We start from the raw sequence: 57,671 nt of genomic DNA on the forward strand, positions 1-57,671 counted from the left end.
GCTAACTTGATGGCTCCAGAGATAAAAACATTTATGAAAGTATCTGATAAATATAAGCAATCAGTTACAGATTATGAAGCAAAAACAGGTAAAAAAGTTGATTCAGATGAACAAGTAGATTCGGTATCAAATGCTATAGCAGAGTATATTATAAGTGAACAAACAACACAAATAACTTCTTTTGCTCAAATAGTAATGGATGCTATTGGTCAAGGGATGAATAACCTTACTCCACTGCAATTAGCTAATTATGTAGCAACATTAGCTAATGGAGGAGAAAGACATAAAGTTATGTTAGTTGATAAGATAACTTCTCCAACAGGTGAAATTATTCAAGAATTCAAACCAGAAGTTGTTGATAACTTAGAAATACCGAGTGAATATTTACAAGCGGTTAAAGAAGGTATGCGTAGAGTTAATACTAGTTCAGAAAATGGTATGGCATATCAATGTTTTGGTGAAGGAAACTTCCCAATAGCTGTTTGTGGTAAGACAGGTACAGCTGACTTTGGAACACAAGAGCAATATGATGAGCAAGGAAGAAAACCATATGGTAACTATATAAGTTTTGCACCTATGGATGATCCTCAGATTGCTATATTTAGTACATTATATGATGGAAATAAAGGTAGTGATGGAGCTCCAATTCATAAGGCTATTTATGAAGCATATTTCAAAGATGAGTTGTTAAAACTAAATCCTTCATACGCATCTAACTCTGAAAGCTTTGTTAAGTATGTGCAAAATGCACCAAAAGACAATACTAGTGAAGCAGAGGGAAATGCTACTGCTGAATAAAAAATAAAGCAATATAATAATAAATTTATTACAAATCACTTATTTTGTATGATTATACTACAAAAAAAGTGATTTTTTATGAAAAAAGTAAAAAATAGTTAATAGACATTATATTATTAATTGTAAATATATGCTATAATTTAAAAGATAATTTATTTAAAAAGTTTGTATTAAATTGGTGGAGGGTAACCAATGAAAGATAGCAGAATACAAGTTAGAGGTAATAAAGAAGGTATAAACGCGATAATTGATATAGAAAAGTTTGCTACCTTTGATGAAGTTATTGAAGCTTTAGTAAATACTTTATCTATAGGAAAAGGATTTTATAGAAATTCCATAGTAAAGCTTACAGCTAATTTTAAACATGTTACCGAGTCAGAAATAGCTAAGCTTAAGGATGAACTTTTTGATAAAATATGTATAAGAGATTGCGTTTTTGAAGACATAAGTGTAAAAAAAGGGGAAGATAATAAGGTTTTTAATGGAATTTATGAAGGGAAAACAAAATTTATAAAGAAAACTGTAAGAGGTGGACAATTAATTAATTACCCGGGAAATATTGTGATAATAGGCGACATAAATAGCGGAGCTGAAGTCGTTGCAGGAGGAAATATAATAGTATTAGGAAGCATAAAAGGACAAGTTAGGGCTGGATTTAGTGGAAATGAGAAGTCAATTGTCGCTGCATTTTCTCTGCAACCTGAATTGCTACAGATAAGTAATATAGTAACTATATCACCTGAGGATGGGATTAAACCTTCTTATCCAGAAGTTGCAAAAATTAAAGATGGAGCCATAGTGGTGGAGCCATATTTACCAAATAAATATATATATTAAATGTGGAGGGATAAAAATGGGAGTTTCTATAGTTATTACATCAGGTAAAGGTGGAGTAGGAAAGACTACAACTACAGCAAACCTAGGTACAGCATTAGCTGCTTTAGGTAAAAAAGTAGTAGTGGTTGATGGAGATACCGGTCTTAGAAACCTTGATGTACTTATGGGGTTAGAAAATAGAATAGTTTATACGATAATGGATGTTATTGAAAATAGATGTAGATTAAAACAAGCTTTAATAAAAGATAAGAGATATCCAAACCTATGTCTTTTACCTACAGCTCAAACTAAAGATAAAGATGATATCAGCACTCATGATATGTTAAATATAGTAAATAACTTAAAAGAAGAATTTGATTATGTTTTAATAGATTCTCCAGCAGGTATTGAGCAAGGATTTGAAAATTCAGTTGTTGGAGCTGATAAGGCAATAGTAGTAGTTAATCCAGAAATTACTTCAGTTAGAGATGCTGACAGAGTTATTGGAAAGTTAGACGCTAAAGGCTTAGAAGACCACGCTGTAATAGTAAATAGATTGAATTATGAAATGACTAAAAAAGGTGATATGCTTGATGTCCCAGATATAATTGAAACTTTATCGGTTAAGCTTTTAGGGGTTGTGCCTGACGATAGAGGAATTACAGTATCAACTAATAAAGGTGAGCCAATAGTATTAGACCAAGAGTCTAAATCAGGACAAGCCTTTAGAAATATTTCTAAGAGAATTATGGGTGAAGAAGTTCAATTATTAGATTTAAGTACTGAATCAAGTGGATTCTTCTCAGCTTTTAAGAAGTTATTTAAGAGAAGCTAGGAGGAGTGAGGGGTTATGAATTTTTTAAAGGTATTTTCAAACAAAGTTACACCAAAAGAAGTTGCAAAAGATAGATTAAGATTGATACTTATACATGATAGGGGATCATTAGCTCCAGAGATGTTAGATAAAATAAGAGAAGAAATACTAGAGGTTATTTCTAAGTATATAGAAATAGATGGTGAGGATGTTGATATATCCTTTAACAGAGCCGAGGATGAAGAAGGGAATAGTGGGCCAGCACTTGTTGCTAATATTCCAATAAGGAACTTAAAAAGTAGATAATTTTAATAATTAATAGATAATAATTTAGAAGTCAGTGTTATCCTGGCTTCTTTTTTAATATATATTTATTATTTAAGTTAGAGTAATGTATTTTATTGTTTTATGATTTTATATACTTATTTGAATATCTTTATTAAATTTTTATTAAAAAGAATAATATAGAATAAATATTTATGGAGAAAAAAGTAGAAATAGGATATAATAAAAAAATACTAGAGAATGTGGAGGTCAATTAAATGATAATACCATTATCTCAATTTAAAATGGATAAAAAGAAATTTAAAGAGATTGATAAATGGATGCTTTTTTCAATTGTAACAATTGTATTATTTGGGATACTTAATATATATTTAGCTACAAAACCTTATGCTTATAATACTACATATGTAATTAAACAGTCATTATTTTTCGGGGTATCTTTAGTTGCATTATATTTAATAATGGCGTTAGATTATAGTATAATTAAAGGATTTACACCATTGTTTTATTGGGCATCAATTGTGTTACTAGTGCTTGTATTAATAATTGGTAAGGCGGTAAATGGTGCACAAGGATGGATTAATTTAGGTATAGTATCATTTCAGCCTGCAGAGCTTGCTAAAGTAGCAACAATAATGATGATGGGTAAAAAGCTAGAAGATATGGACGGCAATATAAATAATTTTAAAAACTTCTGTATATTAGCTGTTTACGCTATAATACCGGCAGCTTTAATAGTAATTCAACCAGATATGGGTATGACAATGGTTTTATTTTTTATGGTTGTAGGGGTATTTTTTGCAGGTGGATTAGATAAGAGGATAATCATCGGTGGTCTTACTGGATTAGTAGTGGCAATTGTTCTTGTGTGGAATTCAGGATTAATTCAGCCATATCAAAAGATGAGAATTATATCATTTCAAAATCCAGAGGCTAATAGTTCAGAAGAAGGATATCACTTAAGACAATCATTAATTGGAATAGGTTCTGGAGGTTTTTTAGGGACACATAATTCATTGTCTAAAGATAGTGCTGGTGGCTATGCATCACAGTATGTTCCAGAAGTTGAAACTGATTTTATATTTGCTCAAATTGGTGAGCAATGGGGCTTGTTAGGAGCAGCATTTTTACTAGCTCTTTATGGGATATTGATTTGTAGGATGATAGCTATAGCAAGAGATTCAAAAGATATGTTTGGAAATATAGTAGCTATAGGAATGACGTCATATTTACTATTTGCTATATGGCAAAATATAGGGATGACTATAGGTTTAATGCCTATTACCGGAATAACTCTTCCTTTAGTTAGTTATGGAGGAAGCTCACTTCTTACTACAATTTTATCATTAGGATTAGTTTTAAATATTGGTATGAGAAAAAAGAAATTATATTTTTAGATTTAATAGAACTACTTTTTAGTAGTTCTATTTTTATTTATAGAATAATGATATAAGTTATATTTTTAGTTGAAAAAAAATATAATTAAATAAGCAATTTTTTTAGGAGGAGAGATGAGTAATTATAGCTTTCAATATAAAGAATATTATGAAGGACTCAAGAAAAAGCATAATATAAGCAATTCCAAGAGTAAAATTAGTTATGATGAAGATATTCCTATATATAGAGGTAGTACTGTTTATTCAAAAAATAGAAGAAATAAAAATGAAAGTTTTATTTCAAATCTCTTAATGATGCAGCTTGTAGGAACAATGATGTTATTTTTATTTGCTTTTGGAGGAAAATATTCAACGAATGATGATATTAGACAGTACTATACCAAGTTTAAGTATGGTATAGAACAAGAGTATACATATGCAAATGCTAATGTTAATTCGAAAGAAATAAAGATAGAATCCATAAAAAATAAATTTTTAGAGTCTATTGATTGGATTAAAGAAAAATTAATAAATGATGATTTTACGTATTAAGTAAAATCATTATAGGAGGGACAGTAATAGTAAGGATTTGATAGTGTGAAATTTAAAAGATGGAAGCAGATATTACTTTCAGAATTTTTGCTTGTAGCGGTATTGATTAATATCGATAAAACATTTCTTTTATCATGTATATGTATACTAATTCATGAATTTAGTCATATTTTAGTTGCAAAAATGAAGGGAAGTAAGTTTAATAATTTGCAGTTCCATATTTATGGAGCAAAAGTCGAACTTATGGATTTAGAAGAACTTACAAATAAAGATAAATTAATTATATATATGTCAGGTGCTATGTCTAATATTATTATTATGATAGTATCAGCGATATTGTTTAAATATACCAATAAAGAAATTTTTGAGATTTTATTTAAGCTGAATTTTGGTTTAGCTTTTTTCAACTTATTACCAGCATATCCGTTGGATGGAGCTAGGATAATGGAAATAATACTTTCAAGAAAAATTACTTATAAGAGGGCACAGAAAATAATATCTATAATAAGCTACACAATAGCTGCTTTTTTTATTTTGATATCAGTATCAGCAGCTATTTTTTTAAAGAAATTTAATATATCATTATTTCTTATAGGTATAATAATGATTGATATAACTAGTACAGAAGAAGAAGCAACCATGTATATTTTAATGGGAAATGTATTTAAGAAAAGAAGTAATATAATAAGAAATGGATTTATTGAGAATAGAACTATATCAGTATATTATAAACAAGGCCTAGTAAAATTGCTAACTTATATTGATAAAAATAGATTTAATAGCTTTTATGTATTAGATGATGATATGAAATTAATATATGTATTAAATGAAGATGAACTTGTTGAAGCTTTGAAAATATATGGAAACATATCCTTAGAAGATTATGTTAAGAATAAGAACGATAGTAGTTAGTTTACTTTTAGATAGAGGATATGCTAGAATGTTAACAGTTGATAAATGACAAGTGGTAAATGGAGAATGGCAAATTGAAATATGAAACTGTTTATACAGTTTCTTTATGTTTTTCATAAATAGTAAGAATTTTATTGTGTAGATTCTATACTAATTTATAATTTGCCATTTGCCATTGATAATTTGCCATTAAGCTAATGGAGGTATTTATGAATAAAATAAGCGATGATATTTTATGTAAAGTTGAAAAGCCTGCTAGATACGTTGGGGGAGAATTAAACCAAGTTATAAAAAATCCAAATGAAGTTGACATAAGATTTGCTTTTTGTTTCCCAGATGTATATGAAGTAGGAATGTCCCATTTAGGAACTAGAATTCTTTATCATACAATAAATGAAAGACCAGATACATATTGTGAAAGAACTTTTGCTCCATGGCCAGACATGGAAGCTCTAATGAGAGAAAATAATATTCCTCTTTATACTTTAGAAACTAAAGATTCATTAGATAAATTTGATATATTAGGGTTCACTCTTCAATATGAAATGAGTTATACAAATATATTAAACATGTTAGATATGAGCGGAATAACTATAAGAGCTTCTGAAAGAGGCGAAGATGAGCCAATTATTATGGCTGGTGGACCTTGTGCATATAATCCAGAACCATTATACGACATCGTTGATTTCTTCGAAATTGGTGAAGGTGAAGAAATGATGAATGACGTACTTGATGTATACAAGAAGTACAAGGGAAAAGGACAAAAGAAAGAATTCTTAAGAGAAATATCTAAGATTAGAGGTATTTATGTTCCTTCACTTTATGATGTTACATACAATGAAGATGGAACTATAAAAGAATTTAAGCCAAAGTATGATGATGTACCAGCTAAAGTTCAAAAGAGAGTAGTTAATAACTTTGATGCTGTATCATTTCCAGAGGAAATGATTGTTCCTTATACTGAAATAGTACACGATAGAATAGTTTTAGAAACATTTAGAGGATGTACTAATGGATGTAGATTCTGTCAAGCAGGTATGATTTATAGACCAGTTAGAGAAAAGACTACAAATACTTTATTAGAGCAAGCTAGAAAAGCTGTTAAAGCTACAGGATATCAAGAGATATCATTAGCTTCATTAAGTACTTGTGATTATTCAGATATACAAAGATTAATAACTCAACTTGTAGCAGAACATGAAGATAATAAAGTTGGTGTGGCTCTTCCATCAATAAGAGTAGATGCCTTTGACGTTGATTTAATAAAAGAAATCCAAAAGGTTAGAAAAACAGGGCTAACTTTTGCTCCAGAAGCTGGGTCTCAAAGAATGAGAGACATAATAAATAAGGGGTTAACTGAAGATAGAATTTTAGCAGCTGCTAAAAATGCTTTTGAATCAGGATGGAGCACTATGAAGTTATACTTTATGGTAGGACTTCCATACGAAACTACTGAAGATGCTAGAGGAATTGGTGAGCTTGCTGAGAAGATAGCTGATGTTTACTTTGCAACTCCAAAGGAAAAAAGAAGTAAGGGATTAAAGATTACAGTAAGTACATCTATCTTAGTTCCAAAGCCATTCACTCCATTCCAATGGGCTCCAATGGAAAAGCCAGAAATAGTTGCTGAAAGAATTAAGGCTGTTAAGGATTCTATAAATTCAAGAAGCATTAATTATAATTACCATGAACAAGAAACTTCATTCATGGAAGCAGTATTTGCAAGAGGAGACAGAAGAACTTGTGATGTGTTAATTAAAGCATTTGAAAAAGGTGCTAAATTTGATGGATGGTCAGAATTCTTTAGCAAGAAGATTTGGGATGAAGCTATGGCTGATTGCAACTTAGATCCTGATTTCTATGTTTACAGAGAGAAAAGCTATGATGAAGTACTTCCATGGGACTTCATCGATATCGGTGTAAATAGAAAGTATCTTGAGAGAGAAAATGAAAAAGCTAAGAATGCAGAACTAACTAAGAACTGTAGAGAAGGTTGTACAGGTTGTGGAATCAACGTAAACTTTAAGGAAGGGAAGTGTTTCGAAGGTGCGTTATGTAATTAAGTTTACTAAAGGTGAAGATATAAAGTTTATAGGTCACTTAGATTTAATGAGAACTATACAAAGAATAATAAGAAGATCAGGTCTTCCTATAGAATATTCAAAAGGATTTAACCCACATATGGCGTTATCAATAGCACAACCACTTTCAGTTGGAGTTTACTCTGATGGAGAATATTTAGATTTAGTTTTAACTAAAGAGTTAAAAGAAGAGGAAGTAGTAAATACATTAAACGAATTTGCACCTCCGACAATTAAATTCATTTGTGCTAAAGGTATAGAAATAATAGAAAATGTAAAGAGATTACCTCAAACAATGGCACTTTTAGATGGTGCTAGATACACTATAAAACTTAAGTTAAATAGTGAAGAAGGTATAGCAGAAGCTATGGATTCTATGCTTAATGAAAAAGAATTTAATATAGTTAAAAAGACTAAAAAAGGTGAAAAAGAAACTGATATTAAACCTCTTATTAAAGAGCTTAAATATTGGGTTAAGGATAATGAACTTATAATAAATACTCTTATAGCTACAGGTAGTAGAGAAAATCTTTCAGCAGATCTTTTAGTAACTTATATTAAGAGTAAGGTTGATGGAATAAACAAAGATGCCTTTGTTAATATAAAAAGAGAAGAAATGTACTTATTAAAGAAGAATAAGTATGTTCCACTATATAAAGGCATTTAGGAAGTGGGAAGATGAAAGAAGTATTTGTTCTTAATGAAGAAGACTTTTTAAAAATTGCAGTAAAAGAAAATGGAGAATTAGTAGAGTGTATAGTTGAGGAACACTCTACTGACCCTCAAATTGGTGAAATATATAAAGGTAGAATAAAAAATATTCTACCTTCTATTAATTCAATATTTATTGATATAGGATTAGAAAAAGAAGCCTATATGTATTATAGTGATGAATTAAAAAGAGTTGGCGTGAAAAAAGGTCAAGATATATTAGTTGAAATTTTAAAAGAACCTATAGGTAATAAAGGTGCTAAGGTAACTCATAAACCAAGCATAGCAGGAAAGTATGCAGTATTAACTTTAGGTAGTGAAGGTATAAAGCTTTCTAAAAGAATTACATCATTAGAAGCTAGACAAAAATTAACTACTCTTATAAAGCCACCAAGAGATGTTGAAGTTCTTTTTAGAACTGACTCAGAAGAGGCAGAAAGTGAAGAAATTTTAAAAGATTTAGAGATTCTTTTTAAGAAAAAGGAAGAGTTAGAAAGAAAATTAAACTATTCAACTCACTTAGGAAAAATAGATAGCAATAATTTAATTGTAAGGTTTTTTTCGGAATTAGATAATGTAAAAACTAATATAATTTGTGATGATAAAGAGCAAATTGAAATTATAGAAGGTTTTATAAAGAATAAAGATAATATATCTATAAAATATTATGAAGAAGATATAAGTCTTTTTGATTATTATGGAATCGAAAAGGAAATACTAAAGCTTAGACATAAGAAAGTAAATTTACCGAGTGGTGGATATATAGTTATAGATAAAACTGAAGCTATGTATGTTATAGATGTAAATAGTGGTAAGCATACAAAAGCTAGAGATTTTAACAAAACAATATTTGAAACTAATATGGAAGCTGCTAAAGAAATTGGTAGACAGATTAAGCTAAGAAATTTAAGTGGAATAATAGTAGTAGATTTCATTGATATGAGAGATGATAAACAAAGACCTATCGTTATGAAAACTCTAAAAAAATCTCTAGAATCAGATAAAGGAAATACAAAAATATATCCTTTTACTGAATTAGATTTAATACAGATTTCTAGAAGAAGAAAAGGGAAATCTATATATGAGTATTTAGAAGAAGGTTGTAAAAAGTGTAAATCTAATGGATATATATTAAAACTATCCTACTTAGAGAATTTAATTAAAAATGAGATTTTAAGAGCATATAGAGAAAATTCAATAAGTGATTTTTACATTGAACTTGATGAAAGCTACGAAGAAAGTGTAAAAGAAGATTTAGTTGGTTTTTTAGCTAGGATAGATGGATTAGATAAAGAAATTTATTTAAATTTTATAGATAATCTTGAGGGGTATAACCTTGAACCTTTGATATTTTCAAGTCAAAAAGAAAATTACCAAAGTTACAAAATAAAAACAGTTTAAAAGTTATATAAATTTCTTTACAAGATGAATAATTTTGTGATAAAATGTCATAGTGAACCGCACATAGTAAGGTTTTAAATAAAACAAAGTTAAATCTTTGTACCTACATTGGCGAATCCGTAAATAGAGGAGGTGTTTTTAATGTACGCAGTATTAACTACAGGAGGAAAACAATACAAAGTTAGCGAAGGAGACGTAATATACGTTGAAAAGCTAAATGTAGAAGTTGACTCAACAGTTGAATTAACAGACGTTTTAGCAGTATCAAACGGTGAAACTTTAAAAGTTGGTACACCAGTTGTTGAAGGTGCTAAAGTTGTGGCTAAAGTAGTTGCTCAAGGTAAGGCTAAGAAAGTAACAGTTTTCAAGTACAAGGCTAAGAAGGACTACAGAAGAAAGAACGGTCACAGACAACCTTACACTAAGTTAGTAATCGAAAAAATCGAAGCTTAATTTAAGTTATGATTAAAGTTACTATTTTACAAAAAGGTAATTTATCTCTTGGATTTAAGATATCAGGTCATGCTTTATCAAGAGAAGAAATTGAAAACACTATTGGTGATGCATATGATTTAATATGTAATTCAGTTTCTGTTTTATCTCAAAGTGCTGTAATAGGCATGGAGGAAGTTTTAAAGCTTCCAGTAAAGTATGAAATAAATGATGGATATTTATCTTTGAATTTGTCTGAGCTTAATGAAGATGAGATAGAAAAAGGGCAGGTTTTACTTAAGACTTTTGAAAAGTCTATGGAAAGCTTAATGATGTCCTTAGAAGCTAGTTTTGGTAAAAATAAACGGAATAAATATATAAATTTAAAAAATGAGGAGGTGTAACGAGATGATGATAATGAACCTTCAATTATTTGCCCACAAGAAAGGGGTAGGTAGCTCTAAGAACGGTAGAGACTCTGAAGCTAAGAGACTTGGTGTTAAAGCTGCTGACGGAGAATTCGTTTTAGCTGGAAACATACTAGTTAGACAAAGAGGAACTAAGATTCACCCAGGTGTTAACGTAGGTAAGGGTGGAGATGACACTCTATTTGCTAAAGAAGACGGAATCGTAAGATTTGAAAGAATGGGTAGAGACAAGAAAAAAGTTTCTATTTATCCTGTAGAAGTTCAAGAAATAGCAGAATAATTTATATAAATAAAAGCACCCAATGGGTGCTTTTATTAATATACGCAAATAATTAACAATTAATAATTAAAAGTTAAGAATTTAAGATGAAAAATCCTAAGGATTTTTAAATTTAAATTAATAAGTTTAATAGAAGTTTCATCAGTAATTATTAATTCTTATTTATTAATTATTAATTATAAAAATTAGTAAGTTATGGCATAATAAAAGATGAGTTATTATGTTTATAGATACTTAGGAGGTATAGACTATGTTTATAGATAGAGCCAAGATATTAGTTAAATCAGGTGCAGGCGGTAATGGAGCAGTTACTTTCAGAAGAGAAAAGTATGTTCCATTAGGAGGACCAGATGGTGGAGACGGTGGTAAAGGTGGAAGTGTTATCTTTACTGTTGATACTGGATTAACTACTCTTTTAGATTTCAAATATAAGAAAAAATTCGTTGCTGAATCTGGTGGTAATGGTCAAGGTTCAAAATGCTATGGTAAAGATGGAGAAGATCTATACATAAGAGTTCCAATGGGAACTATAGTTAGAGATTTTGAAACTAATAAGGTAATTTGTGACCTTTCTCATAAAGATGATACATTTGTTATTGCAAGAGGAGGTAAAGGTGGTAAAGGTAACTGTAAGTTCTGTACACCAACAAGACAGGCACCACACTTCGCTGAACCAGGTATGCCAGCAGAAGAAAGAACTTTAACTTTAGAATTAAAATTACTTGCTGACGTTGGATTAGTAGGATTCCCTAATGTAGGTAAGTCTACATTGCTTTCAACAGTAACTGCTGCAAAACCAAAGATAGCAAACTATCACTTTACTACACTAAAACCAAATCTTGGAGTTGTTAAAGCAGAAGGAATAAATTCATTTGTTATGGCAGATATCCCAGGAATTATAGAAGGGGCTGCTGAAGGTGTAGGATTAGGATTAGATTTCTTAAGACATATAGAAAGAACAAGACTTCTAATTCACGTTGTAGATATATCAGGAGTTGAAGGTAGAGATGCTTTTGAAGACTTCGTTAAGATAAATGAAGAACTTAAGAAATATTCTGTAAAGCTTTGGGATAGACCACAAATAGTTGTAGCTAATAAGGCTGATATGCTTTATGATGAAGAAGTTTTTGAAGACTTTAAGAGAAAAGTTAATGAATTAGGATTCGATAAAGTGTTTAAGATGTCTGCAGCAACTAAATCAGGGGTTGAAGAAGTTATAAAAGAAGCTGGTAAGATGTTAACAGAAATTCCAATAATGGATTTAGAAATACCAGAAGAAGAAAGATACGTAGAAGAAGAAAAGAGATTCACTTACGAAATTGAAATTGAAGAGAATGATGGATACAACACTTATGTTGTTACTGGATCATTCGTTGATAGATTATTAAGTGCAGTTAATATTCATGATGCTGACTCATTAAGATATTTCCACAAAGTATTAAGAAACAAAGGTGTTCTTGATAAGCTTAGAGAAATGGGAATTGAAGATGGAGATATGGTAAGATTAAACGACTTTGAATTTGAATACATCTTATAGGAGGATATTATTATATGATTACAGGAAAACAAAGAGCTTATTTAAGAGGGTTAGCTAATACTATGGACCCTATATTCCAAATAGGTAAAAATGGTATAGAAGAAGCATTTTTAAAGCAATTAGAAGATGCTTTAGAAGCTAGAGAACTTATAAAGATAAAAGTTTTAGAAAATAGTGGATTAGGTGCTAGAGAAGCTTCTGATGAAATATGCAGAAGAATAGGTTGTGAAGGAATTCAAGCTATAGGTAGTAAGATAGTATTATACAAAAAGTCAGAAAAGAAGCCTAAGATAGAAATACCACAAGGAAATAGAAAATAATTATGAAGCGCTATGGCATAATGGGTGGTACTTTTAATCCTATTCACTTAGCACATCTTTATATTGCATATGAGGCTAAAGAACAGCTAGATTTAGATACTATAATATTTATGCCAGCAGGTAATCCGCCACATAAAAGGAAAAATTCTATTATAGATTCATCATTTAGGCTTGATATGGTTAAGCTTGCCATAGAAGATTATAAAGATTTTATAGTTAGTGATTATGAAATTGAGAAGCAAGGGCTTAGTTTTACTTATGAAACTCTAAAAGCCTTAAAGAGTGATGATGTACAATTATATTTTATAGCTGGTGGAGATTCTCTAATGGATATTGAGAAATGGAGGAATCCAGACCAAGTACTACAAAATTGTAATTTTGTTGTTTTTAATAGGGGACAATTTTCAGTAGAAGAATTAGAACATCAAAAGAGAAAATTAGAAGAAAAGTATCAAGCAAATATTATCCTATTAAATGTAGCTAATATTGATATTTCATCTTCAATGATAAGAGAAAGACTGGAAGAAGGAAAGAGAGTAGATTTCTTTCTTCCAGATAAAGTTTTAAAATATATAGTTGATAATAGGTTATATGAGGGGGAATAAGAATGATTAGCATCTATGAGATGAATAAATACCTTAAAGAAAATCTTATTGAAAATAGATATAATCATACTGTTGGAGTAGTAAATACAGCTATAGAATTAGCAGAAATACATGGTGAAGATAAGTTTAAAGCTGAAATAGCAGCATTATCTCATGATATAGCTAAAAACATGAAAGTAACTGATTTAAAAAAGTTAATTGATGAAGAAGGTATAAGCTTAACTATTGACGAAGAAAGAAATATGGAGTTATGGCATGCTATAGTTGCTCCTATATTAGGAAAAAAAGTATTCAAAATAGAAGATGATGAAATATTAAGCGCTATGAGATGGCACACAACTGGGAAAGAAAATATGAGCAATTTAGATAAAATCATATATTTAGCAGATTTAATTGAACCATCAAGAAATTTTAATGGGCTAGATGAATTAAGAAAGGTAGCTAGAGAAGACTTGGATTTAGCTATGATAAAAGCATTAACTCATACTATTAAATTTTTACTTGATAGAGGTGTGGCAATAGACGGAAATACTTTTAAGGCTAGAAATTACTTATTATATAACAATGTAAAATTATAATTTTATATTACGAGGGGGTTATTATGGCGGGTAATGGTGATAAAAATAGACCTAATAAAGATCCGAGGCTTATAACTAGGAGTGCTAGAGAAGACTTTGAAAGAAAAAAAGAATTAAGAAAAAAAGCAAAAAGAAGAGCTAGAGTTAGGTTGACTATAGTTGTTCTTATTTTGCTATTATTAGTTTTAATTACAACAATGTTCTTTTCAGTAATATCATTTATTCTGGCTTTAAGAAAAAATGATTTACAAGAAGGGATAACTCCTAGAAAAAATGAACCTGTAAATATTCTTATATTAGGTATGGATATAGGAGATGCAGAGCAGGATGAAAATAAGGCCATAAGAAGAACAGATACGATGATGGTTCTTAATTATAATCCAAACACTAAAAAGATAAATATAGTATCTATTCCAAGAGATACTTTAATACAAGTGGATGCTTATGATGAATATGGAAACCTAAGGCCTTATTGGAAAATAAACAATGCTTATGTATTAGGTGGAGAAGAAGAAGTTATAAAGCATGTCGAATTACTTTTAGAAACCAATATAAACTATATGGTTGAAATAGATTATAATGCATTTAGAAGCTTTATAGATGCTATTGGTGGAGTAGATATGTATATAGAGCGGCAGATGGATTATGATGATGATGCTCAAGACTTGCATATTCACTTTAATGCAGGAGAAACTGTTCATTTAGATGGGAAAAAGGCAGAGGAATTCTTTAGATGGAGAAAAAATAATGATGGTACAGGATTTATTGATGGAGACTTAGGAAGAATAAGGAATCAACAAGCATTTATGAAGGAAGTTTTAAAAAAATGCTTAAGTCCAACTATTATATTTAAGTTACCTAAGATTTTAGATGTTGTTAAGGAAAATATAGATACAAATATGCCAGGAGATAAGATGATATCTTATGGATTAAAGTTCTTAACAAACTCAGGAATATCAATGAATACACTTCAAGGATATGATGAAATAATATATGATGAATCATTTTTAATTGTTGACCCAAGTATGAATAGAGAGCTTTTAGCATCTATTAAGTCAGGTGAAGTTTTAGAAGATGATAAATCCAGAGCTGACTATAACATACTAGTGCTTAATGGAACTAGAATAAATGGATTAGCAGGAAATGTTAAAACTGAAATGCAATATATAGGTTATTATTCTGTTGAAGTAGGAAATGCTGAAAAGAGATCTAAATCTATAATAATGTGTAATGATAAGACTTTAAAAGAGCAATTAAAAATTGATACTGGAATTGATAACTTCCAAAAAAATAATAGTGAAGAATACAGTAGCTATGATGCTGTAATAATTCTAGGAGAAGACTTTGATTCATTTTAAATAAATTTGGAGGTAATAATGAGTACTTTAGAGAGAGTTGTGCATAAAGAATTTGAGGGAATGAAGATAAGAGAGTTCCTTAAATTTCACATGGGATTATCTTCAAGACTTATAAGAGGTGCATCTATAGATAAAAGAATCTTTGTTAATGATGTTCCTGTAAAAATGAATTATGTACTAAAAGATAACGATAAAATACTTATAAATTTAGCTAAAAAGGAAAGTCAAAATATTGAACCTGAAAAGATAGATTTAGATATTGTATATGAGGATAAAGATATAATAGTTATAAATAAAAGACCGAATATGGTTGTTCATCCTACTAAAAGATATCAATCAGGTACCTTGGCTAATGGATTATTATATTATTTTAAGGAAACAGGCCAAGATTGTATTGTAAGACTTGTAAGCCGTCTTGATATGGATACATCAGGGCTTATAATAGTTGCTAAGAATCAATATGCACATATGGAATTATCAAAAGAGATGCAAGAGAATAATGTAGAAAAGAGATATTTAGCTGTTGTGCATGGTCATCTTGAAAAAGAAGAAGGTACTATAGATTTACCTATTTATAGACCAGAAGAAGAAGGGGCTATAAGAAGAGTTATAGATGAAAGAGGACAAAGAAGTATAACTCATTATAAGGTAGTTGAAAGATTAAAAGATGCTGACGTTGTTGAATGTTTATTAGAAACAGGAAGAACTCATCAGATAAGAGTGCATTTAAAGGCACTTGGTCATCCTATATACGGAGATACATTATACGGATATGAAGATGATGATAAATATATGAAAAGACAGGCATTACATGCTTATGGCTTAGATTTTAAATCACCAAGAACTAAAGAGGAACTTTCACTAAGAGCAAACTTGCCTGATGATATTGATAATTTATTAAAAGTTTTGAGATAAGAATTTTTAAATAGTATAGGTTTCTATAATATATGAAAAGTTTTTATAATCAAAAGCGAGATAATTATTATAAATTAAATATTTAATATACTACTCATAAAAAATGCCTTAGATAGACCAAATATCTATCTAAGGCATTTTTATTAATATATTTTTTATCTTTTATAATTTAAATATTTATATTAGATTAAATCTAAATAGTACTTATAATTTTAAATATCTAAGTTATATTTCTTTCTTATAAAATCTCTTCTTTTATTAAGTTTTCTTTTACGAATATATATATAGATACACAATGAAAGAATTAATATTAAAATTATAGATATTATTATTTTGTTTGAAGCATATTTGTTAATTGTATTTTCTATTTTAATCTTAGTTGTATATTCTCTATCTAAACCACTTAAAAGTTCTAAAGTGGTATATTTCTCTCCGTTAACAATAAGTGTTGCATCGAATAGTACATCGCCTTTTTTTATTGAACTTTCAGAGTAATCTTTATCTGCATAATTAAAAGCGGTTGTAATATCTTGTTCTTCATTAGCTGATAGAGTATAGTATATATCTTTATTAGTTAATAGCGGAATAGAAGTATTATCACTAATCTGATATTCACCAACAATATCTCCCTTATTAAATAGCTTAACTGAGTTAAAGTTATCAAATCCCCAATTAAATAATTGTCCAACGCTTGTATATTGAGTATCTTTATTATAAGCATTTAAGAATGAAGCTACTAATACCTCATCATCCTTAACTGCTGTAGCTACATATGTATGATTAGCTTCTGGTGTCCATCCAGTTTTACCACAATATAAATTTTCGTAATACCACTGAGACCAGTCTACGTAACAGTTATTTCTATTTGTAGCCCATTTTTCAGTACCATCTGAATATGGGTGATTAACATATTGATATGAAATAATTCTTGATATTCTATTAAAATCATCAAAATTTAATGCAAATCTCATAATCTTAGCCATATCGTTTGCAGTTGTAAGATGACCTTCTTCATGCAAACCACTTGGATTTTTAAATACAGAATTAGTGCATCCTAACTCTTTTGCTCTTTCAGTCATAAGTTTCCCAAATTCAGCATTTGAGCCAGAAACGAATTCAGCAAGAGCTTCAGCACAGTCATTAGCAGATTCTAATAACATAGCTATTAATAACTCTTCAATAGTATAAACTTCCCCTTCTCTTATACCGATTGCAGATCCGTCAACTAGAGGTGGATTTGTACCTATAGTAACTTTGTCATCTAAATTAGTATTTTCTAATACTACTATGGCAGTCATAACTTTAGTGATTGATGCAGGTTCATATTGAACATCGGCATTTTGAGAGTATAGTATTTCCCCTGATTTTCCATCCATTAAAACAACACCTTGTGCTTCTAAAAGTGGCACAGCATGTACATTTTCAATTGTAATATTTGTAAAAAACACAGTACAAATAAACAATAATAGTAGGAACTTTGTTAAAGTTTTTTTCATATAGTTCTCCCCACGTATCAATTATTTTACAGAATTATTTTAACAAAAATGAAAAATTTATTCTACAGTAAATTATGTTTTGCTATGTAAAAGTTTAAATTAGATAAATATGTTAATAATATTAGATATTATTTCTTTATAAGGAGAAATTAGTATATGGACAAATTTAAAGATAAAAAAGTAATTGCAACAATAATAGTATTAACAATTTTATTTATTTCATCAATTATTCTTTATGGTAAAAATAATAACAAAGTATTTTCGGATAAATATATGCAAAATATATTTGTTGATAGTGATGAACAAATTAGCGATAATTTAATAAGTAATATGGAAACTTTAGTGACTAATGAAGAAAAGTTAGATGTTCCAATGATATTTGTTGAAATTAAAGGAGAGGTATTAATCCCAGATGTTTATGAATTGCAAGAAGGAAGTATAGTTAAGGATTTAATAGAAAAAGCAGGTGGATTAACTGGTGAGGCTAATATAACAAATATAAATAGAGCTAAGAAACTTCAAAATCATGAACTTGTAATAATATCAAACATAAATGATGAAAATACTAATACGGTTTTCAATGAAGTTGTTATAGAATCAGATGGTTTAATAAATATTAATCTGGCAGATATAAATGAGCTAAAGAAAATCACAGGTATCGGAGATGTAAAAGCTCAAAGTATAATAGAATATAGAGAGAAGAATGGTGGATTTAAATCTGTTGATGAAATTAAAAATGTAGATGGAATAGGTGAAAAGACATTCGAGAAGATAAAAGAAAAGATAACTTTATAAAAATATTAAAAAATGATATAAAAATATCAAAATAAAAGTGAAATTACAGTGAAAATCGTAGGAAAACCTTTCAATAAGTCGTATAAAATGATATAATTAATTAAATTTAGGAAAAAATAATGTTAATATAAATAGAATATCGTAGGGGGTATTAATTGTGATAAAAAGAACAGTTGCTATAGGATTAAGCACAGTACTTATATTAGGAATGATAGGGTGTTCTAATAATAAAGAGAATGCTAATAATGATGTTACAAATATAAAAGTTGAAGCTAGAGAGGCACTTCCAGGAGAATGGTCACAAGACCTTACTAGAGAAGAAGTTGCTGAATTAAATAAAGAAATATTATCAAGAGTAGAAGAAACAGCTACTTTTTATGGATTAGATTATGAGATAACAGAAGAAGTAAAAGAAGATACAAATGGATTATCTATAAATGATAATCATATAAATATAGATATTGAAGATCCAGAACCAAACAGAATAGAAAGTATGTACTATGGATTTAAGCAATATGGTACAGATTTAGCATCTGGTGAACTTGTAATGAAAATTTCATCAATATTAGATAAAAAAGCTATTGAAGAAGAAGGAACATTTGACTTTGGAGCAACTTCTTTTTCTACGTTCTCTGAAGCATTTACAGGAGTGACTGGAAGAGATTATAGTGAGCTAAATCAACAAATCTACGACATGATAACAGGAAATAATAATGTAACTACAATAGAAAATAATTTAGATGGAGTAAGAGAGACAATATCAATAACTGATGATTTCTTATTATATACTTTACAAACTAAGGAGTATCAGTTTAAATAGGGGAATGATTTTTGTCTTATCTTAATATTGGAGGAGTAAGATTTGGAAAAAGATCAAGAAAATTTAGTTGAAAAAGAACTAGAGCAAATCCTAACTGAAGAAGAAGTTGAAAATGTTGCAAAAGAAGAAGTATATGAAGAGGTAGTAACAGTTGAAGGAAAGTTTTCACATTACTTTAAAGTTATTCTAGCAGGATGTTTAGACCAAATATTAGCAGTAGGAATAGCGTTGATTCTTTTCGTTGTATTTGATTTAATATTAGGAGTACTAGGTTATAAAATAGCTATGAGAGATGAAGTTTTTCTTATAGTATTTATAATTAGTAATGTATTATACTATCCAATATCACAAGAGATATTACAAGGAAAAACAGTAGGGAAAAAAATAGTATTGAGATAAGTTATTTTATAAGTCTTTGATTTATTACGAAGAACTTACACCACCGAAATTTATTAGGTGGTTTTTCCTTTGTTAAACAAAAAATAAATTTTTAGGAGTGTACTATGAGAAGAGGAAGCCAAGTAACAGTAAAGATTGATAATATTGAATTTCCATCAATGGGAGTTGGGGAACTAGAGGGGAAAAAGATTTATGTGAAAGGGGCTTTCCCTGGTCAAGTAATTAAGGGAACTATAAAGAAAAATAGAGAAAACTATGCTGAAGCAAAGCTTGTAGAAGTTTTAGAAAAAGCAGAATATGAAATACCAGCACCATGTCCACATTTTGGAGTTTGTGGTGGGTGTAGCTCACAAAATTTAACTTATGATAAACAATTAGATTTATTAAGCCATGAAATATGCGAGCTTTTTGATTCAAAGGATTTACCAATGGGAATGTACCTTGGAGTAAAAGGTAGCGAAAATCATTGGGAGTATAGAAATAAGATGGAATTTACCTTTGGAGATATGGAAAAAGGTGGAGAGCTTACTTTAGGTATGCATATGAAAGGTAAATCTTTCGGTGTATTAACAGTAGATCACTGTATGATAATTGATGAAGATTTCAGAAAAGTGCTTACAGCTACAGTAGAATATTTTAGAAAACAAAACCTACCATACTATAGAGTAATGAAGAGAGAAGGGTATTTAAGACATCTTGTAATTAGAAAAGCAACTAATACAGGTGAGCTAATGGTTAACTTAGTTACAACTACTCAAATAGATTTTGATTTAACAGAGTATACAGAATTACTTAAGTCTTTAGAATATAAGGGTGAATTAGTTTCTGTATTACATACTGAGAATAATTCATTATCTGATGCAGTTATACCAGAAAAGGTTAATGTGCTATTTGGAAGAGATTATATAGTAGAAAACTTATTAGGACTTAAGTTTAAGATATCTCCATTCTCATTCTTCCAAACTAACTCTAAAGGAGCAGAAAGCCTTTATAGCTTAGTAAGAGAATTTATGGGAGATGGAGAAAATAAAGTTGTATTTGACCTTTATTGTGGAACAGGAACTATAGGTCAAATAGCTGCACCAAATGCTAAAAAAGTTATAGGTCTTGAACTGATAGAAGAAGCTGTTGAAGCTGCAAAAGAAAATGCAAAGCTTAATGGACTTGATAACTGTGAATTTATAGCAGGAGATGTTGCGGAGACAATTAAAAAGGTTAAAGTAAAACCAGACATAATAATATTAGACCCACCAAGAAGCGGGGTTTCACCAAAGGCTTTAGATTACGTAATTAAGTTTAACGCACCAGAAATAATCTACGTTTCATGTAATCCAAAGACTATGGTTGAGAACTTAGATGTATTACTAGAACATGGCTATACTGTAGAAAAGAGTACAGTAAAAGATATGTTCCCAAATACACCACACGCTGAGACAGTAGTTAGGCTTACGAAGAGACATTAAATTCTTAATGAAATCGAACGATAGTGAAGATTGAGTTTAGAATTTAAGTCCGCATTTCGTAACGTAGTGGAGAAATACGTTCCATAAAAATATTAAGACTTTTACAACCGTCCATGTAAGGACTGTCCAAGAGGCATTGAACACTTAGTGAAGCGTTAGCTGAACTTAGTGAGAAAGCCCATCTTGTGGAGAGTAACGAAGTAAGATGTTCATACTAACAATAAGAACACTGATTGGAAACAGTCTACTGCTGAGACAGTAGTTAGGCTTACGAAGAGACATTAAATTCTTAATGAAATCGAACGATAGTGAAGATTGAGTTTAGAATTTAAGTCCGCATTTCGTAACGCAGCGGAGAAATACGTTCCATAAAAATATTAAGACTTTTACAACCGTCCATGCAAGACTGTCCAAGAGGCATTGAACACTTAGTGAAGCGTTAGCTGAACTTAGTGGGAAAGTCCATCTTGTGGAGAGTAGCGGAGCAAGATGTTCATAATAATAAGAAGAACACTGATTGGAAACAGTCTACTGCTGAGACAGTAGTTAGGCTTACGAAGAGACATTAAATTCTTAATGAAATCAAGCGATAGTGAAGATTGAATTTAGAATTTAAGTCCGCATTTCGTAACGTAGTGGAGAAATAGAGTGCTGAAAAAGCTTTGTTTTAAATAATTTGAGTATTTTAATGATTTTGGTTAAAAAATTATGTATCAAGGTACCCTGTAAAAAAATATCTAACAAGGGTACCTTGATAGTTTAGACTACAAAATAGATATCGTTTTTTTACACTATAGGATAAATCTTATATTAAAATTAGGAGAATTTTAAATAAGATTTATTAGCTTATTACAAGGGAAGGAGATTTATTTTTGGAGTTTAATGAAAAGCTACAACAGCTTAGAAAACAGAGAAATTTAACACAGGAACAACTTGCAGAGCAATTATATGTATCAAGAACAGCAGTTTCAAAATGGGAAAGTGGAAAAGGCTACCCAAATATTGAATCGCTAAAAAGTATATCTAAACTATTTTCAATTTCTATTGATGAATTGTTATCTGGGGAAGAATTAATCAATATTGCGGAAACAGAAAATAGTTCTAATATGGATAAGATTTACAATATACTTGGTGCAGTACTGGATTTGATGGCGATTGTATTTATTATTTTGCCTCTATATGGAAAACGAGTAGGAGATTATATCTATTCAGTTAACCTAATATCATTTACAGACTCTACACCGATAAATCTTGCAATCTATTGGATTATTTTTATTGCTTTGATTAGTATTGGTATTGCTAAACTTATATTCATCCGACTTGATAGAGAGTTATGGTGCAACTACATCACAAAATGTTCTGTAGTATTAGGAGTTGTGGCAACCTGCTTTTTTGCTATGGCAAGAGAACCATATGTGACAACATTTCTATTTTTGATTTTTATAACGAAAATATTTGTACTGTTTAAGCAGAGTAAAATAAAGTGAAAAAACAGCATAAACCTTTGAAAATAGGCTCTGACACGAAAAGTGTCAGGGCCTATTTTCTATTGTGACGATAGGTTTCTTGGTTTTTATGATATAAGGTCAGATAATAAAATTGTGGTCAACACAACATACAAAATAACAGAGAGGACAGATATATATGAATATCATTGAAACAGAAAATCTTACTAAACAATATGGAACAACTACCGTTGTTGATAATATTAATCTTCATGTGCCAAAAGGCAAAATCTACGGCTTACTTGGCAGAAACGGAGCAGGAAAAACAACCGCAATGAAAATGATGTTACAGCTTGTTTATCCGACAGGAGGATCAATTCGATTATTCGGCACAGATTATAAGGAACACACTCATAGTCTTTACGGAAAAATAGGTTCTATTATTGAAACACCAGGTTTTTATAGTAATTTAACAGGATATGAAAATTTGAAAATTATTGCTAAATTGCGAGGAAAGCTCAGTAAAGATTCGGTACAGGAGGCACTTAGAGTTGTTGGGTTAGAAAAGGAAACAAGAAAAGTGTTTGCTGATTATTCATTAGGTATGAAACAGCGACTTGGTATTGCAGCAGCAATTATGCATGAACCTGAACTACTGATACTTGACGAACCTATAAACGGACTTGACCCTATTGGTATTTCTGAAATTCGCTCGTTCCTGTCTGAGCTAAGTCATAGCAAAGGTACTACTATTTTAATTTCAAGCCATGTTTTAAATGAGATTGAACAGATTGCAGATATTATCGGTGTTATGCACGAAGGTCGCTTGATAGAAGAAGTTAACATGGCAGAGCTTCACAAGCGAAATCGTAGATATATTGAATTTGAATTGTCTAATGTGGAAATAGCCGCAAAAATATTAGAAAATAACTATCAGATTAAAGACTATTCAATACAAGGTAATACAATAAAAATTTATGATTTTACTCATAATTCAGGGGAAATCAATAAAGCTTTCGTAGAGAATGGTCTGTTGGTAACAAAAATAAATATAGACGAAGAAAACCTAGAGAATTATTTTTCAGGATTGATTGGAGGTGGCAGCATTGCTTAATATTATTTACTGCGAATTATTAAAGTTAAAACATTCAAAAATGGTGCTTATAAGTATTTTAGGTGTTATGTCTACGCCATTTATGATGTTTATAGAATCCTTGCAAACTCACTTTGAGCATCCAGAGCGTGTTTTCACACTGGCTAACGTTTATGATAATAGTTTGCTGTATATGATGCTTTTAACTAATATGATGATATATGTGGTAATCACTGCCTACTTATTTAGTCGTGAGTATACAGAAAATACATTAAAAACTATACTGCCAATACCGATTTCAAGAACAAAGCTACTGCTTGGCAAGTTTTGTACCTTGTTACTTTGGATTGCTATGCTTACCTGTGTAACATGGGCAGGTATACTTATTTTATCTGGAATATATCATGCTGTTTTTGGAATGAATGGATATAACTTAGTTATTGCTATCGAATGGTTATTGAAATTTTTACTTGGCAGTATGCTCATGTTTTTAACAGTTTCTCCGTTTGCTTATATAGCTCAAAAAACAAAGGGATTTGTTGCCCCTGTGATTGCTTCAGCTGTTATCGTTATGGGTAGTGCAGCACTTACTAATCAAGATTTTGGAGCATTATACCCATGGACAGCTACATTTTTTCTAATAGAGGGTAAAATACAAAGTACAGGCTATCCAATTTTTCTATCAATAGCAATAATTGCCTTTGTATCTATAGCTGGATTTTTATTAATATTTAGCCATTTCAAAAAAGAGGATTTGAAATAGGGATACTTGATTTTATTGAATATAATTTTTAATTTAAATAAATGTAAAAAACAACCCCCCACCAAGCTTGTGGTAAAAAAATACAAATGATAAAATTTCAGTAATGTAGCAATTTAAAACATGTTATAGGGGGAAATTAATTGAGAAAAAGGAGTATTGCGTTATCTTTAATTTTTGCAATGAGTTTAATGTTTGTGGGGTGTAACAATGCTAGTGAAGGAACAAGTAAAAATACAGATGATAATACAGAAGTAGTAGTTAATACTGAAGCTAAAGATAGTATATCTGCATATGTTGGAACTAATATATTTGAAGGAAGTTTAGACCCAATTAAGGGAGCAATGAGCTATGGATATTCTTTTACTAATTGTGCATTAACAAGGGTTAATTCAGAGTCAGAATATGAAGGGGACTTAGCTACTGATTGGCAAATAAGTGATGACTCTTTAGTTTATACATTTAATTTAAGAGAAGGAGTTAAATTCCATGATGGTTCAGATTTTACAGCAGAAGATGTAGTTTTTACTTATGAGACTGTTAAAGAAAATCAAGGAAATAATGAAAATGTAGATCTTTCAAGATTGGAATCAGTAACTGCTCTAGATGATTATACAGTTGAATTTAAATTATCAGAAAGTTACTCTCCATTCTTTGATTCGATAGCTTTATTAGGTATTGTTCCGAGTGATGCTTATGATAGTGAAACATTTGATAAGTATCCAATTGGTACAGGAGCGTGGAAAGTTATTCAATATGATACAGACCAACAAATAATAGTTCAAGCAAATGAAGATTATTATGAAGGAGCACCAGAAATTAAGCAAGTAACTTTTGTAAAGATGGATAATGAAGCTGCATTTTCAAATGCAAAATCAGGTCAATTAGATATAGTTATGGTAGCGCCAAATTATGCGCTTGAAGAAATAGATGGAATGCATATAGAAAATCTTGAAACAATGGATGTTCGTAATATTAGTTTGCCATGTATACCAGAACAAGTAGTTAAGAATCATGATGGGAATGAAGTAACAGTAGGGAATAATGTTACTTCTGATGTTGCAGTTCGTAAAGCTTTAAGTATAGGAATAGATAGAGAATCAATAATAAATAATGCTTTAAATGGTATAGGAAAACCAGCTACTGGGTTTACTAATAATTTAACTTGGGGAAATCCTTTAGTTTATGAAGATAATCAAAGGGAAGAAGCAAAAAAACTTTTAGAAGATGCTGGATGGGTTGATTCAGATGGAGATGGAATTAGAGAAAAAGACGGAGTAAAATGTGAATTTGATGTATATTCACCATCTAGTGACCAACAACGTTACTTATTAGCAGTTGCAGTTGCTGAAGATGCAAAGGAATTAGGTATATCTATAAATGCAAAACAAGGAACATGGGATGAACTTACTGCAAAGGCTAATACAGCTGGAATAGTATGGGGATGGGGACAATATAGTCCAACAGTATTAAAGTCATTACTTTATTCAGAACTATTCTTAGTTGGTGCTTATGACAATACAGTTGGATATTCTAATGAAGAGGTAGATAAATTAATAGATGAAGCAATAGATTCTAATAATCAAGAAGATGCAATTAAAAAGTGGAAAGAAGTACAAGCTGTTTCAGCAGAAGACTATCCTTATTTATATATAGTAAATATTGAGCATAGTTATTTTGTTAATGATTCTATTGATATTTCAGTAGATACTCAAATAGCTCATCCTCATGGTCATGGTTCACCAATTATTTGTAATATGAAGGATTGGAAGGTTAATGAATAGATTAAAGTATATAGGTTCAACATTTTTAAGGATGATATCACTTTTAATTGCAGTTAGTATTATAGCGTTTATTTTAGTTACATCATCCCCAATAGACCCATTAACATCATATGTAGGAACAGAATCTACACTTTCAAAAGAGGCAAAAGATGAAATAGCAGAACACTGGGGGTTAAATGACCCTCCAGTGGAAAGATTTATAACATGGGGAAAAAATGTATTACAAGGTGATTTAGGAACATCAATAACATTTAAACAACCGGTTAGTACAGTAATTTTAGAAAGATTCCAATATTCAATAGTTCTAATGATGGTAGCTTGGCTGTTTTCAGGTGTTTTAGGATTTATAATTGGAATTCTAGCTGGTGTATATAAAGGTAGTATTTTTGATAAGATTATAAAAGTTTTTTGTCTTACACTTCAATCAGCACCAACGTTTTGGATTGGCTTATTAGTTTTAAGTTTATTTGCAGTTAAGTTAGGCTGGTTTCCTATAGGCTTAGCAGCCCCAATGGGAAAATTAGCGTCAGATGTAACCATTGGGGATAGAATATATCATCTTATATTACCAGCTTTCACATTAAGTGTTTTAAGTATAGGAAAAATAACATTATTTACACGACAAAAATTAATAGAAATATTAAATAGTGATTTTATACTTTTTGCAAAGGCAAGAGGAGAAAGTACTACTCAGTTAATTATGAGGCATGGAGTAAGGAATATAGCATTGCCAGCAATTACAGAACAGTTCTCATCTTTCAGCGAACTTTTTGGAGGAATGGCATTAGCAGAGACAGTATTTTCTTACCCAGGATTAGGTACGGCAACAACAGCTGCTGGACTAAATGGAGATGTTCCACTATTACTTGGGATTGCAATATTTAGTGCTATATTTGTATTTGCAGGTAATTTAATTGCGAATATATTATATGGAATTTTAGACCCAAGGTTAAAAGAGGAGGGATATCATGCTTAAAAATCCTTCAGTTAATTTAGGAAAAAAAAGAATACAAATATTTTCTAATAGAAGAAAAAGGATAGTATTTTATATAACTATTTCAGTGATTTACTTAGTAACAATTTTGATTGTAGGTTTAATAATGAATCCAGATAAATATGCTGTAGATTACTCTGCAAAATTTATTAGCCCTTCTTTAGGACATCTATTTGGTACAGATTTTATGGGAAGAGATATGTTTTGGAGATGTATTAAGGGATTATCTAATAGTATATTAATCGGTATTTTTGCCTCTGTAGTAAGTTCATTTATCGCACTTGTATTTGGTGTTTCATCTGCAATTATAGGTGGATGGTATGATAGATTTATTAACTGGTGTGTAGATCTTTGCATGGGAATTCCACATCTAATTTTATTAATATTAATATCATTTATGCTTGGAAGAGGAGCTGTAGGAGTTACTGTAGCTGTTTCATTAACTCATTGGACAGGATTGACTAGACTTGTTAGAGCTGAGGTATTACAGGTTCGCTCTGCACAATATGTACAAGCAGCTTATAAGATGGGAAAAAGTAAATTTCAAGTAGCAATAAGTCATATTATACCTCATGTTCTTCCAGTATATTTAATTGGAGTTGTTCTATTATTTCCACATGCTATTATGCATGAAGCATCTATAACATTTTTAGGGTTTGGGCTTCCAGCTGAAGTTCCAGCAATTGGTGTAATATTATCAGAAGCTATGAAACATATTGCAACAGGAAAGTGGTGGCTTGCATTATTCCCAGGGCTTATGTTATTGAGTGTTGTATTACTATTTGATGTAATTGGCGAAAATCTTAAACAATTAATAAATCCGAATAGTGGTAATGAATAATTTTCAAAATTGATAATTAAGAGATGGTGGTAATTTTCTTAATTATGATAAATATTAGTTTAATAAGGAGGAAGGTATGAGGAATAATGCAAAGAGTGTATATGATGAATTTGCATTAGAAGTAAATAATTTATCAGTAGCTTTTAATATGTATGATAAAGGTTTAAATAAAAATGATTTAGAAGTTATTCATGAATTAAGTATAAATGTAAAAAAGGGAGAAATAGTAGCGGTTGTGGGGTCAAGCGGTTCGGGAAAAAGTCTTCTTGCCCATGCAATAATGGGAATACTTCCAGGCAATTCAAATATAAAAAGTGATATAAAGTTTTACGGAGAAAATTTAACAGAGAAAAAGTTAAAAAAGCTTAGAGGAAAAGATATATCTTTTATACCACAATCCGTAGAATTTTTAGATCCATTAATGAAGATTGGAAAGCAAGTTATCGGAATTAATGGAAGTGAAAAAAAACGAAAAGAAATATTTAAAAGATATGATTTAGAAGATAATGTTGCAGACAAATACCCATTTCAACTATCGGGGGGAATGGCTAGGAGAGTATTAATAGCAACAGCTGTAATGAATGATGCAAAGTTAATTATAGCAGATGAACCAACTCCAGGTTTAAATATAGAACTAGCAATGGATACTTTGAAGCATTTTAGAGATATTGCAGATAATGGATGTGGTATTCTTTTAATTACTCATGATGTGGATTTAGCGTTAAATGTAGCTGATAGAATAGCTGTCTTTTATTCAGGAACAATAGTTGAAATAGCAAAAGTAGATGATTTTATAAAAGGGAAAGATGCATTGAGACATCCATATAGTAAGGCATTCATAGATGCTTTACCACAAAATAAGTTTAAATCTATACCAGGATTTCAACCATATGCAGGAAATTTACCAACAGGGTGTCTATTTGGAGATAGATGTCATATGAGAACTGAAGAATGCAATAAAAATATTGAAATGAGAAAATTAAGAGGCGGAGAGGTGAGATGTATTAATGCTACTTGAAGTTAAAAATGTAAGTTATCGTTACAATAAAAGTTCTCCTTGGATACTTGAAGATGTTAGCTTTACTATAGATTCAAAGGAAAGAGTTGCATTAGTTGGTCCATCAGGATATGGAAAAAGTACCTTAGCTAAAATAATATCTGGATATATAAAGCCAGAAAAGGGGGAAATTCTATGGGATGGTAAGCCACTTCCGAAGAATGTATATTGCCCAATTCAAATGATTTATCAACATCCTGAAAAGTCAGTTAATCCAAGATGGAAAATGGCAAAAATATTAAATGAAGCATGGGAAGTTGATAATAATATTTTGCAAGAGATGGGTATAGAAAAGTCTTGGTTTAATAGATGGCCAAATGAATTGTCCGGTGGAGAGTTACAAAGATTTTGTATAGCAAGAGTATTAGGACCAGAAACAAAATTTTTAGTTTGTGATGAGATAAGTACTATGCTTGATGTTATAACTCAAGCTCAAATATGGAATTTTCTTTTAAAAACTTCGCAAGAGAATGAATTGGGGATGCTTGTAGTTACACATAACATTGAATTAGCCAATAGAGTGTGTGATAGAATTATAGAATTACCTAAATTAAATAAAAAAGAAGAAATAGCAGTGTAAGAAGAAAGAGGAGTAAAAAAATATTTTTTAATATTAACTATGGTCGAATTAAATGCAAAAAATAATATAGGCAAATAAAAATCTCGCAGAAATGTGAGGTTTTTATTTTTGTTATACCCAAAAAGATACAACATAAACAAAGATAAAACAACAATAATTAGTGTAAAAATATTGAAAAAATTCTAAAAAAGAGTATATTAATATGTATAGGTATAAATTGAAATTAAAGAAAAGGGTAATATACAAATGGGAGGATAACATGAGTCAAAGTATTTATGAAATAAATAAAAGTCCAAGAATACAAAAACTTGTAGATAAGTTATTCGAGAAGTTGCCAGAGATAGAATCAGATAGAGCTGTACTTTTAACAGAGTCGTATAAAGAAACTGAAGGCCAACCTATAATAGTTAGAAGAGCCAAGGCATTTTCTCATATATTAAAAAATATTCCTATAACTATTCGTGAAGATGAATTGATTGTAGGAAGTGCTACTAAATCCCCAAGAAGCTGTCAGGTGTTCCCTGAGTTTTCTTATGAATGGTTAGAAAAAGAATTTGACACTGTTGAGACTAGAAGTGCAGATCCTTTTTACATATCTGAAGATAATAAAGAGATATTAAGAGAAGTTTATAAGTATTGGAAAGGTAAGACTACTAGTGAATTAGCAACATCATATATGGCTGATGAAACTATAAGAGCAATGGAACATAACATATTTACTCCAGGAAATTATTATTACAATGGAGTTGGACATGTTACGGTAAAGTATGAAAAGGTTTTAGAAGTAGGATATGAAGGAATTATAAAAGAGGTAAAAGAGGAACTTTCTAAATGTAATGTGGCAGATGAAAATTATGCTAAGAGGAGTCACTTCTTAAAATCTGTTATAGAAAGTTGTGAAGCGGTAATAGATTATGCTAATCGTTATGCTGAATTAGCTCTTAATATGGCTAAAGAATGTAAAGATAATAATAGAAAAGTAGAGCTATTACAAATAGCATCAAACTGTGCAAGAGTTCCAGCAAAAGGAGCAAGAAGCTTTTATGAAGCATGCCAATCTTTTTGGTTTGTGCAAATGTTACTTCAAGTAGAGTCTAGTGGACATTCTATATCTCCAGGTAGATTTGACCAATATATGTATCCATATTATAAGGCAGATTTAGATGCAGGAAAAATAACTAAAGAGTTTGCCCAAGAATTAATGGATTGTATATGGGTAAAATTAAATGATTTAAATAAAGTAAGAGATGCTGGTTCAGCAGAAGGTTTTGCAGGTTATGGTTTATTCCAAAACTTGATAGTTGGAGGACAAGATGCAGGAGATATTGATGTAACTAATGATTTATCTTTTATGGCAATTGAAGCATCAATGCACGTAATGCTACCTCAACCATCATTATCAGTTAGAGTATGGAATGGAAGTCCTCATGAATTATTAATAAAAGCAGCTAAATTAACTCGTACAGGAATTGGATTACCTGCATATTACAATGATGAAGTTATAATTCCATCATTACTTAATCGTGGACTTACTTTAGCAGATGCTAGAGAATATAACATAATAGGTTGTGTTGAGCCTCAAAAGGCTGGAAAGACAGATGGATGGCATGATGCGGCGTTCTTTAATATGTGTAGACCATTGGAGTTAGTATTTAGTAATGGTTATGATAAAGGAGAGCTTGTTGGAGTTGAAACTGGTGATGTAACTAAGATGAATACATTTGAAGAGTTTTATGATGCTTATAAAAAGCAAATGAAATATTGTATAGAATTATTAGTTAATGCAGACAATTCTATAGATATGGCTCATATGGAAAGGTGTCCATTACCTTATTTATCATCAATGGTTGATGATTGTATAAGTAGAGGAAAGAGCGTTCAAGAAGGTGGAGCAATATATAACTTTACAGGGCCTCAAGGGTTTGGTATTGCAAATATGGCAGACTCTTTATATGCAATTAAAAAATTAGTTTTTGATGAAAAGAAGGTAACATTAGCTGAGTATAAGGATGCACTTGAAAATAATTATGGACGAGGTATATCTTTAGAAAGAGTTGAAGAGCTAACAAGAGAAGTTATTAAGGAATTAGAGAATGATGGACATGCTATAAATGCAGAGGTAGTTGCACAAGTATCAGCCACAATTGCATTAGATAGTTTAGATAATTCTAAGAAAGCTAAATATGACAAATTACTAGAAATGATTGAAGCTGTTCCTAAGTTCGGAAATGATATTAAGGAAGTAGACCAATTTGCTAGAGATGTTGCTTATGTATATACTAAACCTTTAGAAAATTATAAAAATCCAAGAGGTGGTCAATACCAAGCTGGACTTTATCCAGTTTCAGCTAATGTACCTCTAGGAGCACAAACAGGTGCAACTCCAGATGGAAGATTAGCTTATACCCCAGTGGCAGATGGTGTATCACCTTCAGCTGGTAAAGATGTTAATGGACCTACAGCAGCAGCTAATTCTGTAGCTAGACTTGACCATGGAATAGCATCTAATGGAACGTTATTTAATCAAAAATTCCATCCATCGGTTTTAGCAGGAAGAACTGGACTTGAGGCTTTTGTTAACTTTATTAGAGGATATTTTGACCAAAAGGGAAGTCATATTCAATTTAATGTAGTAAGTAGAGAAACATTAATTGAAGCTCAAAAATATCCAGAAAAATATAAGACTTTAGTAGTTCGTGTTGCTGGATATAGTGCATTGTTTACGTCACTATCTAGGTCATTACAAGATGACATAATTAACCGTACAGAACAAAGAGGTTTCTAGAAGGGTGAGATAAAATATGAGTAATTTAGATGTAAAGGGAAGAATTTTTGATATACAAAAGTTCTCAATACATGATGGTCCAGGAATCAGAACAATAGTATTTTTAAAAGGATGTATTTTAAGGTGTCAATGGTGCTGTAATCCAGAATCTCAAAGATTTGATATTGAAAATATGATTGTAGCTGGAAAGAATAAGATTATAGGACAGGATGTAACTGTAAGAGAGGTATTAGAAAAAATAAAGCAAGATAGAGCATATTATAAACGTTCTAGTGGAGGGATAACTTTATCAGGAGGAGAGTGTATGTGTCAGCCTGAATTTGCAAAAGCTTTACTCCACGAGTGTAATGAGATTGGAATTTCTACTGCAATAGAAACCACAGCAGCAGTAGACTCTGATATAGTAAAATATATAATTCCAGAAGTTGATACTGTTCTGATGGATATTAAGCATACTAATTCAGAAAAGCATAAGAAGTTTACTGGAAGAGATAATAAGGTTATTTTAGAAAATGCTAAAATAATTGCAGAGTCAGACTCTGATTTAATTATAAGAGTTCCTGTAATTCCAACATTCAATCATACTAAGGAAGAAATAAGAGATATTGCAAGATTTGCAAAAACATTAAAAGGAGTAACTAGATTACACCTACTTCCTTATCATCGAATGGGTCAAGATAAATACACAGGATTAGATAGAAATTATATACTTGATGGAGTGGAAACTTTAAGTAGTGACTATATGGATATGCTTTTAGAAGTAGTATTAAACGAAGGTCTTAGAGGACAAATTGGAGGATAGGCTCTAGTTAATAAATTAATAGTTAAAATATAAAGTCAGCATAGAGATATGAGATTATATTTATGTAATCATATCAATTATGCTGACTTATTTGTTTAAATTAAAATAGTAAAAATATATTTAATAATTAAGATATAGTTATAGAAATCATATTAAAGAAATTATATTTGCATCTTGTATATACTTATCTATTATTGTTTTGCTTAAGTTAAAATGGCTGATACATTTATCAAGAATAGTAGCATCGCTTGTAACTACGTTATTTAATTTTTCTAAAATAACGTCAGCATTATTTACTAATTCTACACTTGTATTAAGATTATATTTTTCAGTATATTCAAAGATTTTAATTTTAAGATTTCCTGAATTAGAGACAGGGGAATCTAAATATATATTAATGCTTTCAATATCTATAGAATTTAAGAAATTAAATATATAGTCTAAAGCTATATCAGTTTTATCAATAAGCTTATAAGTGCCTCTAAGTCCAGCTAAATCTCTTACTAATCCATCATCACCTGTTATTAAGGTCCCTCCGGATAATGCAACTTCTAAATTAATTATTAAGTTAAATCCATCTATATTAAGAGATTGTCCTTTTATATCATTAATACTAATTTCTTTAGATTTTCTCAGTAGTTCATTTGCAGAACTACAAGTAGCACGTTTTAAAGCATCTCTTTGCCTAGTAGAAAATTGATATCTACTTCCAACAAAGTTTATTATAGATTCAAGTTTATAATCTCTATCAAGTAGCCACTTTATTTCTTCGTGAGCTTTTCGTAGTCTAATAATTTCTTTTTCAGAAAACCATCTTTTATCATTTAAATCAAAACCTCTTTTTGATATTTTACTCAAATCAAATTCACCAACTTACAATAATTAATTATATAGTTGTAGTGTATACATAAAACTGATTAAGAATGTAAAAATATCAATATTCAAAATAGAAAGTAAGAAATAATATAAAGATAATAATATCAGTATTCATTAAAATATTGTAGAATAATATATCAGTTATTTAAAGGATTTATAAAGTTTTAGGATTAATTTACGAAAATTATACAAATGTGTCTTGGAAAACGTTTGTATTAAAAGTATTAAGTAAATTATTAAAAAAATAATGTAATACGAAAATCATTGATAGATTAAAAAAACTTAATGGAAATTATTGACAAATATTAAATAAACTCATTATAATAATATATAATAAACAACGGGGTTAAGACTTAAACAAAAGACTATAACCTCGTTTTGTTTTTTATAAAAATTAATAAGGGGGCAAAAGGATGAAAAAGATTAAACAATTATTATCCTTGGTACTTGTTTCTGCATTGTCATTGGGGCTGATATCATGTGGAAATAGTAGTACATCATCAGGCGGAACTTCATCTGGAGATTCTAATCAATCAGCATCTACAGATGGAGCTACTAGCCAAAGTAGTGATAGTTTAAAGGTTCATATCGATGTTGAAGTAGCATCAATGGACCCACAAATTGCAACAGATGGAACTTCATTTGAAGTTTTAGCTGCAGTAACTGAAGGGTTATTCTCTGTAGATGAAGCAGGGTCACCTATTAAGGCGTTAGCAGACACTGTTGAAAAGAGTGAAGATGGATTAAAGTATACAATTACTTTAAAAGATGCAAAATGGACAAATGGAACCCCTGTAACTGCAAATGATTTTGTATTTGCATGGAAGCGTCTTGTAGATCCTAATGTTGCAAGTGAATATGCATTTATAGTAGGAATTGCAGGTATAAAAAATGCTGATGCAATTGCATCTGGGGAAATGGATTTAGACGAATTAGGAGTTGTGGCTAAAGATGATAAGACTTTAGAAATTGAATTGGATACCCCAGTTCCATTCTTTGAAAGCTTAATGTCTTTTCCTTCATTTTTACCAGTAAATGAAGAGTTCTTTAATCAATGTGGTGATAGTTTTGCTACAAGTCCAGATACTATTCTGTGTAATGGACCATTTAAAGTTACTTCATATGAACCAGCAGCAACAACAATAGAGTTAGTTAAAAATGAAGATTATTGGAATGCTGATGCAGTTAGTCTTTCTGGTATTAAATATCAAGTAATTAAGGATGCACAACAAACTATGCTTGCTTACCAAAACGGAGATTTAGATGTAGCTACACTTTCTGGTGAACAAGTAGAGCAATTCCAAGGAGACTCTGAGTTTAACAACATAATGGCTGGATACCTTTGGTATATATCTCCTAACCAAACTGTCGCTGGATTAGAAAATGAAAATTTAAGAAAAGCATTAGCTATGTCTTTTGATAAGGATGCGATAGTAAATAATATATTAAAAGATGGTTCTATAGTAGCAGATTTTGCAGTACCAACATTATTAGCAACAGGACCAGATGGGAAGGACTTTAGAGACGGAACTCCTACTTATCTTTCTTGTGATAAAGCAAAAGCTTTAGAATATTTTGAAAAGGCTAAAGAAGAATTAGGTAAAGATTCATTTACTTATACAATGATAGTTGAAGATACAGAATCAGCTCAAAATGTAGCACAATTTATTCAAGCAGAAATTCAAACTACACTTCCAGGTGTTACTATAAATCTTGAAGTTATGCCTAAGAAGAACAGAGTTGAAAGAATGCAAGAAGGTACATTTGAATTAGGATTAACTAGATGGGGACCTGACTATGCAGACCCAATGACTTACTTAGATATGTGGACTACAGATAGTGCTAACAACTATGGTTTCTGGTCAAATCCAGATTATGATGCAGTAATTCAATCAGCTAAAAAAGGTGAATTAGCATTAGATGTTGAAAAGAGATGGGAAGCACTTAAAGAAGCTGAAGCTGTAGTAATGGATGAAGCAGTTATATTCCCAGTTTACCAAAAAGGTAATGCTGTAATGATTAAGAGTAATGTTTCAGGAATTGAGTTCCACTCAGTAGGTATTAATAGAGTATTTAAAAATACTACTAAAAATTAAGATGTATTAACAAATGTTACAGTGGTCTAAGTTTAGCCACTGTAATATTGTTTAAAGGAGGCAAACACGATGAAAAAATATTTGTTTAAGAGAATATGTATCGCGGTGTTAACTCTATTAGCCATCCTTTTAGTATTATTTTTAATGCTAGAATTTATGCCAGGCTCTCCATTTAATGATGAAAAATTAACAGCAGATCAAATAGCTATATTAAATGCGAAATATGGATTAGATCAGCCTATATATATAAGATTTTTCAATTATGTGAAGAACATGATTACTGGTGACTTTGGAGTTTCATACACAATAGCTAAAAATACACCTATATCAACTTTACTTAAAACAAGATTGCCTATTTCTCTAAAAATAGGAGGACAAGCAGTTCTTTTAGGAACTATAGTAGGATTGATTTTAGGTATAACAGCAGCACTAAATCATAATAAAATTTGGGATACAATAACAACAATAATCTCAGTTTTAGGTGTTAGCTTACCATCATATGTATTTGCTTTAGCACTTTCATATTCTTTAGGATTTAAATTAAAATGGTTTCCACTTCTTTATTCTACGGGAACACCATTTAAATCTTCTATATTACCGACAATTGCTTTATGTATGTTTACAGTAGCTACAATAGCTAGGTTTACAAGGACAGAGATGCTAGAGGTAATAGATTCAGATTATATACTTTTAGCTGAAAGTAAGGGGATAAAAGGAGCAAAATTAATAATTAGACATGAATTAAGAAATGCATTAATTCCAATAATAACAGTTTTAGCACCACTTGTTGTAGGTCTTATGACAGGTAGTTTAGTTATAGAGAAGATATTTTCTATTCCTGGAATAGGAAGCCTTTTAGTTACAGCTATACAATCAAATGATTATAACGTAATTATGGCTTTAGCATTTATTTATAGTGCAATGTATATAGGAATAATGCTTATAGTTGATATATTATACGGAGTAATTGACCCAAGAATAAGATTAGCAAAGGAGGATAACCATGAGTAATGTAGTTGCAAGAGATATAGAATTAGATTTTTTAGACGATGATTTTGAATTAGTTGGTTCAGAAAATGTAGCTACTATTGATACTACCTATGCTAGTCAACCTTATTGGAAAGATGTATTGAGTAGATTTGTTAAAAATAAAGGTGCAATAATCGGATTAATATGTATAGTTTTAATAATATTTATGGCTGTAATTGGGGTTGGATTAAATGAACATACTTATGACTCTCAAATAATAGCTCATCAAAATTTAGCACCAAGAATTCCAGGGTTAGAGAAGTTGGGGATATTTGATGGTAGTGAAAAGATGACAACATCATCAGGGGTAGTAGAAGTTAATAAATATGTATCAGCAAATGGTAGTGTTACAGGACTTGAAGATACTTATTACTGGTTTGGAACTGATGTTTTAGGTAGAGATATATTTACTAGGACATGGATGGGGACAAGGATATCTTTATATATAGCATTAGTTGCAGTTTTAATAGATATGCTTTTTGGTTTGAGTTATGGACTTATTTCAGGTTATTTTGGTGGAGCTATTGATAATGCAATGCAAAGATTTGCTGAAATATTAAATGGGATACCTAATCTTGTAATAGTTACTTTGCTTATAATTGTACTAAAGCCTGGACTTTTAACAATTACATTTTCTCTTATGATTACGGGATGGATTGGTATGAGTCGTATAGCTAGAGCACAAGTTTTAAAATTAAAAGAGCAAGAATTTATATTAGCGTCAAGAACTTTAGGAGCAAGAAATTTCTTTATAATTTTTAAAGAGATATTACCTAATATTTTTGGTCAAATAATTACAAATACAATGTTCTCAATTCCAAATGCAATATTTACAGAAGCATTTTTAGCATTTATAGGACTTGGAGTTCCAGCACCTATGGCATCTTTAGGTTCACTTATAAGTGAAGCATTTAAGTCATTTACAACACATCCTTATATGATAATACCACCAGTAGTAGTTTTAGCACTATTAATGCTTAGCTTTAATATGCTAGCAGATGGACTTCGTGATGCTTTCGACCCTAAGATGAAGGAAATGTAGGAGGTGGATGTAGATGAGAGAAAAAGTATTAGAAATTAGAGATTTATCCATATCTTTTACAACATCACAAGGTAAGGTAAATGCAATTAGAGGAGTAGAGCTTGATTTATATAGAGGTGAAACATTAGCTATAGTAGGTGAAAGTGGCAGTGGTAAGTCAGTTACAATGAAATCTGTTATGGGCATATTAAGCAATAATGGAGAAATAAATTCTGGTACTGTTAATTTTACTTATTATAGGGATGATGAAAAAATAGATGTAGATTTATTAAAACTATCTAAAAAAGAAATGAGAGATAGAATTAATGGGAAGAGGGTAGCGATGATATTCCAAGACCCTATGACATCTCTAAACCCTACGATGACAATCGGAAAACAAATAATGGAGGGAATGATTTATCACTATAAAAAGTCTAAGAAGGAAGCTTATGATAGAGCTGTAGAGCTATTAAAGCTTGTTGGGATAAATGATGCTGAAAAGCGTATGAAAAACTACCCTCATCAGCTTTCAGGAGGAATGAGACAAAGAGTTGTTATAGCTATAGCACTTGCTTGTAACCCAGACCTTTTAATATGTGATGAGCCAACAACAGCTTTAGACGTTACTATTCAAGCTAAAATATTAGAGCTTATAAAAGATATTCAAAGAAAGATGAATCTATCAGTAATATATATAACTCACGATTTAGGAGTTGTAGCAAAGGTTGCAGATTATGTAGCAGTAATGTATGCAGGTAAAATAGTTGAAAAAGGTAAGGTAGATGAAATATTTTATGAGCCAAAGCACCCATACACTTGGGGACTTTTATCAGCAATGCCTGATTTAGATACAGATGACAATAAGCTGTACACAATACCAGGAAGTCCACCGAATCTTTTAATGCCTGTTAAAGGTGATGCTTTTGCACCAAGAAATATGTATGCATTAAAAATAGACTATAGATTAGAGCCTCCAATGTTTAAAGTTTCAGACACTCATTATGCAGCAACTTGGTTGCTTCACGAAAAAGCACCAAAAATAGATATGCCAGAAGAGCTTAAGTTAAAGATAGATAGAATGTTAAAGGAGGCGGACATGTATGGAAGAGAAGAAGCCTTTGCTAAAGGTTGAAAATTTAAAGCAGTATTTTAAAGTAAATAAAAAGTTTATGGTAAGAGCTGTTAATGGAGTTTCCTTTAATATTTATCAAGGAGAGACTTATGGACTTGTTGGTGAATCAGGAAGTGGTAAGTCTACTATTGGAAGGTCTATTATTCGTTTATATAATCCTACAGGAGGAAAGATAACCTTTGATGGAGTTGATGTAACAGGAAAACTCTCTAAAAAAGAAGAAAAGCATCTTAGGACAAATATGCAGATGATTTTCCAAGACCCTATGGCATGTTTAAACCCTCGTAAGAAGGTTTTAGATATAATAGCTCAAGGTCTAGACATTCATGGATTATGTAAAGATAAAAAAGAAAGAGAAGAAAAAGTATATAAAATATTAGAAAAAGTAGGATTATCAAGAGAGCACGCAAGTAGATATCCACATCAATTTTCAGGAGGACAAAGACAGCGTATAGGAATAGCAAGAGCTCTTATTATGAATCCAAAACTTATAATTGCAGATGAAGCTATAAGTGCATTAGATGTATCAATTCAAGCTCAAGTTGTAAACCTAATGAAGGATATACAAGAAGAAACAAATATAGCATTTTTATTTATAGCTCATGATTTATCAATGGTTAAATATATCTCCGATAGAATTGGTGTTTTACATTTAGGAAATCTATTAGAAACAGGAACTACAGAAGAGATATTTTCAAATCCAATACATCCATATACAAAATCTTTAATATCAGCTATTCCACATCCTAATCCTATAGTAGAAAAAGTGAGAATAGCAGAAGAGTATTGTTATGAGACTAGTGGAATAGATTATAGTAAAGGTAAAGAACAACATGTAGGAGGAACTCATTACGTTCTTGCTACCGATGAAGAATTTAAAAGTTGGGTAAGTAATTGAAGATAGTTTTGTTTTATTATGCTAACAGATACCTCCTTAATAATATATAGCTACCTTAAAACAGTTAAACAATAGTTATTTTAATAAAAATTTTATTGTTAAAATTGTTTTAAGGTAGCATTTTTTTTAGAAATTTTTTGTAATTTTGCTATAACATAATAATTTGATGATTAGCAGGGAAATATATTTAGTGTTTAGTAATATCAGTAGTATTTTTATGAAAAAAAATAAATTGTTATATTATAGGAGGCACTATTATGAAAAAGTATTTATTAGTTCTTTTATTGTTTACTAGTTTTATGGTTAAACCAGTATATGCTTTAGAAAAGACAGAAGTTAACAATGGTTATGTTATGGAAGAAAGTAAGTATAGTGAGTTTGATAATGAATCTGAAAGAATAATAAAGAGAATGGAAAAAACTATGCAAGTATTACCTATTACTGAAAACATTGATTATAATTTTATTAATGAGATGATAGCATTACATACTGAAGAAATACAGCTTTCTACTATTATTCAAGGATATACTGATAATCCTGAAGTACTTGAATATGCAAATGATTTATTATCTGCTGAAAATGGTGAATTAAGAGAAATGAGAATCATAAAAAAAGATTTAGCTAAAGATATGAATAAACCTACTAAAGGAAACGAGGCATACGTTAAAGAGTTCAATAGTTTACTTAAAGGTAGATTTAATAATTTATATGCTTATGAAAGATATGAAGATCCAGCTAAGAATTATTTAAATATAATGAATTTAAATAATGAAGCAGATATAGCGTTAGCAAATACTTACTTAAAATATTCTGATAATGAAGTAGTTAAGAAAGTAGCTGAAAATATTATAAATGTTAAGAAAGAACAAATAAGTAAAGCTAAAGAATTATTAGCAGGAATTAAATAATATTAAAATACCATATATTCATACAATTTAAAATGTACCCTATATAGTTAATCATAATAATTTTATATGGGAATGCAATTAAAAAAAGATAATTTATGTATTGAACATGAATCATCTTCTTTTATTAGGATATTCTTTTTCAATTTTATGATTATAAAGTAAAATAAATAGCAATTATGATAGATAAGTCGGCATATTATGCCGACTTATAGTGCTATATCCAATTAATATTGGCAGTTTTTCTTGGGGCAGTTCTTTGATATTTAACATCAGGGTATCCAATTACTAAACATGAAATTATTAATTTACTATCTTCTATTCCAAGTAAATCTAGTATTTCTTTATTATCTTGAGCAGCAATTTGTAGGAAGCCACTAAAGAAGGTTCCAAGACCTAATGCATCAGTCATAAGTTCCATATTTGAAGATGCTAAACCACCATTTAGTGGATTTGGTGAAGTAACAAATATTGAAAGGGGAGCATTAAAGAATAGTCTATCATTTTTTATTGGGTCCTTCTTGAATTCATTATAACTATATAGCCACATATTAGCATATCTCTTAAGGTGTTCTGTTTCAGGTGTTAAATTTGCTAATATATATTCACCTTTTCTTTTTAAGCTTTCATAAGCTAATTCTTTAAGTTTATTTAGTTTTTCAGTAACTACTATATAAGAAACGTCTTGGCTATTAGTTGCAGTTTGAGTATATCTTCCAGCTTCGATAATTTTCATTATCTTTTCCTTTTCAACTTCTTTATTTTTAAATCTTCTAACGCTTCTTCTGAATTTAATAAAGTTTAAGAGATTATCAGCGTCTACAGAAAAGGTTTCTTTGTCATAAGGTATTACCTCGTTCATGTTATAATCATCTGTTGAAACAGCATCTACGGGACATATTGCTATACAGTGTCCACATTTAATACAACCTTCATTATTAATATCTGCTTTTCCATCTTTTAATGAAATTACACGAGCAGGGCAATCCTTAATACATTGCATACAAGCTATACACTTGTGTCTATCTACTTTAAACATTTGAAAACACTCCTTTGATTTTATTATGTGCCTATTAAATTGATAGTCAGCGAGAAAATATATTTAGTGTGTAGTAATATTAAAAGTATTTTGTGCAAATAATTAAATTATTATGTTAAATTAGGTATGATTATGAAAAAATTCTTATTAGTTATTCTGCTAATAAGAATTTAATTTAATCTATGGTAACTATTAATAAAGTTAATAATATCTCTATTATTTCTTAAGATAATAGTCTTTTCTTTATAATAAATTAAATAGGTTGAAAAAGTTGATATTATGATAAAGATTTTTCAAAAAAGTTATAAATATGTATAGAAAAATGAAAAAATAATTCTTTAGATTCCAAAAATATTTATTTTATTTTTATATTAATTATAATTTCTCTTGTAGAGATAGATAAAGAAAAATTATTTTATTAAAGGTAAACAGCACATACTAATAAATATTTTTGATATAATTCCTCAAAATATTTATATATAAGATAATTTCTTTATCTATCAATTGTAATAATTAGTAATGGAAGGGATAGATAATATTATGAGTATAAAAGTAATAATAATGGACGTAGATGGAACATTAACTAATAGTAAAAAGGTAATTACAGAAAAAACTAAAGAAACTTTACTTAAAGCACAAGAAGCAGGGGCAAAATTAATACTAGCATCAGGGAGGCCTACATCAGGATTAATGGATTTTGCTAAAGAGCTAAAGATGGATAAACATAACGGTCTTTTAGTTTCTTTTAATGGAGCAAAGGTAGTAGATTGTGAGACTAATGAAGTTTTATTCAATCAAACTATGACCGTAGAAGAGGGACAAGCTGTTCTTGAGCATATGAAAAAATTTAAAGTTAAGCCTATGATTGATAAAGGCGATTATATGTATGTTAATGATGTTTTTGATAATGAGATAGAGGTTAATGGTAAACCATTTAATATAATTCAATACGAGTCTCGTGGAGGAAAGTTTAAATTATGTGAAAAAGCTGATTTAGCAGCATTTGCTGATTATCCACTAAATAAAATTTTAACTGCAGGAGAGGCAGATTATTTAGCAGAAAATTATAAAGCTATGATGGAGCCTTTTAAGGATAAATTAAGTTGTATGTTTACAGCACCATTCTATTTTGAATTTACTGCTAATGGAATTGATAAAGCTAAAGCTTTAGATACAGTCCTAATTCCAATGGGATATAAAAGAGAAGAAATGATTGCTTTTGGAGATGGGCATAACGATGCATCAATGGTTAAATATGCAGGAATCGGAGTTGCTATGGCAAATGCTGTAGAAGACTTAAAAGCTATAGCAGATGAAATAACTTCATCAAATGAAGAAGATGGAATAGCAGTATCATTACATGAGCATATGCCAGAACTTTGCTTAGTTAATAGCTAATACTGTAGAGTTAAGAATAAGATAAGTGCAAACGAAATAAAGTGCGAAGCTCTTTGGTGAAAGGTTTGACTTCGTCAAAGGGGAAAAGTCAGCTAAAGCTGAGGAGAAAATATTGACTATGGCAATAGGGAAAAGATCTCTAATGAGATAAAATGCTTTTCTCTGCTACTTATAGTAGCATTTTCCCCTTAACGTAGTTAACTTTTCCCCGCTACGTAGTACCCTTTCACTTCGACAGAGTCGACTTTTCACTAGCGAGACTTAGCTCGCACTTTATTTAGCTTTCTATCATTTTTTTATAATAATTTAATTTTTTTTCTAAGTTTTTATCATAGTCAGTTTTGAAGTAGCACGCAAATAGTATATCTAATATATAAAGCAATGATAATCTAGTTGAGAAAGATGATATTTTATTATAATGATTTTCGTTAGAACATAGATATAACTGATAATCGGCATATTCCTTAATTGGGCTATCTTCTGTCGATGATATCAATAATATTGGTGTTTTATTTCCTTTTAGAGTCTTAATAATCTTATTAACTAAAAGACCTCTACCACCAAATGAAATTACTATAGCTAGGTGATTTTCATCACTACATGAAGCTACTAATCTTTGGTTATATTCTTCTTCTGGCACATTTATTGTAATACCTATTTCTTGCATTTGAAATTTAAAGTTTTCAGCAAAAAATATATTACCTGCAGAAGTATAAACATCAATTTGTTTTGCTTTTTTCATGGCATTAACAGAAAGTCTTAATTGTTCTAGATTGAATAGATTAAATGTTGATAATAATGTTTGGTCATAATCTTCTCTTATCTTTGTAAGTATTTCATAGTGGCTTTGGTTCTGTTTAACAGGAAAGTCAAAATCAAAATCTTTATTTTCTTTTAGATAACTATTTATTGAGCCAGACATTTTAACTTTAAGGTCTGATAAACCTGATAGATTAAATTTTTGGCATAAACGATATAAAGTTGTTGTAGAGACAAAACATTCTTTGCAAATTTGCTCAGAGCTCATATTTAAAAAAGCATTAGGATTATCTAAGATAAAATCAACTATTTGCTTTTCGTTATTAGTTAAGTTTTTTGTGTTTCTTAATTGAGTAAAAATATTCATGAGATACCTCCTAAGCTTTATTAGTATTATTTTTTCTATACTGAGAAGGAGTACATCCTAGGTGTTTATGAAATATCTCAGTAAAGTAACTTGAACTATTAAAACCACATTTAAGTGCTATTTCTGTAATTGTATATGAAGTATTATTAAGTAATTTAATACTTTTATTTATACGATATTCTATAAGATAAGAAATAGGAGATTTATTTAATGTTGATTGAAAAATTTCGCAACAATTGCTACGGCATACATTTCCTGATGATGCAATTTCTTTTAATGTAATTTTATTTTTATAATTTCTCTGAATATATCCAACCATATTATGTAGAGAGTCTAAGTTCTTATCATAATAAGCTTCTTGAGAACTTTTAGAGTTTTTAACGTTATGATAAAGACAATAGAAGATTGAATATAAATTAGCCATAACTTGCAACTCGAAACCATCTTTTTTATAAGAACAAAATTCATGAATTTTAGTTAGTTTCTCTATAAAATCTTTTTGCCATCCAATAGATGAATCAAATATAAAAAATGGATGTGAAGTATCAGTGCATATTGGAATTATATATGAGTTTTTTATACTCTCTATAGCAGAAAGAATTAATGGGTTGAATATTATACAAATAAAATCACAGTCAGAACCATCGCATGAATATCCATAATGCATTTGTGCAGAATTTACAAAGATAGCTTGCCCTTTTTTCAATTCATAGCTTTTTCCGTTAATGGAGTATGACATTTTGCCTTCTAAAATTACTATGAATTCTATATCATCATGCCAATGGTTAGGGGCAGCCATATTAGGATATTCTGAAAGTAGTGATTGTTTTGAAAGGATTGGAAATCCTTCAAAGTTATAAGAGATAACTTCTGAATTATCATTTAATAATTTCATTTCAATCATATAAACCTCCGATAAATAATAAAAAATACGATTGTTATAAAATATTAGTTAATTTTTATATTATATATCTATTATATGGAATATTATTATAATGTAAACAATGTTATAAAAAATAGATGAGAACAAGGGAGATTATATATGTTAACGGTATTATTAGTAATTATTTATATTGCCTTTATTAGTTTAGGCCTACCAGATGCAATATTAGGATCAGCTTGGCCAACATTGCATCAAGATTTAGGAGTACCTATGTCCTATGCTGGAGTAGTTACTATGATAGTTGCTGGAGGGACTATAGTTTCAAGCTTTTTTAGTGGAAAGGTTATTAAAAAGTTTGGAACAGGAAAAGTAACTACATTTAGTGTATTTCTAACAGCAGCAGCTCTTTTAGGAATTTATTTTTCACCTAGTTTTATATGGATATGTATACTTGGAATACCACTAGGATTAGGAGCAGGAGCAGTAGATTCAGCATTAAATAACTTTGTAGCACTACGTTATGAAGCAAAGCATATGAACTGGCTTCATTGTTTCTGGGGAATAGGGGCTACAGCTGGACCATTCATAATGTCATTATATTTGTTAAAAGAAAATGGATGGAGATTAGGGTATTTAACTATAGGAATTATTCAAGCAGTATTAGTTATATGTTTATTTGCATCATTGCCATTATGAAAAAAGTTTGAGGTAAAGGATAATGATGATGAAGATACTCATGTAGAGGTAAAGGTATCTACTTTAATAAAATTACCAGGAGCAAAACCAGCTCTTATATCATTTTTCTGCTATTGTGCAATAGAATTAACAACAGGATTATGGGCAAGTTCATTTCTTGTTGTTAATAATGGATTATCAGCAGAGAAGGCTGCAAAATGGGTATCATTATATTACTTAGGAATTACAGTTGGAAGATTTTTATCAGGTTTTCTTGCTATTAAGCTAAATAATAAGCAGATGATAAGAAGTGGACAAGTTATATGTATTATTGGAGCTATTTCACTTATGATGCCATTTTCTAATAGTCTACAATTATGTGGATTAATATTAATAGGACTTGGATGTGCACCAATATATCCTGCTATGCTCCATGAAACTCCTAATAGATTTGGTAAAGAATTATCTCAAGGAATAATGGGAATTCAAATGGCTACAGCTTATGTAGGAAGTACATTTGTACCACCGATATTTGGATTTTTATCTGGAGTTTTAGGGTTTAACATTTTACCATATTTCTTAATAATATTGATGATACTTATGTTAGCTACATCAGAAAGAGTTAGTAAGGTATGTAGATGTAGTGAAAATATACAAGAAGTATAAGGAGAGAAATTATGAGTTATATAGACTTACACATGCATTCAAATTATAGTGATGATGGGGAGTTTTCTCCAAAAAAAATAGCAGAACTATGCTTAGAAAAGGGAGTAAAGTATTTTGCAATAGCAGATCATAATTCAACAAAAGGTGTAGCTGAAGCTAAAGAATATTGTGATGATAAAGATATTACAATAATTCCTGCAATAGAATTAGATTGTACTATTGATGGAGTGAATCTTCATCTTTTGGGATATAACGTAGATTACAAAAGTGATGATTTTGAAAGAATAGAAGAAAACATAATATCTCAAGAGCAAGTGGCATCTAAAGAACGTATTAGATTAGTTAGAGAGCTAGGGATAAATTTTGAAGATTCAGTAATAGATAGCCTGTCCAAAAACGGAGTAGTCAATGGAGAAATGATTGCTGAAGCTGCAATGCTTTTTGATGAAAATAAAGAAAATAAATTACTTAAGCCATACTATGAAGGTGGACTGAGAAGTGATAATCCTTATGTTAATTTTTATTGGGATTACTGTTCACAGGGAAAATTTGCATATGCTGAAGTAAAATTTATTTCTCTGCAAGAAGCTATCAAAGTGGTAGAAGATAACGGAGGAATTCCAGTACTTGCTCACCCAGGCAATAATGTAAAAGAAAATAAAGATTTATTAGAAAAAATTATTAAAGCAGGAGTTAAAGGATTAGAGGTTTATAGTAGTTATCATAATGAAAAGCAAACAGCTTTTTATAAAGATTTTGCAATAAATAATAACTTGATTATGACATGTGGAAGTGATTTTCATGGTAAGACAAAACCAAGTATAAGTATTGGTGGAATAAGCTGTGAAGATAATGAAGAAAAATTAATAAATGAGTTAAGTAAAAAAATTAAACTATAAAGCATACTAATTATATTTTTTCATTTTAAAACTGTGTAGTTAATAAAAACTATGCAGTTTTTATTTATTACCAAAATTATGTAGTATAATATAAATAAAGTTGTTATGAGAAGTGATAAAGTGGGTGAATCTTACTTACGGGAAGCTTATGTGGAATTGGAGTAATAGGAGTTCTTGTTAATACATATTTTTTATTAAATAAAGTATATATTAATATGTTTTGATTGGGGGGAATTTTTTGAAAGAATTATCAAGTGGACAAAAAAGAATACTATGTTTTTGTGGTCTAGGAATAATGTTTATTTTTATGGGAAACAGTAATAACTCGCCAGAGGTATTTATTCAAAGGATATTTAAGCCTATTAGCGGAGAAAATTGGGTATTTTATTATTCAGGTTTTATAGTTATTGGAGGAATTTATTATTGTTTATATAAGCTTAATGAAATTAAAGAAAATAGATTAATTAGGACTCCTATTAGAAGGTTTATTTCAACTATTGTATTAATGAGTATTTTTCCTACGCTTTGGACAAACTGTACTCAAATTTACAAAGGATTTTATAAAGATTTAAATGCAATATATCTTGATAGAGAAAATAGTTATATGAATTTTAATAAAGGAAATGGAACAGTAAGTATAGATGGAAGATTATACATAAAAAATTGCAACAATGAAACTCAAGAATTTTACATAAAAATTAAAACACCATCATCAATAAAGTCAGATATAAAAGAAGACTATGTAACTTTACCTGAAAAATATATAGTACATCCAAAAGAGAATAAAACCATATATGTAAGTCAAGAATTACTAAGAACAGAAGAAAGTAATAATTCTACGTATATGATAAAGGGATTTGAATATATATTATTTAATGATAAAGATGAAGCTATTTTTGAGGGTTCAGTATCTGACTATAAATATGATGTTAGATAATTATATTATTAAAGTAAGTTTGTATGGAGAAAAATTATGGAGGAAAAATTAAAGTCAGTATGTTGGTTTTTTGCTGGTGTACTGTGCTATTTTATAGTAAGTAAAATAATAGAATTATATTGTATAATTAAATAAAAATAAAATAAAAGGGCATTGTATTGTAGATATGATGATAAAAGGAGTGTAGATTATGATTGAATATAAATTTGATACTCAATTATTAATAGAGGGGAATAACCTTTCAGAAGATGAAATTAACGATTATATTACAGCAAATATTGAAGGAGATTGTTTACTTGCTGTTGGTGATGATGAATTAATTAAGATTCATTTCCATACTAATACACCATGGAAGTTACTTGAATACTGTGCTTCATTAGGTGAAATATTTGATGTTGTTGTTGAAAATATGGAGCGACAAGCAAAAGGACTTAAGGGGTAAAATAAATATATTGATGAATAACTAACTGTATAGAAATTTATTCTATGCAGTTTTTATATTTATAGTAAAAAGAGATGAGTGTTAATAAGTGGGTAGTAAATAGAGTTTATAGGGGATGTGGAGTATGAAGGAAAAATTAAAGTCAGTATGTTGGTTTTTTGCTGGTATACTGTTCTATTTAATAATAAGTAAAATAATAGAATTAGTGTTTTAAGTTAATTAAATTATTAGCGTAATAAAGGAAGGTTGTATTGGTACAACCTTCTTTGTCTAAATAATAGTTAAAATAGAGGATTGGTTTCGGAATATAGCTAAAAGATATGCATTATACAATAAAGTGGAGGATAATCTCCAAAAATAAAAAATATATGAAAAATTATTGACAGAAAATAATGGAAAGGTATACAATATTAGTGAAGAGAAATGGGAGGGATAAAATGTTGGTGAATTTGTTTAAAGGAAAATTAATAGTTTCTTGTCAAGCGTTAAAAGATGAACCGCTACATTCTTCATTTATTATGGGGAGAATGGCTTTAGCTGCTAAAGAAGGTGGAGCTGTAGCTATAAGAGCAAATGGGGTAGAAGATATAAATGAAATAAAAAGAGTTACTGGCTTACCTATAATAGGAATAATAAAGAGAGATTATAATGATTCAGATATATATATAACTGCTAGTAGTAGAGAAGTTAATGAATTACTAGAGACCGATGCAGAGATTATTGCACTAGATTGCACTAATAGAAAGAGACCTAATAATGAAAATATAGCTGATTTAATAGAAGTAATACATTCTAATGGAAGATTAGTTATGGCAGATATATCTACTTATGAAGAGGGAATAAAGGCTTCAGAGTTAGGTGTAGATATTATATCAACTACATTATCAGGATACACACCATATTCACCAAAATTAAATGGACCTGATTATGAGTTAGTGTATAATCTTACAAAAGATGTACAAGTTCCAGTTTTTTGTGAAGGAAGAATTAATACTCCAGAGGATGCTAAAAGGGCTTTTGATTTTGGTGCATATTCAATAATTGTTGGAGGGGCTATAACTAGGCCAAAACAAATTACGGAGAGGTTTGTAAAAGGTATTAATTAAATTTTTAATACAAATTAATAAAAGGGGGAAATAATAATGAGAAAATTTTCAGAAAAAATTGCTATGTGGTTAGCACCAGTAGCAACAAAGTTTTCTAACCAAAGACATCTTGTAGCAATAAGAGATGGATTTATTGCTGTAATGCCACTAGTTATAGTGGGGTCATTATTTGTACTTATTAATAATGTTATTTTAGACTCAGGAAATGGATTACTTAAAGATTTGGGCAATTTTGATAGGTATAAAGAAATAGGATTAAGTGTTTACTATGGAACATTAGGATTCTTATCCATCTTTTTAGCATTTGGAGTTGCGTACAAGCTATCAAAAACATATAACCTTGAAGGCTTATCTACAGGGTTTATAGCAGTTGCAGCTGTATTAGCTTTAATGCCAACTACAGTTACTTCAGGTGATGTAAGTATTGGTGGTGTTTTCTCAGAAACATACACATCTGCTATAGGGCTTTTTGTTGCATTAATTGGATCTATCTTAGCTACTGAACTTTTAAAGGTTTTAAGCAAGAAAGATAAGCTTAAAATTAAAATGCCAGATTCTGTACCACCTGCTGTATCCAAAAGTTTCAATATCTTAATTCCAGCATGTATTGTTCTAATTGTGTTTGCTTTAGTATCATTCCTATGTATAGAATTCTTAGGAATGAATGTTTATGAAATTATTAATAAAATAATTCAAACACCATTACAAGCTGTATTCCAAGGATTACCTGGAATAGTAATGATATTATTCTTCCAAAATCTTTTATGGAGCTTTGGTTTACACGGAGCATTTATATTAAGTCCAATAACTGAACCTACTTATATGACTGCTATTCAAGAGAATATGAATGCTCTTCAAGCAGGACTTGCAATACCTAATATAGTAACTAAACCTTTCGTAGATGCTTTTTGTTTCTCAGGTGGTGGTGGATTTACTATAGGATTAATTATCGCTATATTTATAGCTTCTAAAAGAGAAGATCATAGAAGTATAGCAAAACTTGGAGTTGTTCCTGGTTTATTTAACATAAATGAACCAATTGTATTTGGACTACCAATAGTTCTTAATCCAATATTTATGGTTCCATTAGTGTTAGTACCAGTAGTAAATTTAATAATTGCATATTTAGCTACAGCAGCAGGATTGATAGAAAAAACAATTGCTGCAGTTCCTTGGACAACTCCACCAATAATTTCAGCATATTTAGCTACAGGAGGAGATTGGAAGGCGGCAGTATTATCAGCACTACTAATAGTTCTTTCTGTTGTATTATATATGCCATTTGTAATTGCAGCTAATAGGGAAATAAATGAAGTTGCAGTTGATAAAGAGATAAATAATATTTAGTAAATAATAATATGGTGGTTTTATAAATATATAAAGCCACCATAATCAATATAATTTAGTAGGATTATGCAAATAAATAATAGTAAAATATTGCAATAATAAAGTGCTTGAGAGTAAAATAGGAAAGAATTAATAATTTATTTCTATTACTTTTAAAGAGGAGATTAAATAATGAGCATAGAAGTTATAACTCAGATTAAAAGCACATATTCTTCATTAACTAAATCAGAACAAAAAGTTGGAGAGTTCATATTAAATAATATAGATAAAATTGCTTATATGTCAGTAACAGAGGTTGCTAAAAATTGTGGTGTTGGTGAAGCAACTGTATTACGTTTTTGTAGAAGGCTAGGATATAATGGGTTCCATGGATTTAAGAGAGAAATCATAGGTATAGTTCAAGAAGAGAAGAATATAAAGCAAACTAAAGTTGAAGATGAAGTATTCAATGAAATGTCAACTATGCTTGAACATACATTACAAGTTCAAGAGTTAGATATTATAAATAAAGTTGCTGAAGAGATAAAAAAAGCAAACAATATATTTATTTATGGACTGGGATTATCAAGCCTTTGTGCAAAAGCTGCAGAGATAAGATTATCCTTTTTAGGATATAAGGTTTATTCTTTTGAAGATAAACATATTCAATTATTAAAGGCTAATTTAGTTAGTGAAGATGATGTTGTTATTGGGTTATCTGTTTCTGGTTCAACTACAGAAACATTAAAAAATATAGAAATAGCTAAGAAAAATGGAGCTACTATAGTTGGAATAACCAACTATAATCCATCACCATTAGCTGATTTGAGTGATTATGTATTATTATCAGCATCAAAAGAGGTAATGGAAACTGGGACTACATTAGTAACTCTTACATCTCAGATATTTATTATAGAGCAAATTTGCAATAGTTTATTAAAGATAGATAGTGAAAGAGTAAATACCTATAAAGAAAAGAATTTTAGTTCTTATAATTAACGAAATATATAGGAGGTGCTTTATGCAACTCCTATTTTTTAGGGGTTTACTTGTATTTTTATGGTTATAACTATCGTAATAATATTTAGGGCATAAGAAATATATAATAAAAAGCAAGGAGACATTATTATGAGATTTACAGGTATACCATTAGATATAAGACCATATAATTATCAATTTTTAGAAGATATAGTTGCAATGGATAAAGACGTAAGTATAAAGATGCCTAATAAAGAATTATTAGGTTTAAGAAAGAATCCAGCTGATTTAGACTATTTAAAAAAGTATATATTAGAAAATGCAGCAAATACAGATGCTTTTATTATTTCTTTAGATATGTTAGTTTATGGGGGGCTATTCCCAAGTAGATTGCATAATAATTCAGTGGAAGAATTAAAAGTAAGATTAGATGTCCTAAGAGAGATAAAAAATATGAATCCAGATTGTAAAATTTATGGGTCTAATTTAATATTAAGAACGCCTAAATATAATTCAGCTGAAGAGGAACCGGATTATTACGCTTTCTGTGGATTAGATATATTCAAGTACGGACATTTTTTAGATAAAAAAGCTAGAGTAGGATTATCATTAGAAGAAGAAAGAGAGTTTAATGAAATTGATAAAAGATTAAATAAGGATTATTTAAAGGATTTTATTAATAGAAGAAATAAAAATATAAGTGTAATTCTATATGCTTTGGAGCTTGTAAAAGAAGGAATCATAGATATATTAATTATTCCACAAGATGATGCATCTGAATTTGGATTTACAGCTATGGATCAAAAGAAAGTATATTATGAGATTTCTAAGTTAAGAATTGCAGATAAAGTATTTTTACATCCAGGTACAGATGAATCAGGATGTACATTAATAACTAGAGCCTATTTAGATAAAAAAGGAGATTTCTCTATTTATCCATACTATATTACAGAGGCTTTTAAAAATATTATTCCTAATTATGAAGATAGACCTTTTCAATATAGTTTAGTTTCTCATACTCAAGCATGTGGAATTGATATAGTAGATAGTATTAATAAAGCAGATGCAGTATTAGCTATTAATGGTGCACCTATTAAGATGCAAGAGGCTTATGAAATAAGTTATGGATTAAATGATGAGAGTCAAAGAAAAGATATAAGCTATTATAGATATAGAAATTTTCCAGAGTTTTGTAAAAAAATAAACAAATTTTTAGATGATAATAAAGAAGTATCGGTATTAGATGTTGCATTTAGTAATGGAGGAGAAAAAGAGTTAATAGAGTATCTTGATAAGTACAAATTATTAGAAAGAATTAGTGGATATGCTGGATGGAACACTTGCTGTAATAGTTTAGGAACTGTTTTAGCAGCAATGACATTTTCGTATTTTGGTAAGGAAAAGCAAAAGATTGAGAACTTTAAGGTAAGGAGACTTGCCTCTGATTGGGCATATCAAACGGAAGTAATGCTTTCAATAGAGTTTAATGAGTTAAAGGAATGGGGAGGATCATTTTCTGACTTTAATGGTAAAGAAGATGAACTTATGGAACTTATTAAGGTTAAAGTTAAGAATAAAATAGATACAACATTTGTGAATTCTTATAATGATAAAAATATAGATGTTAAGGAAGTTAGAGCTCCATTTAAAAGAATGAGAGGACTTGAGTTTATAGTTAACGTAGAATAAATATAATATTAGATTATTTTTATATAAGGTAGGTATTGAATATGAAGCTAGTAGATTTTCCAATTGAAGAGTTAAAAGAGTATAATCCACCTTCCACCATGGAAGAAGATTTCAATGAGTTTTGGGACAATAGAATTGAGGAGTCTAAGAAACAACCACTAAATATTTCTAAGTGTTTAAATAAAGAGTTTAATTATACATCAAATGTAAAAGTATATGATATTGAGTTTGATGGCTTTAGAAATACTAAAATTAAGTGTATATATGTTACTCCAGAAATTATACAACAAGATACTTCAGCAGTAGTCATGTTCCATGGATATAATTATAATAATTTAAAACCAAGTAATGCATTTAAATATACTGTTCAAGGTATACCAGTATTAATGATGGCTACAAGAGGACAAAGTGTAAATTCACCAGATCATAATCTTTATGAAAATGGAGGTGCAGCTGGTTGGTTAACAAAAGGTATAGTTAATAAGGACAATTATTACTATTCCTATGTATATATGGATTGCTTTAGAGCAGTAGAAGCCTTAGTGGAATTAGATTCAATAAACCCTAATAGAATAATAGTAGATGGTGCAAGTCAAGGTGGGGGATTAGCTTTAGCAACAGCAGCACTTAATAATAGAGTTAAAATTGCTTTAAGTGATATACCTTTTTTATGTAACTTTAAAAGGTCAGTGGAAGTATCAGATGGAAGTGCTTATGATGAAATAAGTCAATATTTTAAGTTACAAGATCCACTACATGAAACTGAAAATGAAGTATACAGAGTTTTAAGTTATATAGATTGTGTAAATATGGCTACAAGAATTAAATGCCCAACATTGTTGAGTGTAGGATTAGAGGATAATGTATGTCCTCCATCAGGTACATTTGCAGCATATAATAACATGACATGTATAAAAGATATTAAGGTTTATCCTAATTATGCCCACGGTGGCTTCAATCAACAAGAAGAAGAAAAATTAAAATTTATAAATAAATATCTATAGGTAATGTAGAGAAAACAGGACGTAAAAATAGACGTTCTGTTTTTCACTTTAAAAGTGATATAGGTAGTAATAGTCGTTATATTTACATTCTTAATGATAATCTATATTAAATTATAATTAATACATTTAAATTAATTAATAAAATTAATTTTTTAATCTAATTTTAATCTTTCTTATATTTAAGATTAATTTTCCAAAAGTATTATATAACCATAGTAAGAAACGGAAGCTCACTATTAATATACATTTGTAGGAGCAACTTAATTTTTGGAGGTTATATATTATGGAAAGAAATGAAATGATCGAAGTATTAATGGGAAAAGCTAATGTAAGTAGAGAAGAAGCACAAGAGGTTTTAGAAATATGTAATTGGGATCTTTTAGATGCAATAATTTACCTAGAGAGAAGAGGAAAAGTAGAAAATAATGAAACTACTACAATAATCGAAGTAAAGGAAGAAGAGCAAGAGAAAAAGGAAGATAATAAAAAGCATGAAGAGAAGTTTGGTGGTATTGGTGAAGTTATCGGAAGAATGTTCAAATTCTTAGGTAAGTTTATAAAAAAGGGAAATGAAAATTTCTTTGAAATAAGAAAAGCTAATGAAAAACCAATAAGAATATCATTAACAATATCATTACTTTTATTAATATTCTTATCAGTGCCAACTATAGTATTGTTAGTAGTAGGATTATTCTGTGGATATAAGTATTCAATATCAGGTCCAAGCATGAATTATGATGGAGTAAATACTGTTTTTGAAGAAGTATCAAAGTCAGCAGATACTATCAAAAAGGATTTTAAAGAAGGTTATGATAGTTAAGCTTTAATAGTAAAAGAGTTGTGTTATACGACTCTTTTTTTATATATGAAATAATAATGTAATAGTAACTTTTGGAGGGATTTTCATGAAAGGAAGTATATCAGTTCATAATTTTTGAAAAGTAACATAAGACCGTGCGCTCAGAAGGTCATAATATAATATATTTTAGCCTTTGTGTTTATAAATAAATATTGCTGGTATATAATAAAAATAAGAAATATATGCAGTAAAGGATAGATTATTTATAAAATATATAGGTAAAAAAATATGAAAATAGATGTGGAATAAGGATGCGGTAATATGGTGAAAAGAGATATGTTTTATTTTGCAGATATTGATGAAAAATTTATAGATTCTACTAAAGATAATATAGGACTTGAGGATGGAGTTCTTGTACATTGCCAACAATGTATAGAGAAAAATTTAAAAGCAATAATACAAAAAAAGTATGGAATGATTTCACGAGGAAATAACCTAGTAAAATTATTAGAGGTATTATATCTACAAGACTATAGTGAATTAAAAAAATATAAAAGTTTATGTAGAGATTTAAAGGATTTTTATTTCAGTAGAAGATATGCTTCAGATGATTATGAAGTTTTAACCCATGAAGAATACCAGGAATATATAGATAGGTTTTATGAATTATTAAATGAGATAAAAGTAATTAGAAAAGAATTAGAGGAATAAGTGTTAAACTTGTTCCTTTATTTTTAGGTAGAATAATATATAGTAGACTTTAACATTATATGGGAAATTTGTGGTATATGATATAATTAAGTGAGGTTCTTCAAGATACCAAATCAGGGATTTGGACTTTCAGTTATGGAGGAGTGTTTGTGGACAAATTAAAATTAGTAGATAGATTAAGGGAGAAAGCTAATATAAGTTATGAAGAAGCTAAGATAGCTTTAGAAAATAGTAATTGGGATATATTAGAGGCTATGCTTTACTTAGAGAAGCATGGAAAAGTAAACAGTCCTTCTGTTAGTATATTTTATTCAAATGAGTATAGAGAGAGTTATACTGAACATGAGGAAACTCATAATAATGATGATAATATAAATAGTGATAACTCTAAAAGCAAAGATAATTTTGAAGGGATTTTTGAAGCGATATGCAAGGTTATAGACACTGGAAATAATATATTTCTTCAAGTTAAAAAAAGTAATAGAGTATTAGTAAAAATACCACTTACAGTTGTGGTTGTACTTTTATTTTTTGCATTTTGGGTGATAATACCTTTAATTATAGTAGCATTATTCTTTGATATAGAAATTTCACTTTCATCAAAAAGATTTGATACTGATAAAATAGATAAGGTTAATGAAGCTTTTAGATATTTATTAAAAGTAGCTCAAGATATAAAAAAGAAGTTTAAATAGAGAGGTTTATATATGGTTAAAATTTTAA

Annotated in this window: 57 protein-coding genes and 1 pseudogene (2 of these 58 running past the window's edge); 53 read left to right on the forward strand and 5 right to left on the reverse strand. The window is 29.6% G+C overall.

Features of this window, described 5'->3' with window-relative positions; translation table 11 throughout:
• The 19 genes from LQE93_RS07130 to LQE93_RS07220 form a co-directional block, all read left to right on the forward strand.
• Positions 1-798 carry the end of a penicillin-binding transpeptidase domain-containing protein gene (locus tag LQE93_RS07130; RefSeq protein WP_186837856.1) on the forward strand. The gene continues 2,154 nt to the left of window position 1, outside the view, so the window shows 798 of its 2,952 coding nt (coding positions 2,155-2,952); the start codon falls outside the window, past its left edge; it ends in the stop codon at positions 796-798.
• A gap of 192 nt (positions 799-990) precedes the next feature.
• Entirely contained in the window at positions 991-1,635 is a 645-nt protein-coding gene (gene minC, locus LQE93_RS07135; RefSeq protein WP_231072795.1) for a septum site-determining protein MinC, read from the forward strand.
• Between the two features lie 16 nt (positions 1,636-1,651).
• Positions 1,652-2,449: a septum site-determining protein MinD gene (gene minD, locus LQE93_RS07140; protein WP_055265522.1), complete on the forward strand. Its 798-nt coding sequence runs from the start codon at positions 1,652-1,654 to the stop codon at positions 2,447-2,449.
• Between the two features lie 15 nt (positions 2,450-2,464).
• The gene (gene minE, locus LQE93_RS07145) at positions 2,465-2,734 is read left to right on the forward strand and encodes a cell division topological specificity factor MinE (protein ID WP_055265520.1); all 270 of its coding nucleotides are present in this window, start codon (positions 2,465-2,467) and stop codon (positions 2,732-2,734) included.
• 236 nt (positions 2,735-2,970) lie between these two features.
• Positions 2,971-4,110 (forward strand): rod shape-determining protein RodA, encoded by a 1,140-nt coding sequence (gene rodA, locus LQE93_RS07150; protein ID WP_055265519.1) that lies wholly within the window; start codon positions 2,971-2,973, stop codon positions 4,108-4,110.
• Between the two features lie 114 nt (positions 4,111-4,224).
• On the forward strand, positions 4,225-4,641 hold the full coding sequence (locus LQE93_RS07155; protein WP_055265517.1) for a hypothetical protein: 417 nt from the start codon (positions 4,225-4,227) through the stop codon (positions 4,639-4,641).
• A gap of 45 nt (positions 4,642-4,686) precedes the next feature.
• Positions 4,687-5,553, forward strand: coding sequence for a site-2 protease family protein (locus tag LQE93_RS07160; protein ID WP_055265515.1), 867 nt, complete (start codon positions 4,687-4,689; stop codon positions 5,551-5,553).
• Positions 5,554-5,762: 209 nt separating this feature from the next.
• Positions 5,763-7,616 carry a TIGR03960 family B12-binding radical SAM protein gene (locus LQE93_RS07165; RefSeq protein WP_055265513.1) on the forward strand — a complete coding sequence of 618 codons (1,854 nt, stop codon included), beginning with the start codon at positions 5,763-5,765 and terminating at the stop codon, positions 7,614-7,616.
• A complete protein-coding gene (locus tag LQE93_RS07170) occupies positions 7,600-8,301 on the forward strand; it encodes a TIGR03936 family radical SAM-associated protein (RefSeq protein WP_231072796.1) in 702 nt (233 codons plus the stop codon). The genes LQE93_RS07165 and LQE93_RS07170 overlap by 17 nt, the downstream gene beginning before the upstream one ends.
• An 11-nt stretch (positions 8,302-8,312) precedes the next feature.
• Positions 8,313-9,746: an Rne/Rng family ribonuclease gene (locus LQE93_RS07175; protein ID WP_231072803.1), complete on the forward strand. Its 1,434-nt coding sequence runs from the start codon at positions 8,313-8,315 to the stop codon at positions 9,744-9,746.
• 141 nt (positions 9,747-9,887) lie between these two features.
• Positions 9,888-10,199, forward strand: a complete 312-nt coding sequence (rplU, locus tag LQE93_RS07180) for a 50S ribosomal protein L21 (protein ID WP_055265507.1) — start codon at positions 9,888-9,890, stop codon at positions 10,197-10,199.
• A gap of 8 nt (positions 10,200-10,207) precedes the next feature.
• Positions 10,208-10,582, forward strand: a complete 375-nt coding sequence (locus tag LQE93_RS07185) for a ribosomal-processing cysteine protease Prp (protein ID WP_231072805.1) — start codon at positions 10,208-10,210, stop codon at positions 10,580-10,582.
• Positions 10,583-10,586: 4 nt separating this feature from the next.
• Positions 10,587-10,886, forward strand: coding sequence for a 50S ribosomal protein L27 (gene rpmA, locus LQE93_RS07190; RefSeq protein WP_055265503.1), 300 nt, complete (start codon positions 10,587-10,589; stop codon positions 10,884-10,886).
• A gap of 250 nt (positions 10,887-11,136) precedes the next feature.
• Positions 11,137-12,423, forward strand: coding sequence for a GTPase ObgE (obgE, locus tag LQE93_RS07195; protein WP_055265501.1), 1,287 nt, complete (start codon positions 11,137-11,139; stop codon positions 12,421-12,423).
• Positions 12,424-12,437: 14 nt separating this feature from the next.
• Positions 12,438-12,743 carry a ribosome assembly RNA-binding protein YhbY gene (yhbY, locus tag LQE93_RS07200; protein ID WP_055265499.1) on the forward strand — a complete coding sequence of 102 codons (306 nt, stop codon included), beginning with the start codon at positions 12,438-12,440 and terminating at the stop codon, positions 12,741-12,743.
• A gap of 2 nt (positions 12,744-12,745) precedes the next feature.
• Positions 12,746-13,348: a nicotinate-nucleotide adenylyltransferase gene (nadD, locus tag LQE93_RS07205; RefSeq protein ID WP_055265497.1), complete on the forward strand. Its 603-nt coding sequence runs from the start codon at positions 12,746-12,748 to the stop codon at positions 13,346-13,348.
• Between the two features lie 2 nt (positions 13,349-13,350).
• A complete protein-coding gene (gene yqeK, locus LQE93_RS07210) occupies positions 13,351-13,926 on the forward strand; it encodes a bis(5'-nucleosyl)-tetraphosphatase (symmetrical) YqeK (RefSeq protein WP_231072806.1) in 576 nt (191 codons plus the stop codon).
• 23 nt (positions 13,927-13,949) lie between these two features.
• A complete protein-coding gene (locus LQE93_RS07215; RefSeq protein ID WP_231072808.1) occupies positions 13,950-15,284 on the forward strand; it encodes an LCP family protein in 1,335 nt (444 codons plus the stop codon).
• A gap of 18 nt (positions 15,285-15,302) precedes the next feature.
• Positions 15,303-16,199, forward strand: a complete 897-nt coding sequence (locus LQE93_RS07220; RefSeq protein ID WP_055265492.1) for an RluA family pseudouridine synthase — start codon at positions 15,303-15,305, stop codon at positions 16,197-16,199.
• Between the two features lie 212 nt (positions 16,200-16,411).
• Here LQE93_RS07220 and LQE93_RS07225 read toward each other — a convergent pair whose 3' ends face one another.
• Positions 16,412-17,695: a D-alanyl-D-alanine carboxypeptidase family protein gene (locus tag LQE93_RS07225; RefSeq protein WP_231072810.1), complete on the reverse strand. Its 1,284-nt coding sequence runs from the start codon at positions 17,693-17,695 to the stop codon at positions 16,412-16,414.
• A gap of 156 nt (positions 17,696-17,851) precedes the next feature.
• On the opposite strand from LQE93_RS07225, the gene LQE93_RS07230 reads away from it, so the two are divergent.
• The 14 genes from LQE93_RS07230 to LQE93_RS07295 all read left to right on the forward strand — a co-directional run bounded on the left by LQE93_RS07230 (position 17,852) and on the right by LQE93_RS07295 (position 33,313).
• The gene (locus LQE93_RS07230) at positions 17,852-18,490 is read left to right on the forward strand and encodes a helix-hairpin-helix domain-containing protein (protein ID WP_231072812.1); all 639 of its coding nucleotides are present in this window, start codon (positions 17,852-17,854) and stop codon (positions 18,488-18,490) included.
• Between the two features lie 157 nt (positions 18,491-18,647).
• Positions 18,648-19,310 (forward strand): hypothetical protein, encoded by a 663-nt coding sequence (locus LQE93_RS07235; RefSeq protein WP_186837867.1) that lies wholly within the window; start codon positions 18,648-18,650, stop codon positions 19,308-19,310.
• 42 nt (positions 19,311-19,352) lie between these two features.
• The gene (locus LQE93_RS07240; RefSeq protein ID WP_055265483.1) at positions 19,353-19,709 is read left to right on the forward strand and encodes a hypothetical protein; all 357 of its coding nucleotides are present in this window, start codon (positions 19,353-19,355) and stop codon (positions 19,707-19,709) included.
• A gap of 104 nt (positions 19,710-19,813) precedes the next feature.
• On the forward strand, positions 19,814-21,172 hold the full coding sequence (gene rlmD, locus LQE93_RS07245) for a 23S rRNA (uracil(1939)-C(5))-methyltransferase RlmD (RefSeq protein ID WP_055265481.1): 1,359 nt from the start codon (positions 19,814-19,816) through the stop codon (positions 21,170-21,172).
• 872 nt (positions 21,173-22,044) lie between these two features.
• On the forward strand, positions 22,045-22,659 hold the full coding sequence (locus tag LQE93_RS07250; protein WP_186837870.1) for a helix-turn-helix domain-containing protein: 615 nt from the start codon (positions 22,045-22,047) through the stop codon (positions 22,657-22,659).
• Between the two features lie 157 nt (positions 22,660-22,816).
• Positions 22,817-23,731 carry an ABC transporter ATP-binding protein gene (locus tag LQE93_RS07255; RefSeq protein WP_231072814.1) on the forward strand — a complete coding sequence of 305 codons (915 nt, stop codon included), beginning with the start codon at positions 22,817-22,819 and terminating at the stop codon, positions 23,729-23,731.
• Complete coding sequence (locus tag LQE93_RS07260; protein ID WP_442870537.1) at positions 23,715-24,473, forward strand: ABC transporter permease; 759 nt, start codon at positions 23,715-23,717, stop codon at positions 24,471-24,473. Before LQE93_RS07255 ends, LQE93_RS07260 begins: the two co-directional genes overlap by 17 nt.
• A 140-nt stretch (positions 24,474-24,613) precedes the next feature.
• Positions 24,614-26,254, forward strand: coding sequence for an ABC transporter substrate-binding protein (locus tag LQE93_RS07265; RefSeq protein WP_231072816.1), 1,641 nt, complete (start codon positions 24,614-24,616; stop codon positions 26,252-26,254).
• A complete protein-coding gene (locus LQE93_RS07270) occupies positions 26,247-27,230 on the forward strand; it encodes an ABC transporter permease (protein ID WP_231072818.1) in 984 nt (327 codons plus the stop codon). Before LQE93_RS07265 ends, LQE93_RS07270 begins: the two co-directional genes overlap by 8 nt.
• On the forward strand, positions 27,223-28,089 hold the full coding sequence (locus LQE93_RS07275) for an ABC transporter permease (protein WP_055268011.1): 867 nt from the start codon (positions 27,223-27,225) through the stop codon (positions 28,087-28,089). Before LQE93_RS07270 ends, LQE93_RS07275 begins: the two co-directional genes overlap by 8 nt.
• Positions 28,090-28,165: 76 nt before the next feature.
• Positions 28,166-29,107 (forward strand): ABC transporter ATP-binding protein, encoded by a 942-nt coding sequence (locus LQE93_RS07280; RefSeq protein ID WP_055268013.1) that lies wholly within the window; start codon positions 28,166-28,168, stop codon positions 29,105-29,107.
• Complete coding sequence (locus LQE93_RS07285; protein ID WP_055268015.1) at positions 29,097-29,726, forward strand: ABC transporter ATP-binding protein; 630 nt, start codon at positions 29,097-29,099, stop codon at positions 29,724-29,726. Before LQE93_RS07280 ends, LQE93_RS07285 begins: the two co-directional genes overlap by 11 nt.
• A gap of 259 nt (positions 29,727-29,985) precedes the next feature.
• The gene (locus LQE93_RS07290; protein WP_231072820.1) at positions 29,986-32,511 is read left to right on the forward strand and encodes a glycyl radical protein; all 2,526 of its coding nucleotides are present in this window, start codon (positions 29,986-29,988) and stop codon (positions 32,509-32,511) included.
• 16 nt (positions 32,512-32,527) lie between these two features.
• The gene (locus LQE93_RS07295) at positions 32,528-33,313 is read left to right on the forward strand and encodes a glycyl-radical enzyme activating protein (protein WP_231072831.1); all 786 of its coding nucleotides are present in this window, start codon (positions 32,528-32,530) and stop codon (positions 33,311-33,313) included.
• Positions 33,314-33,460: 147 nt separating this feature from the next.
• Here the strand turns inward: LQE93_RS07295 and LQE93_RS07300 are convergent, their stop codons facing one another.
• Positions 33,461-34,171, reverse strand: coding sequence for a DUF434 domain-containing protein (locus LQE93_RS07300; protein WP_231072833.1), 711 nt, complete (start codon positions 34,169-34,171; stop codon positions 33,461-33,463).
• Positions 34,172-34,602: 431 nt separating this feature from the next.
• Here LQE93_RS07300 and LQE93_RS07305 point away from each other — a divergent pair, with 431 nt between their 5' ends.
• From LQE93_RS07305 to LQE93_RS07330, 6 genes are all read left to right on the forward strand, one after another.
• Entirely contained in the window at positions 34,603-36,285 is a 1,683-nt protein-coding gene (locus tag LQE93_RS07305; protein ID WP_231072835.1) for a peptide ABC transporter substrate-binding protein, read from the forward strand.
• Between the two features lie 69 nt (positions 36,286-36,354).
• On the forward strand, positions 36,355-37,296 hold the full coding sequence (locus LQE93_RS07310; RefSeq protein ID WP_055268025.1) for an ABC transporter permease: 942 nt from the start codon (positions 36,355-36,357) through the stop codon (positions 37,294-37,296).
• A complete protein-coding gene (gene opp3C / locus LQE93_RS07315; RefSeq protein WP_055268027.1) occupies positions 37,289-38,356 on the forward strand; it encodes an oligopeptide ABC transporter permease in 1,068 nt (355 codons plus the stop codon). The genes LQE93_RS07310 and opp3C overlap by 8 nt, the downstream gene beginning before the upstream one ends.
• Before the next feature lie 13 nt (positions 38,357-38,369).
• Positions 38,370-39,467: an ABC transporter ATP-binding protein gene (locus LQE93_RS07320; protein WP_055268029.1), complete on the forward strand. Its 1,098-nt coding sequence runs from the start codon at positions 38,370-38,372 to the stop codon at positions 39,465-39,467.
• Complete coding sequence (locus LQE93_RS07325; RefSeq protein ID WP_055268031.1) at positions 39,436-40,365, forward strand: ABC transporter ATP-binding protein; 930 nt, start codon at positions 39,436-39,438, stop codon at positions 40,363-40,365. The genes LQE93_RS07320 and LQE93_RS07325 overlap by 32 nt, the downstream gene beginning before the upstream one ends.
• A gap of 257 nt (positions 40,366-40,622) precedes the next feature.
• Positions 40,623-41,273 carry a DUF305 domain-containing protein gene (locus tag LQE93_RS07330; protein WP_055268033.1) on the forward strand — a complete coding sequence of 217 codons (651 nt, stop codon included), beginning with the start codon at positions 40,623-40,625 and terminating at the stop codon, positions 41,271-41,273.
• Positions 41,274-41,487: 214 nt separating this feature from the next.
• On the opposite strand, the gene LQE93_RS07335 is transcribed toward LQE93_RS07330, so the two are convergent.
• The gene (locus LQE93_RS07335; protein ID WP_186837883.1) at positions 41,488-42,309 is read right to left on the reverse strand and encodes a nitroreductase family protein; all 822 of its coding nucleotides are present in this window, start codon (positions 42,307-42,309) and stop codon (positions 41,488-41,490) included.
• A gap of 537 nt (positions 42,310-42,846) precedes the next feature.
• On the opposite strand from LQE93_RS07335, the gene LQE93_RS07340 reads away from it, so the two are divergent.
• Positions 42,847-43,707, forward strand: coding sequence for a Cof-type HAD-IIB family hydrolase (locus tag LQE93_RS07340; RefSeq protein WP_055268093.1), 861 nt, complete (start codon positions 42,847-42,849; stop codon positions 43,705-43,707).
• Positions 43,708-43,984: 277 nt separating this feature from the next.
• Here LQE93_RS07340 and LQE93_RS07345 read toward each other — a convergent pair whose 3' ends face one another.
• Both LQE93_RS07345 and LQE93_RS07350 read right to left on the reverse strand, forming a co-directional pair.
• Complete coding sequence (locus LQE93_RS07345; protein ID WP_055268037.1) at positions 43,985-44,833, reverse strand: MurR/RpiR family transcriptional regulator; 849 nt, start codon at positions 44,831-44,833, stop codon at positions 43,985-43,987.
• A gap of 10 nt (positions 44,834-44,843) precedes the next feature.
• On the reverse strand, positions 44,844-45,737 hold the full coding sequence (locus tag LQE93_RS07350; protein WP_231072842.1) for an AraC family transcriptional regulator: 894 nt from the start codon (positions 45,735-45,737) through the stop codon (positions 44,844-44,846).
• Between the two features lie 138 nt (positions 45,738-45,875).
• Here LQE93_RS07350 and LQE93_RS07355 point away from each other — a divergent pair.
• The 13 genes and pseudogenes from LQE93_RS07355 to LQE93_RS07415 all read left to right on the forward strand — a co-directional run.
• Positions 45,876-47,057 (forward strand): annotated as a pseudogene (locus tag LQE93_RS07355) (MFS transporter).
• A gap of 11 nt (positions 47,058-47,068) precedes the next feature.
• Positions 47,069-47,956: a PHP domain-containing protein gene (locus LQE93_RS07360; protein ID WP_231072844.1), complete on the forward strand. Its 888-nt coding sequence runs from the start codon at positions 47,069-47,071 to the stop codon at positions 47,954-47,956.
• A gap of 238 nt (positions 47,957-48,194) precedes the next feature.
• A complete protein-coding gene (locus tag LQE93_RS07365) occupies positions 48,195-48,893 on the forward strand; it encodes a hypothetical protein (RefSeq protein ID WP_231072846.1) in 699 nt (232 codons plus the stop codon).
• Positions 48,894-49,083: 190 nt separating this feature from the next.
• Complete coding sequence (locus tag LQE93_RS07370; RefSeq protein ID WP_055268047.1) at positions 49,084-49,335, forward strand: kinase to dihydroxyacetone kinase; 252 nt, start codon at positions 49,084-49,086, stop codon at positions 49,333-49,335.
• 440 nt (positions 49,336-49,775) lie between these two features.
• Entirely contained in the window at positions 49,776-50,441 is a 666-nt protein-coding gene (locus tag LQE93_RS07375) for an N-acetylmannosamine-6-phosphate 2-epimerase (protein WP_231072869.1), read from the forward strand.
• Between the two features lie 36 nt (positions 50,442-50,477).
• Complete coding sequence (locus LQE93_RS07380; RefSeq protein ID WP_231072848.1) at positions 50,478-51,788, forward strand: PTS sugar transporter subunit IIC; 1,311 nt, start codon at positions 50,478-50,480, stop codon at positions 51,786-51,788.
• A gap of 171 nt (positions 51,789-51,959) precedes the next feature.
• Complete coding sequence (locus LQE93_RS07385) at positions 51,960-52,766, forward strand: MurR/RpiR family transcriptional regulator (RefSeq protein WP_231072850.1); 807 nt, start codon at positions 51,960-51,962, stop codon at positions 52,764-52,766.
• Positions 52,767-52,895: 129 nt separating this feature from the next.
• The gene (locus LQE93_RS07390) at positions 52,896-54,434 is read left to right on the forward strand and encodes a DUF4127 family protein (RefSeq protein WP_231072852.1); all 1,539 of its coding nucleotides are present in this window, start codon (positions 52,896-52,898) and stop codon (positions 54,432-54,434) included.
• Between the two features lie 41 nt (positions 54,435-54,475).
• Positions 54,476-55,438, forward strand: a complete 963-nt coding sequence (locus LQE93_RS07395; protein WP_231072854.1) for an acetylxylan esterase — start codon at positions 54,476-54,478, stop codon at positions 55,436-55,438.
• Positions 55,439-55,721: 283 nt separating this feature from the next.
• Positions 55,722-56,258, forward strand: a complete 537-nt coding sequence (locus LQE93_RS07400; RefSeq protein WP_231072860.1) for a DUF4342 domain-containing protein — start codon at positions 55,722-55,724, stop codon at positions 56,256-56,258.
• Between the two features lie 300 nt (positions 56,259-56,558).
• On the forward strand, positions 56,559-56,948 hold the full coding sequence (locus tag LQE93_RS07405) for a HEPN domain-containing protein (protein WP_231072861.1): 390 nt from the start codon (positions 56,559-56,561) through the stop codon (positions 56,946-56,948).
• Positions 56,949-57,097: 149 nt separating this feature from the next.
• Positions 57,098-57,643: a DUF4342 domain-containing protein gene (locus LQE93_RS07410; RefSeq protein WP_231072863.1), complete on the forward strand. Its 546-nt coding sequence runs from the start codon at positions 57,098-57,100 to the stop codon at positions 57,641-57,643.
• Between the two features lie 12 nt (positions 57,644-57,655).
• Positions 57,656-57,671 carry the 5' end (the start) of a response regulator transcription factor gene (locus LQE93_RS07415; protein ID WP_231072864.1) on the forward strand. 662 nt of this gene lie beyond the right edge of the window, so only the first 16 of its 678 coding nucleotides appear in the window; its start codon is at positions 57,656-57,658; the stop codon falls past the right edge of the window.

Source organism: Clostridium sp. NSJ-145, assembly GCF_021044725.1.
Classification (GTDB): Bacteria; Bacillota; Clostridia; order Clostridiales; family Clostridiaceae; genus Clostridium; species Clostridium disporicum_B.

Excerpts from the sequence above, each read along its gene's own strand:
- LQE93_RS07280 (WP_055268013.1), top strand. The coding sequence starts at position 28,166 with ATGAGGAATAATGCAAAGAGTGTATATGATGAATTTGCATTAGAAGTA.
- LQE93_RS07395 (WP_231072854.1), top strand. The coding sequence starts at position 54,476 with ATGAAGCTAGTAGATTTTCCAATTGAAGAGTTAAAAGAGTATAATCCA.
- LQE93_RS07335 (WP_186837883.1), bottom strand. The coding sequence starts at position 42,309 with ATGTTTAAAGTAGATAGACACAAGTGTATAGCTTGTATGCAATGTATT.
- LQE93_RS07215 (WP_231072808.1), top strand. The coding sequence starts at position 13,950 with ATGGCGGGTAATGGTGATAAAAATAGACCTAATAAAGATCCGAGGCTT.
- LQE93_RS07185 (WP_231072805.1), top strand. The coding sequence starts at position 10,208 with ATGATTAAAGTTACTATTTTACAAAAAGGTAATTTATCTCTTGGATTT.
- rpmA (WP_055265503.1), top strand. The coding sequence starts at position 10,587 with ATGATGATAATGAACCTTCAATTATTTGCCCACAAGAAAGGGGTAGGT.
- rlmD (WP_055265481.1), top strand. The coding sequence starts at position 19,814 with ATGAGAAGAGGAAGCCAAGTAACAGTAAAGATTGATAATATTGAATTT.
- LQE93_RS07405 (WP_231072861.1), top strand. The coding sequence starts at position 56,559 with ATGGTGAAAAGAGATATGTTTTATTTTGCAGATATTGATGAAAAATTT.
- LQE93_RS07155 (WP_055265517.1), top strand. The coding sequence starts at position 4,225 with ATGAGTAATTATAGCTTTCAATATAAAGAATATTATGAAGGACTCAAG.
- LQE93_RS07255 (WP_231072814.1), top strand. The coding sequence starts at position 22,817 with ATGAATATCATTGAAACAGAAAATCTTACTAAACAATATGGAACAACT.
- LQE93_RS07220 (WP_055265492.1), top strand. The coding sequence starts at position 15,303 with ATGAGTACTTTAGAGAGAGTTGTGCATAAAGAATTTGAGGGAATGAAG.
- LQE93_RS07325 (WP_055268031.1), top strand. The coding sequence starts at position 39,436 with ATGGAAGAGAAGAAGCCTTTGCTAAAGGTTGAAAATTTAAAGCAGTAT.
- LQE93_RS07165 (WP_055265513.1), top strand. The coding sequence starts at position 5,763 with ATGAATAAAATAAGCGATGATATTTTATGTAAAGTTGAAAAGCCTGCT.
- LQE93_RS07305 (WP_231072835.1), top strand. The coding sequence starts at position 34,603 with ATGAAAAAGATTAAACAATTATTATCCTTGGTACTTGTTTCTGCATTG.
- LQE93_RS07295 (WP_231072831.1), top strand. The coding sequence starts at position 32,528 with ATGAGTAATTTAGATGTAAAGGGAAGAATTTTTGATATACAAAAGTTC.
- LQE93_RS07270 (WP_231072818.1), top strand. The coding sequence starts at position 26,247 with ATGAATAGATTAAAGTATATAGGTTCAACATTTTTAAGGATGATATCA.
- LQE93_RS07310 (WP_055268025.1), top strand. The coding sequence starts at position 36,355 with ATGAAAAAATATTTGTTTAAGAGAATATGTATCGCGGTGTTAACTCTA.
- LQE93_RS07175 (WP_231072803.1), top strand. The coding sequence starts at position 8,313 with ATGAAAGAAGTATTTGTTCTTAATGAAGAAGACTTTTTAAAAATTGCA.
- LQE93_RS07380 (WP_231072848.1), top strand. The coding sequence starts at position 50,478 with ATGAGAAAATTTTCAGAAAAAATTGCTATGTGGTTAGCACCAGTAGCA.
- rplU (WP_055265507.1), top strand. The coding sequence starts at position 9,888 with ATGTACGCAGTATTAACTACAGGAGGAAAACAATACAAAGTTAGCGAA.
- nadD (WP_055265497.1), top strand. The coding sequence starts at position 12,746 with ATGAAGCGCTATGGCATAATGGGTGGTACTTTTAATCCTATTCACTTA.
- yqeK (WP_231072806.1), top strand. The coding sequence starts at position 13,351 with ATGATTAGCATCTATGAGATGAATAAATACCTTAAAGAAAATCTTATT.
- minD (WP_055265522.1), top strand. The coding sequence starts at position 1,652 with ATGGGAGTTTCTATAGTTATTACATCAGGTAAAGGTGGAGTAGGAAAG.
- LQE93_RS07390 (WP_231072852.1), top strand. The coding sequence starts at position 52,896 with ATGAGATTTACAGGTATACCATTAGATATAAGACCATATAATTATCAA.
- LQE93_RS07370 (WP_055268047.1), top strand. The coding sequence starts at position 49,084 with ATGATTGAATATAAATTTGATACTCAATTATTAATAGAGGGGAATAAC.
- yhbY (WP_055265499.1), top strand. The coding sequence starts at position 12,438 with ATGATTACAGGAAAACAAAGAGCTTATTTAAGAGGGTTAGCTAATACT.
- LQE93_RS07345 (WP_055268037.1), bottom strand. The coding sequence starts at position 44,833 with ATGAATATTTTTACTCAATTAAGAAACACAAAAAACTTAACTAATAAC.
- LQE93_RS07290 (WP_231072820.1), top strand. The coding sequence starts at position 29,986 with ATGAGTCAAAGTATTTATGAAATAAATAAAAGTCCAAGAATACAAAAA.
- LQE93_RS07275 (WP_055268011.1), top strand. The coding sequence starts at position 27,223 with ATGCTTAAAAATCCTTCAGTTAATTTAGGAAAAAAAAGAATACAAATA.
- LQE93_RS07230 (WP_231072812.1), top strand. The coding sequence starts at position 17,852 with ATGGACAAATTTAAAGATAAAAAAGTAATTGCAACAATAATAGTATTA.
- LQE93_RS07360 (WP_231072844.1), top strand. The coding sequence starts at position 47,069 with ATGAGTTATATAGACTTACACATGCATTCAAATTATAGTGATGATGGG.
- LQE93_RS07225 (WP_231072810.1), bottom strand. The coding sequence starts at position 17,695 with ATGAAAAAAACTTTAACAAAGTTCCTACTATTATTGTTTATTTGTACT.
- minC (WP_231072795.1), top strand. The coding sequence starts at position 991 with ATGAAAGATAGCAGAATACAAGTTAGAGGTAATAAAGAAGGTATAAAC.
- LQE93_RS07320 (WP_055268029.1), top strand. The coding sequence starts at position 38,370 with ATGAGAGAAAAAGTATTAGAAATTAGAGATTTATCCATATCTTTTACA.
- rodA (WP_055265519.1), top strand. The coding sequence starts at position 2,971 with ATGATAATACCATTATCTCAATTTAAAATGGATAAAAAGAAATTTAAA.
- LQE93_RS07330 (WP_055268033.1), top strand. The coding sequence starts at position 40,623 with ATGAAAAAGTATTTATTAGTTCTTTTATTGTTTACTAGTTTTATGGTT.
- minE (WP_055265520.1), top strand. The coding sequence starts at position 2,465 with ATGAATTTTTTAAAGGTATTTTCAAACAAAGTTACACCAAAAGAAGTT.
- LQE93_RS07385 (WP_231072850.1), top strand. The coding sequence starts at position 51,960 with ATGAGCATAGAAGTTATAACTCAGATTAAAAGCACATATTCTTCATTA.
- obgE (WP_055265501.1), top strand. The coding sequence starts at position 11,137 with ATGTTTATAGATAGAGCCAAGATATTAGTTAAATCAGGTGCAGGCGGT.
- LQE93_RS07285 (WP_055268015.1), top strand. The coding sequence starts at position 29,097 with ATGCTACTTGAAGTTAAAAATGTAAGTTATCGTTACAATAAAAGTTCT.
- LQE93_RS07400 (WP_231072860.1), top strand. The coding sequence starts at position 55,722 with ATGGAAAGAAATGAAATGATCGAAGTATTAATGGGAAAAGCTAATGTA.
- opp3C (WP_055268027.1), top strand. The coding sequence starts at position 37,289 with ATGAGTAATGTAGTTGCAAGAGATATAGAATTAGATTTTTTAGACGAT.
- LQE93_RS07350 (WP_231072842.1), bottom strand. The coding sequence starts at position 45,737 with ATGATTGAAATGAAATTATTAAATGATAATTCAGAAGTTATCTCTTAT.